Source organism: Verruconatronum alginivorum (assembly GCF_056590205.1).
Window position 1 is genome coordinate 1,441,783 of record NZ_JBWPVQ010000001.1, and the last position, 57,671, is coordinate 1,499,453.

46 protein-coding genes, 2 tRNA genes and 3 pseudogenes (1 of these 51 running past the window's edge) are annotated in these 57,671 nt (G+C 59.7%); 23 read left to right on the forward strand and 28 right to left on the reverse strand.

The features are described from left to right. Positions 1-202 carry the 5' portion of a cyclic nucleotide-binding domain-containing protein gene (locus ACWUI2_RS05070; protein WP_486981781.1) on the reverse strand. Its footprint begins 521 nt before the window's first position, so the window shows 202 of its 723 coding nt (coding positions 1-202); it begins with the start codon at positions 200-202; its stop codon lies beyond the left edge, outside the window. A 61-nt stretch (positions 203-263) separates the two neighbouring features. After that, a complete protein-coding gene (locus ACWUI2_RS05075) occupies positions 264-431 on the reverse strand; it encodes an HPP family protein (protein ID WP_486985041.1) in 168 nt (55 codons plus the stop codon). Between the two features lie 702 nt (positions 432-1,133). Between ACWUI2_RS05075 and ACWUI2_RS05080 the strand changes: the two genes are divergently transcribed. Next, entirely contained in the window at positions 1,134-2,708 is a 1,575-nt protein-coding gene (locus ACWUI2_RS05080; protein WP_486981782.1) for a Na/Pi cotransporter family protein, read from the forward strand. A gap of 27 nt (positions 2,709-2,735) precedes the next feature. Here the strand turns inward: ACWUI2_RS05080 and ACWUI2_RS05085 are convergent, their stop codons facing one another. Continuing rightward, complete coding sequence (locus ACWUI2_RS05085; protein WP_486981783.1) at positions 2,736-4,445, reverse strand: hypothetical protein; 1,710 nt, start codon at positions 4,443-4,445, stop codon at positions 2,736-2,738. Further along, entirely contained in the window at positions 4,342-5,739 is a 1,398-nt protein-coding gene (locus ACWUI2_RS05090) for a hypothetical protein (protein ID WP_486981784.1), read from the reverse strand. Before ACWUI2_RS05090 ends, ACWUI2_RS05085 begins: the two co-directional genes overlap by 104 nt. A gap of 310 nt (positions 5,740-6,049) precedes the next feature. Between ACWUI2_RS05090 and ACWUI2_RS05095 the strand changes: the two genes are divergently transcribed. Beyond that, positions 6,050-7,297, forward strand: coding sequence for an MFS transporter (locus tag ACWUI2_RS05095; protein WP_486981785.1), 1,248 nt, complete (start codon positions 6,050-6,052; stop codon positions 7,295-7,297). 188 nt (positions 7,298-7,485) lie between these two features. Next, positions 7,486-10,602, forward strand: coding sequence for a leucine-rich repeat domain-containing protein (locus ACWUI2_RS05100; RefSeq protein WP_486981786.1), 3,117 nt, complete (start codon positions 7,486-7,488; stop codon positions 10,600-10,602). Positions 10,603-10,672: 70 nt separating this feature from the next. Here the strand turns inward: ACWUI2_RS05100 and ACWUI2_RS05105 are convergent, their stop codons facing one another. Next, entirely contained in the window at positions 10,673-11,599 is a 927-nt protein-coding gene (locus ACWUI2_RS05105; RefSeq protein WP_486981787.1) for a cobalamin-dependent protein, read from the reverse strand. 125 nt (positions 11,600-11,724) lie between these two features. Here ACWUI2_RS05105 and ACWUI2_RS05110 point away from each other — a divergent pair, with 125 nt between their 5' ends. From ACWUI2_RS05110 to ACWUI2_RS05140, 7 genes are all read left to right on the forward strand, one after another. Continuing rightward, positions 11,725-12,726, forward strand: a complete 1,002-nt coding sequence (locus ACWUI2_RS05110) for an acyl-CoA desaturase (protein WP_486981788.1) — start codon at positions 11,725-11,727, stop codon at positions 12,724-12,726. Then, positions 12,723-14,063, forward strand: a complete 1,341-nt coding sequence (locus ACWUI2_RS05115; RefSeq protein ID WP_486981789.1) for an NAD(P)/FAD-dependent oxidoreductase — start codon at positions 12,723-12,725, stop codon at positions 14,061-14,063. The genes ACWUI2_RS05110 and ACWUI2_RS05115 overlap by 4 nt, the downstream gene beginning before the upstream one ends. Beyond that, positions 14,060-14,893, forward strand: coding sequence for a DUF1365 domain-containing protein (locus ACWUI2_RS05120; RefSeq protein ID WP_486981790.1), 834 nt, complete (start codon positions 14,060-14,062; stop codon positions 14,891-14,893). Before ACWUI2_RS05115 ends, ACWUI2_RS05120 begins: the two co-directional genes overlap by 4 nt. After that, positions 14,880-16,226 carry a class I SAM-dependent methyltransferase gene (locus tag ACWUI2_RS05125; RefSeq protein ID WP_486981791.1) on the forward strand — a complete coding sequence of 449 codons (1,347 nt, stop codon included), beginning with the start codon at positions 14,880-14,882 and terminating at the stop codon, positions 16,224-16,226. The genes ACWUI2_RS05120 and ACWUI2_RS05125 overlap by 14 nt, the downstream gene beginning before the upstream one ends. Continuing rightward, positions 16,223-17,002 (forward strand): DUF1295 domain-containing protein, encoded by a 780-nt coding sequence (locus ACWUI2_RS05130; protein WP_486981792.1) that lies wholly within the window; start codon positions 16,223-16,225, stop codon positions 17,000-17,002. The genes ACWUI2_RS05125 and ACWUI2_RS05130 overlap by 4 nt, the downstream gene beginning before the upstream one ends. Continuing rightward, positions 16,981-18,030, forward strand: a complete 1,050-nt coding sequence (locus ACWUI2_RS05135) for an SAM-dependent methyltransferase (protein ID WP_486981793.1) — start codon at positions 16,981-16,983, stop codon at positions 18,028-18,030. The genes ACWUI2_RS05130 and ACWUI2_RS05135 overlap by 22 nt, the downstream gene beginning before the upstream one ends. 105 nt (positions 18,031-18,135) lie before the next feature. Further along, a tRNA-Ser gene (locus tag ACWUI2_RS05140) sits at positions 18,136-18,225 on the forward strand. A gap of 454 nt (positions 18,226-18,679) precedes the next feature. Here the strand turns inward: ACWUI2_RS05140 and ACWUI2_RS05145 are convergent. The 3 genes and pseudogenes from ACWUI2_RS05145 to rhuM form a co-directional block, all read right to left on the reverse strand. Then, positions 18,680-19,900 carry a hypothetical protein gene (locus ACWUI2_RS05145; protein ID WP_486981794.1) on the reverse strand — a complete coding sequence of 407 codons (1,221 nt, stop codon included), beginning with the start codon at positions 19,898-19,900 and terminating at the stop codon, positions 18,680-18,682. A gap of 166 nt (positions 19,901-20,066) precedes the next feature. Then, positions 20,067-21,449 carry an amidohydrolase family protein gene (locus tag ACWUI2_RS05150; RefSeq protein WP_486981795.1) on the reverse strand — a complete coding sequence of 461 codons (1,383 nt, stop codon included), beginning with the start codon at positions 21,447-21,449 and terminating at the stop codon, positions 20,067-20,069. A gap of 201 nt (positions 21,450-21,650) precedes the next feature. Next, positions 21,651-21,899: pseudogene (gene rhuM / locus ACWUI2_RS05155) on the reverse strand (RhuM family protein); the annotation flags it as partial. A gap of 107 nt (positions 21,900-22,006) precedes the next feature. Between rhuM and ACWUI2_RS05160 the strand changes: the two are divergent. Next, the gene (locus tag ACWUI2_RS05160) at positions 22,007-23,605 is read left to right on the forward strand and encodes a transposase (protein ID WP_486981012.1); all 1,599 of its coding nucleotides are present in this window, start codon (positions 22,007-22,009) and stop codon (positions 23,603-23,605) included. 212 nt (positions 23,606-23,817) lie between these two features. Here the strand turns inward: ACWUI2_RS05160 and ACWUI2_RS05165 are convergent. From ACWUI2_RS05165 to ACWUI2_RS05235, 15 genes and pseudogenes are all read right to left on the reverse strand, one after another. After that, positions 23,818-24,020, reverse strand: a pseudogene (locus ACWUI2_RS05165) (virulence RhuM family protein); the annotation flags it as partial. Between the two features lie 737 nt (positions 24,021-24,757). Next, positions 24,758-25,168, reverse strand: coding sequence for a type II toxin-antitoxin system VapC family toxin (locus ACWUI2_RS05170; protein WP_486981796.1), 411 nt, complete (start codon positions 25,166-25,168; stop codon positions 24,758-24,760). Further along, positions 25,165-25,404: a DUF6364 family protein gene (locus ACWUI2_RS05175; RefSeq protein WP_486981797.1), complete on the reverse strand. Its 240-nt coding sequence runs from the start codon at positions 25,402-25,404 to the stop codon at positions 25,165-25,167. The genes ACWUI2_RS05170 and ACWUI2_RS05175 overlap by 4 nt, the downstream gene beginning before the upstream one ends. A 195-nt stretch (positions 25,405-25,599) precedes the next feature. Then, positions 25,600-26,607: a hypothetical protein gene (locus tag ACWUI2_RS05180; RefSeq protein ID WP_486981798.1), complete on the reverse strand. Its 1,008-nt coding sequence runs from the start codon at positions 26,605-26,607 to the stop codon at positions 25,600-25,602. Next, entirely contained in the window at positions 26,580-27,368 is a 789-nt protein-coding gene (locus ACWUI2_RS05185) for a hypothetical protein (RefSeq protein ID WP_486981799.1), read from the reverse strand. Before ACWUI2_RS05185 ends, ACWUI2_RS05180 begins: the two co-directional genes overlap by 28 nt. After that, a complete protein-coding gene (locus ACWUI2_RS05190) occupies positions 27,355-27,531 on the reverse strand; it encodes a type I restriction enzyme endonuclease domain-containing protein (protein WP_486981800.1) in 177 nt (58 codons plus the stop codon). Before ACWUI2_RS05190 ends, ACWUI2_RS05185 begins: the two co-directional genes overlap by 14 nt. Continuing rightward, a pseudogene (locus ACWUI2_RS05195) lies at positions 27,532-28,152 on the reverse strand (HsdM family class I SAM-dependent methyltransferase); the annotation flags it as partial. A gap of 15 nt (positions 28,153-28,167) precedes the next feature. Then, the gene (locus ACWUI2_RS05200; protein ID WP_486981801.1) at positions 28,168-30,507 is read right to left on the reverse strand and encodes a DEAD/DEAH box helicase; all 2,340 of its coding nucleotides are present in this window, start codon (positions 30,505-30,507) and stop codon (positions 28,168-28,170) included. Then, on the reverse strand, positions 30,504-31,205 hold the full coding sequence (locus tag ACWUI2_RS05205; protein WP_486981802.1) for a hypothetical protein: 702 nt from the start codon (positions 31,203-31,205) through the stop codon (positions 30,504-30,506). The genes ACWUI2_RS05200 and ACWUI2_RS05205 overlap by 4 nt, the downstream gene beginning before the upstream one ends. Beyond that, positions 31,202-31,504, reverse strand: a complete 303-nt coding sequence (locus tag ACWUI2_RS05210) for a hypothetical protein (protein ID WP_486981803.1) — start codon at positions 31,502-31,504, stop codon at positions 31,202-31,204. Before ACWUI2_RS05210 ends, ACWUI2_RS05205 begins: the two co-directional genes overlap by 4 nt. Before the next feature lie 481 nt (positions 31,505-31,985). Further along, positions 31,986-32,315, reverse strand: coding sequence for a hypothetical protein (locus tag ACWUI2_RS05215; RefSeq protein WP_486981804.1), 330 nt, complete (start codon positions 32,313-32,315; stop codon positions 31,986-31,988). Then, complete coding sequence (locus ACWUI2_RS05220) at positions 32,312-33,442, reverse strand: Fic family protein (RefSeq protein WP_486981805.1); 1,131 nt, start codon at positions 33,440-33,442, stop codon at positions 32,312-32,314. Before ACWUI2_RS05220 ends, ACWUI2_RS05215 begins: the two co-directional genes overlap by 4 nt. 349 nt (positions 33,443-33,791) lie before the next feature. Next, positions 33,792-36,176: a DEAD/DEAH box helicase family protein gene (locus ACWUI2_RS05225; RefSeq protein ID WP_486981806.1), complete on the reverse strand. Its 2,385-nt coding sequence runs from the start codon at positions 36,174-36,176 to the stop codon at positions 33,792-33,794. A 22-nt stretch (positions 36,177-36,198) separates the two neighbouring features. After that, positions 36,199-36,678 carry a type I restriction endonuclease gene (locus tag ACWUI2_RS05230; protein WP_486981807.1) on the reverse strand — a complete coding sequence of 160 codons (480 nt, stop codon included), beginning with the start codon at positions 36,676-36,678 and terminating at the stop codon, positions 36,199-36,201. Continuing rightward, on the reverse strand, positions 36,671-37,036 hold the full coding sequence (locus ACWUI2_RS05235; protein ID WP_486981808.1) for an AlbA family DNA-binding domain-containing protein: 366 nt from the start codon (positions 37,034-37,036) through the stop codon (positions 36,671-36,673). The genes ACWUI2_RS05230 and ACWUI2_RS05235 overlap by 8 nt, the downstream gene beginning before the upstream one ends. 322 nt (positions 37,037-37,358) lie before the next feature. On the opposite strand from ACWUI2_RS05235, the gene nuoB reads away from it, so the two are divergent. The 8 genes from nuoB to ACWUI2_RS05275 all read left to right on the forward strand — a co-directional run bounded on the left by nuoB (position 37,359) and on the right by ACWUI2_RS05275 (position 46,173). Next, positions 37,359-37,868 (forward strand): NADH-quinone oxidoreductase subunit NuoB, encoded by a 510-nt coding sequence (gene nuoB, locus ACWUI2_RS05240; protein ID WP_486981809.1) that lies wholly within the window; start codon positions 37,359-37,361, stop codon positions 37,866-37,868. 5 nt (positions 37,869-37,873) lie between these two features. Then, positions 37,874-38,494: an NADH-quinone oxidoreductase subunit C gene (locus ACWUI2_RS05245; protein ID WP_486981810.1), complete on the forward strand. Its 621-nt coding sequence runs from the start codon at positions 37,874-37,876 to the stop codon at positions 38,492-38,494. A gap of 15 nt (positions 38,495-38,509) precedes the next feature. Continuing rightward, on the forward strand, positions 38,510-39,742 hold the full coding sequence (gene nuoD / locus ACWUI2_RS05250; protein WP_486981811.1) for an NADH dehydrogenase (quinone) subunit D: 1,233 nt from the start codon (positions 38,510-38,512) through the stop codon (positions 39,740-39,742). Positions 39,743-39,772: 30 nt separating this feature from the next. Further along, on the forward strand, positions 39,773-40,249 hold the full coding sequence (locus tag ACWUI2_RS05255) for an NADH-quinone oxidoreductase subunit NuoE family protein (RefSeq protein ID WP_486981812.1): 477 nt from the start codon (positions 39,773-39,775) through the stop codon (positions 40,247-40,249). A 362-nt stretch (positions 40,250-40,611) separates the two neighbouring features. Beyond that, on the forward strand, positions 40,612-41,961 hold the full coding sequence (nuoF, locus tag ACWUI2_RS05260; RefSeq protein WP_486981813.1) for an NADH-quinone oxidoreductase subunit NuoF: 1,350 nt from the start codon (positions 40,612-40,614) through the stop codon (positions 41,959-41,961). Positions 41,962-41,995: 34 nt separating this feature from the next. Beyond that, entirely contained in the window at positions 41,996-43,690 is a 1,695-nt protein-coding gene (locus ACWUI2_RS05265) for an NADH-quinone oxidoreductase subunit G (protein ID WP_486981814.1), read from the forward strand. A gap of 372 nt (positions 43,691-44,062) precedes the next feature. Continuing rightward, positions 44,063-44,848 carry a DUF481 domain-containing protein gene (locus ACWUI2_RS05270; RefSeq protein ID WP_486981815.1) on the forward strand — a complete coding sequence of 262 codons (786 nt, stop codon included), beginning with the start codon at positions 44,063-44,065 and terminating at the stop codon, positions 44,846-44,848. Between the two features lie 47 nt (positions 44,849-44,895). Continuing rightward, the gene (locus tag ACWUI2_RS05275; RefSeq protein WP_486981816.1) at positions 44,896-46,173 is read left to right on the forward strand and encodes a diaminopimelate decarboxylase; all 1,278 of its coding nucleotides are present in this window, start codon (positions 44,896-44,898) and stop codon (positions 46,171-46,173) included. Between the two features lie 159 nt (positions 46,174-46,332). On the opposite strand, the gene ltrA is transcribed toward ACWUI2_RS05275, so the two are convergent. Further along, entirely contained in the window at positions 46,333-47,658 is a 1,326-nt protein-coding gene (gene ltrA / locus ACWUI2_RS05280) for a group II intron reverse transcriptase/maturase (RefSeq protein ID WP_486981817.1), read from the reverse strand. A gap of 678 nt (positions 47,659-48,336) precedes the next feature. On the opposite strand from ltrA, the gene ACWUI2_RS05285 reads away from it, so the two are divergent. Continuing rightward, the gene (locus ACWUI2_RS05285) at positions 48,337-49,719 is read left to right on the forward strand and encodes a DNA recombination protein RmuC (protein ID WP_486981818.1); all 1,383 of its coding nucleotides are present in this window, start codon (positions 48,337-48,339) and stop codon (positions 49,717-49,719) included. Between the two features lie 45 nt (positions 49,720-49,764). Further along, positions 49,765-50,559 (forward strand): MBL fold metallo-hydrolase, encoded by a 795-nt coding sequence (locus ACWUI2_RS05290; RefSeq protein WP_486981819.1) that lies wholly within the window; start codon positions 49,765-49,767, stop codon positions 50,557-50,559. A 19-nt stretch (positions 50,560-50,578) separates the two neighbouring features. Here ACWUI2_RS05290 and ACWUI2_RS05295 read toward each other — a convergent pair whose 3' ends face one another. The 3 genes from ACWUI2_RS05295 to ACWUI2_RS05305 form a co-directional block, all read right to left on the reverse strand. After that, positions 50,579-50,998: a hypothetical protein gene (locus ACWUI2_RS05295; protein WP_486981820.1), complete on the reverse strand. Its 420-nt coding sequence runs from the start codon at positions 50,996-50,998 to the stop codon at positions 50,579-50,581. 55 nt (positions 50,999-51,053) lie between these two features. Next, positions 51,054-51,695 (reverse strand): pyridoxamine 5'-phosphate oxidase, encoded by a 642-nt coding sequence (gene pdxH, locus ACWUI2_RS05300; RefSeq protein ID WP_486981821.1) that lies wholly within the window; start codon positions 51,693-51,695, stop codon positions 51,054-51,056. A 1,863-nt stretch (positions 51,696-53,558) separates the two neighbouring features. Continuing rightward, a tRNA-Glu gene (locus ACWUI2_RS05305) sits at positions 53,559-53,636 on the reverse strand. A 161-nt stretch (positions 53,637-53,797) separates the two neighbouring features. On the opposite strand from ACWUI2_RS05305, the gene ACWUI2_RS05310 reads away from it, so the two are divergent. After that, positions 53,798-54,718 carry a phosphoribosylaminoimidazolesuccinocarboxamide synthase gene (locus tag ACWUI2_RS05310; protein WP_486981822.1) on the forward strand — a complete coding sequence of 307 codons (921 nt, stop codon included), beginning with the start codon at positions 53,798-53,800 and terminating at the stop codon, positions 54,716-54,718. Here ACWUI2_RS05310 and ACWUI2_RS05315 read toward each other — a convergent pair. Continuing rightward, complete coding sequence (locus tag ACWUI2_RS05315; RefSeq protein WP_486981823.1) at positions 54,687-56,393, reverse strand: tetratricopeptide repeat protein; 1,707 nt, start codon at positions 56,391-56,393, stop codon at positions 54,687-54,689. The genes ACWUI2_RS05310 and ACWUI2_RS05315 overlap by 32 nt on opposite strands. A gap of 569 nt (positions 56,394-56,962) precedes the next feature. Between ACWUI2_RS05315 and ACWUI2_RS05320 the strand changes: the two genes are divergently transcribed. Then, positions 56,963-57,613 carry a hypothetical protein gene (locus ACWUI2_RS05320; RefSeq protein WP_486981824.1) on the forward strand — a complete coding sequence of 217 codons (651 nt, stop codon included), beginning with the start codon at positions 56,963-56,965 and terminating at the stop codon, positions 57,611-57,613. Positions 57,614-57,671 lie beyond the last annotated feature (58 nt).

Here is a 57,671-nt window from a genome sequence, read left to right on the forward strand (position 1 = left end):
GAGTGTCGCGATGGGCCAATTCGTCGGTGGTGGGATCGACAACGAGCGCAGGAGCTTTACCGAAATCAGCCAGGGAATGCCAGGTTTGGCCGTTGTCGTCCGAGTATTGGGCGTCAGGCAGACCAAGTTTACGAATGTCACTGAGTTGGGCGTCGGAGAACGGACCGGACTGCTTGCCGTTGTTGTTAACCAAGTAGCTCATGGGGAATCCGGGTTGGTTGTTAATGGAGGTCGGAAGAAAATCTAATGCCCCTGAAGTCAAATCAGTCCGCCTCTGGTTTGCAATCTGAAAAACGGGGCCGATCGACGCCGGGCGCCACCAACGCCAGAGCGGTAGCCGCCGCCGGAGCATGTTCGGTGTCGGTCATCGCCATCGCCAGGATGGCGCACCCGACCGTCAACGAGGCTTGGAGCGCGAAAAGAAACGGTATCTCATCCGTGTCCGCCGATCACCCGGCGGGGCTCCGCCGCCGGACGATGGGGCGAGACTGTTTCTTTTGTTCCCGAAACCCCTTCTTCACTTTCTCTACCCAGCAAGCCCAACACGGCCGACAGCTTCTCTTCAAGGGGATCTTTTCACCGCTGCCGTGACACAGGCATTCCTGCCTGTGATCCCCCGCAGCGCTGAAGTCCCCGTCGTCATCAACCCTACCTCTATTAAACCTCACTTTTCACGCGGGCTGCAGGGCGAGCAGGTTTTCGCGCGAAGCGCTTGTTATGGCTTCGCGTGTCGCTTCGCTCGGTAGGAGTGCGGTGCGTCCCCGCACCGCTTTCGAATGGCCAACGACAGCCGCACGCCCGACACCCATTCGACGGCCGGTGCTCTTCCGCCCGCTCGAAAAGCTCCGCGGGGACGCGGAGCACTCCAAAGAGGCTCCGCCTCGGAAACCAAGTTTCATTGTATATTGTTCCCTAGACGCAGCCCAGATTTTTGCTTCTATAAAACCTCAGGGACGACTCCGCCGACGATGGAGGGCAGGATGCCATCCCTCCCAGTGACGCGACAGTTTTTTACTGGCCGCAACCCTTGGCTCGGAATCGAAAAACGAGTGAGTCCGGTCCTTCCCCCGAGGTGACGCGCGCGTCGCTCCCCCCTAAAATCGATCTCTTCCGGATTGATCCCCGCTCCGAAAATGGCGAGCGTTCTTCCCGTGCTCTTCCAACTGATCGGCGGTATCGGACTCTTCCTCCTCGGCATGGTTCTGCTGACGGATGGCCTTAAATCGTTCGCGGGCGATTCGCTCCGTCACGCCCTCCTCCGTTTCACCGGCCGACCGGTTTCGGCGTTTGCCTCGGGCGTCGTTGTCACCGCACTGGTCCAGTCATCGAGCGCCACCACCCTCGCGACCATCGGCTTCGTCAGCGCCGGCCTTCTTTCCTTCCCACAAGCGATCGGGGTCGTTTTCGGCGCGAGCCTCGGCACCACCAGTACCGGCTGGATCGTTTCCACCGTCGGATTGAAATTCAGCATCGGTGCTTTCGCCCTCCCCTTGACCGGCGTCGGCGCATTCATGAAATTGCTCGGACGCGGGAAAATCGCCTCCCTCGGCCTCGCCCTCGCAGGGTTCGGATTGATTTTCATCGGGATCGACACCCTTCAGGATGGCATGCGGGATCTAGCGGCGACGTTCGACCTCGGAAGAATCCCAGCCGATGGTTTCTTCGGTTACATGGTTCTGATGGCGATCGGCATTGTCATGACGGTCGTCATGCAAAGCTCCAGCGCGGCGATCGCCACCACGCTGGCCGCCTTGAGCGCCGGGGCAATCGGTTTCGAACACGCCATGGCCCTGGTGATCGGACAAGCGATCGGGACCACCGTCACCGCCGCGATCGCCGCCATCGGAGCAAGCATTCCGGCCCGCCGAACCGCCCTCGCCCACGTATCTTTCAATGTCGCGACCGGATTGATCGCCCTCCTCCTCCTTCCCGTTTATCGCTACCTTTTCGAGTTGGCGGAAGTCCGCAGCGGTTTGCCGCCCGGACCGGTCAGCCTGGCCGCCTTCCACTCCTCCTTTATCCTCATCGGCGTAGTCCTCTTCCTCCCGTTCACCCGTCCGTTCGCGCGCTTGATCGAGCGGATCCTCCCGGATCAAGGTCCGCAACTCACCCGCAATCTCGACGCTTCCCTCTACGAAGTGCCCGCCGTCGCCCTCGAAGCCGCGACCAACAGCATCCGGGATATCGCCGGAGAATTGATCGAGTTGACCGACGCCATCCTCCACGAACGGGATTCAGCCGCTTTGCCTTCGAACATGGAGCGGGTGAACAACGCCTTGGAAGAAACGAAGCGCTTCCTCGGCAAAGTGCCCTTGGCAGCGGGTGAAGAAATCACCGGCCCCCATCGGATCGCCTTGTTCCATGCCTTGGACCACCTTTCGAGCCTGACTCGCATTCTTCCCGTCTTCCCCCGTGAAGGAACCGTCCGCACGGATCCGGCCTTCACCCGGTTTTCAGCGCGGTGTATGGAAGTCCTGCGCCTGGCCCGGAAGGCACTGATCGACCGCGAGGCGGAAGCATTGGAGAATCTCGAACAGCTCTCGCCCGAGATCGCGGCGGAACGGAGGCGAAAACGAGTCACCATTCTCGAAGAAGTCGCCGCCGGAGGCCGGGATCCCGACGAAACCCTCCGCCTCCTCGATTCAATCCGTTGGATCGATTCGACCAGCTACCACCTTTGGCGCGCCTCGGCCTATTTGAGCCGGTAAACCCGAGATACCGTCGGGCGCGCTGGACTATATTTCCGGCGGCTCGAACTCCGGGGCGATCCATGCCCGCAATCGGAGAAAGATTCGATCCGCCTCACTGACCGGGATGTCGCTGAACCAAGTCACCCGCCAGAATCCGACCGGCGCCCCGACGCGCGTCGATTCCCAATCCCCGGAATGGGACAGCCACTCCTGGAGATCGTAGGATTCGTCCACCGCCACGTAGAACGGCGAACTCGAGCTCTCGTCCCAATCGCGTTGAAAAAACGTCAGCGCCAGATAGTCGGAGTCCTGATGATTCACGATGCCAGAAATCGGCAGGGGCGCGCTCATCGGAATCGTCGGATCGCCCCCCAGGATAAATTCGAGCAGATTCGGGACGCCGTCTCCGTCGGGGTCGGCGGTGGGCGCTTGTTGTCCGGCGGCCAGGTCGAATCCGGAAATCCAATCCTCATAGCTTAAGGGTGGCGGCAACACCCGGTATTCCAACACCAGACTGTGGGTAAAGGAGCCATACACCTCCTCGACGACCAACACCCGGAGGTTGTCGAAAATGAGATCGGAATCATCCGGGGCGCTGAGCGAGAGATCCGACTGCCCGATTGGAAGCGGATTGGGCGCGCCGGTTTGATTGAACCGAACGACCGTCCAACGATAGGTCGCGCCGGGATCGAAACCGTCCAACGAGTCCAATGTCTCTGCCGCGGTCAGCGTCCGGATCGCCAGCACGGGCCCTTCAAATCCGCCGACGAATGAGATCGGCCCATCGACTTCCACGAGATCCCAACCGACTCCCGGCCCCGCGTGCAAATCGGCGATCTCCCACAGGTAGACTCCATCTTCCCAATTCCATTCCCCGGCCCGGAACACACCGACCGAAGCACCGGGAGAAAGCGTCGATTCGTCGGTCAAGGTCAGGAGACCCGCCACGCCACCATCGCCTCCGACTGTCGCCTCGTCGTCGACGAAGAGGTCGCCGGGCAAAATTGTATTCAACAACAAAGTACCTCCGGTCACCACCGTGCCACCGGTATAAGTCTGGTCTCCCGCGAGGACCGTCACTCCCGATTGATGCCGGACATCGACCGCGCCGCGAATGACCACCGGATCGGTGCCGGCGGTGCCATCGCGACTGAAGACATAATTCTCCCCGGTGTGATTGAACACCACGCTGCCGGTGCCATTCCAGCTCTCGATCGCCTCCCCCGTCATGATACCCGGCGCCCGGTGCGACTCCCCGAGCGGCGCGCCGATATTGAGTACGCCATGAGTGCCGCCTTCCCCGAGCCGAACCACTCCTCCCACATCGAACGAGACCCGGCCTCCGTCCTCGAGCGTCAACGAGGCCTCGCCCACCGCGATATGGTCCCCCGAACGATGCACCCGCGATCCCTCACCCCGGATCACGACCGTTCCTCCGTCGTCCGACTCCGGTTCGACGCGAAATGTCCCGGGTGACAAGATCCATCCTCCGCCGGCGATCTCGACTTCGCCCCCCGCCAAGTGAAAATCTTCGCGCACGATCAACATCGACTCAGTCCCCGAAACTTCCAAACGACCTTCGCTCGCTCCGACCCCGATCTGGACTTGATCGAAGTCGGCCGTCGTCCCCTCCGCGACCACAAAGGTTGGCCTATCTGTGGTTCCCCCTTCGACAAAGAGAATTCCGGATGGATACGACAAACTCCCCCCTTCGCCGAGCCGTAACACCCCGCCACCGACCAACCTGCGAGCCATGCGCCACCGATCCCCGCAACTCGAGGACGCCATCACCGGTTTTCCCGATCGATCCGGGACCGCTCACATCGCCGGCAAAAACTGAATTTCCCGAGGGATGAAAGACCAACGCACCGTGATTGACCACATCCCCCGCCAGCGTGCCGCCGGGGCCGACGATGAATTGGCCCTCGACGATCTCGGTGCCGCCGGTGTGCCCGAAGGCCCCCGTCAACATGAAGGTGTTGTCGCTCTCCTTCCGCACCACCCCGCTTCCACTCATGGCGGTGTAACCATCCATCACCGCATTCGCCAGAACCAACGTCCCGTCGTTCACCATCATCCCCGCATAGGATCCCGGAGCACCATCCGCCCCGATCTGCAACGTCCCTCCACCGATCGTCGTGACCCCGAAGAATCCCGGGGCAAGCGGCGCCCCCACCACAATGGTCCGGCCACTCTCGAACCGAACGTCGGTGCCGGTCCCGATCTTCGCCGGATCACCGTCGACCGTGCCGTCCCGGGTGAAAAAGTAACTTTGACTCGTATGCGCGAACCCCAACCGCCCGGTCCCGCTGCCGGTCCGGATTTCGGAGGCGTTGACGATCCCCGGCTGAACCTGGCCTTCGATCCGCAAGACTCCGGTGCTGCCGAGCGACGATCCAAGTTCGATTCGGGCAGTGGCGTGGTGCAGATTGAGACGGGCATTCCCTGGGACCAGTAGCGTTCCCGTATTCCCCAGGCGCCCGACCACCACCGACGTTCCCCCCAAACGGATGTCCAGGTTTCCAAACGCATCGAACCTCCCCTGCGTGACGTCGAGGTTCCCGAGGTCACCGCCGTTCGTCACCACCCTTCCGGCACCGGTCTTTTCGAAGAGCCGATTCACCCCGCCCCCGCTGAAAATCCCGTCGCCGGCGATGAGGCTGTTGTTGAGGCGCTGGACATGCCAGACGGCATTCGCTCCCACCACCACCGGCCCCAGAAATAACGGATTGCCGTCGGTGACAGAGAGCGATCCCGAGGCGATGGTCAACGTATCGTCACTGAGCTCCGGAGACCCGCTCTGGAAATGGATGCTGTTGACCGTCCGGTCGCCGCTCAGGCCGATCACGCCATGGCCGAAAACCACGTCGTCCGCCGCGGTCGGCACTTGCGCCGGCAGCCAGTTGGAAGCCTGGTTCCAAACACCGTCACCGGTGTTCCAATGCAAAACCGCACCGGAAGCCGAGAAACCGGCAATAAGAAACAAGGCCCCGGTGAGAACCCGAAAGAAGGCCAACGGGCGGAAAACAATCGCATCCACAATTTTCATACGAATAAGAGGTTTGTTGGGAGGTTATGACGCAAACCCCGGGACTCTAAGGGATTCCGGCGAATCGCACCATGAAACTTAGGTCACGATCTACCACCCCCATCGACCTGGATAACGACCTTCTATCCCCCCTCTGGCCGCCTCTGCCCACACGGGTCGTGACTTTAGTCACTAAAAGACGCCTCAACCGGGGCCGCCCTTCGATTCATCCGTTGTCGTTCGGCGAACCGCCACACCCGATGGCAAAATTCGCAGAGGATTGAACAAGAGGCCGCTCGTCGGCGAACAAGGGGCCGGATATCTTCCTCGCATGACACTTTCGGCGGAGGGGTTGAGGGAGAATAGACGGAAAGCTTACCTGGCCGTGGGGGCCGCGGTCTTGATCCAAACATTGCTCGGCAGCGTGTATGCGTGGAGCGTTTTCGTCCCGGCTTTGCGCGAACTGAGCGGACTGACCTCCGCTCAAACCCAAACCGTTTTCGGCGGGATGATCGCGGTTTTCACTCTCACCATGGTCCCCGCCGGCCGGCTTTTGGAAAGGGTCGGCCCCCGGCGGATCGCCATCGCCGGCGGCTTGTTCTACGGAGGCGGATACGTGGCCGCTTCGTTTTCAGGAGCCCACTTCCTGCCGCTGTTTCTTTCGATCAGCGTGCTCTCGGGGATCGGGATCGGATGCGGTTACGTCTGCGCGTTGACGACTTGCCTGCGCTGGTTCCCGCAACGGAAGGGCTTTATCACCGGATTGGCGGTGGCCGGCTTCGGAGGTGGCTCGATCATGGTTTCGACCTCCGTCGGCCTGCTTTTGAATTCGGGCCTCCCGGTCTTGAAGATTTTCTGGTTGCTGGGACTTCTGTTCGGCGGGGCCATCATCCTGGCCGGCCTGCTATTGGAGTTTCCCCCCTCGAAGCCCCGGATCAATGAAACGGCTCTCGCTTCGAAAGGAATGACGTTCGGACGGACCCCGATTTTCTGGATCGCGGCGATCGGCATCTTCGCCGGCACGTTCGCCGGACTCTTGATCATCGGCAATCTGAAACCGATCGGCCTGGCGGCGGGGTTGGAGTTGCCGGTGGCGATCGCGGCGATCAGCGCCTTCGCCGTCGGGAACGCGGCCGGACGGATTCTCTGGGGATGCGTTTACGACCGGCTCGGATTTTTTGTCCTGCCGGTTTCACTCGCCTCGCTCGGCCTCTTGATCCTCCTGCTCATTCCGGCGGCGGTCTCTAAGTTCCTCTTCCTGGCGGTCGCGGTGGCGGTCGGGATCGGCTTTGGGAGTTGCTTCGTGCTCTACGCGGCTTTGATCGCGACCCACTTTGGCGCCGAACGGGTCGGAATCATTTATCCATGGGTCTTCCTCTTTTACGGAGGCGCCGCCCTGCTGGGGCCGTTGGCCGGGGGGTGGCTCTTCGATCTCACCGGCAGTTTCGCATCGAGCATTCTCATCGCCAGTTGCGTCGCCTGGGGCGCGGCCGGGATCCTCGCGGCATCGAGCCTCGGCCCCGCCACGAAAAACTTCGCGGGCGTAGCCGCACGCTTTGGCAAAACCCGGCTCTCTTGAATTCTCTTTGTCGGACGCATCGGCCACCCATTCGTATCAGTGTGAGCAGACTCGCTGGAAGCGTATCAGAAATGTAGTGACACGGTCCCTGATCGCCGGATGACCAAAGGCGTTTCGCATCTCCGAAATCTCGTCGTTTTCGGAAAACGTTTGACCCGTTCCGCCGCTAGATTATAAATGATCGGGGCATGAACTCCACAACCCTTTCATGCCTTGCGGCCAAGCTTGGTCCGCGTTCCGTGTTCACCTCTTTTTTCCGCCGTCTGCCGTTTTGCGCGATTCCCGCGATTTTATTTTCGGTTGGCCAATTGCCTTCGGCGGACGCCCGGCAACCGCAACCTCCGGACATCCAGATGGCTCAGATCTACGATCCCGACTTGGAAATGCCGGTCGAGGGCATGGAGATCTTTTCACCGGGTTGGTTCAATGTATTCGTTTTATTGAACAATCCGCAGGAAGTGCAGGCGACGATCGAGTTGGTGGTATCCAGCCAATTCGGCGGAGTGCGACCGATGGGGGAAGATCCGGTGGTCCACGCAACTTACGAAGCGACGGTCGGTCCGAACGAAACCAAGGAGGTCATCCTCGACGCCTACACTGATCTGACGGGCCAAATGGTTGTCCTCGTCAACGAACAGCCAGCCGGGTTCCTGATCTCCACCGCTTTGGACCGTCGGCCGTTCCGCAACTGGATTGCCTCGCTGCCGCCGGAGGAACGTCCCCCCGAGGGAGAACGGGGACCGGCCGACACCCCCGGCAACGATCGCATTCCCAATCTCGTCAAATACGCCTTGGGCCTCGATCCGAACGTCTCCGCCAACCATCTCCTGCCCCGGGCCAAACTTCATGAGGAGGAGGGCGAGTCCTACCTGGCGTTGGAGATTCATCCCCACGATCAAGCCTTCGGCACCTCCATCGGAGTCGAGTTCTCCGACAACCTCCAATGGGAGGAGTCCATTTCTTCGTTCGACTCCGAAGACATTGAAATCACCGAATTGCCGGACGGCGCCTTGCTGATCCGCGACGCCGTGCCGGTCGGCAACCCGGCCACCCGTTTCGCCCGACTGGTCGCCGCCTACGACGCCGTCGTGTTCTCCGACGCCAATCTCGACGCCACCGTCCGCGAGGTCCTTGCCTCCGAACTCAACCGCCCCGAATTGACCGATCCCGCCGAGCCGATCGACTTCGACGACATGGAAGCCGTCACCGGAATGTTCGCGGTCGACCGGGGTATCTTCAGCGTCGAAGACATCGGCATGTTGTGGAATGTCCGTTTCCTCCGTTTGGACAACAATCCCTTCGCCGACGCCGCTCCGTTCGCCGACCTCCAATTTCTCGAAACCCTTCTCCTCGCCGAAACCGAAGTCCAAAGCGTCGACGCCCTCTCGGACAACACCGCCTTGCGGTCCCTCGATCTCAGCGATACCATCGTCAACGACATTTCCCCGCTGGCCGGGTTGACCAACCTTGAAGAACTCCGTCTCGGCGGAACCGACGTCAGCGACATCTCGATCATTTCCGGTTTGCCCTCCCTGAGGATTCTCACGTTGACCGAGACCCCGGTCGCGGACATCTCCGCGCTCGAAGAACACCCGAGTCTGGTCGAGATCAATCTCGGGGCCTCCTCGGTTGACAGCATCGAGGCCCTCCGCGAGATCCCGAACCTCCTCCGCATCGATCTCACCGACAACACCGCGCTCCAGGCGCAGGCCGGGAATTTCTTTCCCCTCCAAGCCCTGCTCCAAACCGGTGCCCAACAGATTCGGCTGGAGGGAACGACCGGATTGAATTGGAACGACTACGCGGAGACCTGGCTCTGGGTGGACCAACTCGTGGACCAGGGCCGCTTGGTCTGGCCCCACTACGGCGACGGGCCGATCACCGAGGTGTCGGTCCTGCTCGACGACGAGGGCGATCCCGGCAACGCTCCCCTCACCGACGTGACCGTCACCCACGCCGGCGACCAGACCACGAAGCTCTTCATGGCTAATTCGACCGACGGTTTCACCGACGTCCCCCACCATTCCCGCATCACGCCGCATCCCGGCAACGGCTGGCGGGCCACACCATCGATCCCCGGAGACACCCCGAGCGACGCCTACTCCATTATCGGGGAATACGGTCGCTCGATCCAGTTGAGCGATCGCCCGGTCGGCACCATCACCTTCGCATTGCGCCGGGCCGAATTCTTCGTCGAAGGGATCGTGGCCGACGAAGACGGAGAACCGGTCGAAGGCGAATCCGTCCGCATCACCGATATCGCCACCGGCCAAGAGACGGTCGTCACCACCGACGCCTATGGACACTTCCACCTCGATTTCGCCGAGGCCGCCCCCGACGAAGTCATCGTCGAACCGCTCGTGCCGGGCGTCGAATACCCGGCGCAAACCACCTTCAACGCCCGGGACTTCGGCCTCATCGAACCGATCGGCTTCGGATCCGGCGAATGGATCGTGTTCGTGGACGACGGCGACATCCACCGGATTCGACCCGACGGCACCGGCCGCCAGCAATTGCACAGCCGCCAAGAAACAGCCCGGCTTCCCGACCTCTCCCCCGACGGCTCGATGATCGCCTACAACGAAGGACATTCGTTGCGGCGCATCAACCTCACCGGCGGCGACGATACCGAAATCATCGACGGCGACAGCTTCCAAGACATCCCGGGAGCGAGCACATGGATGCTCAATTTCGACGGCAGCACCTGGGCCTCCGACGACACCATCCTCTTCAGCGCCGACGCGGAAGAATCAGGCGGTCAATTCGTCATGCAAAACCTCCTCTGGGAAACGGGCATCAACGGCGGCGTCATCGAATACGACGACGCGGTCGGCCTCAACCCGCCCCATGACAGTTTCCTCGACTTCGCCGAACAACGCTACCACCACCCCGACATGTCGCCCGACGGCGAAAGCATCCTCTACACCGCCTTCCAGAACTCGCGCGACTGGAATTTCCCCGATCAAGACGTCGTGGCCGGCGTCTGGCTGGTGGAAGACCTTGAAACCGACTTCACCCGGACCCTGCTCGTCGCCGGAGGCCGCCATCCGGTCTGGTCTCCGGACGGCGAACGCTTCGCCTTCGTCCTCGACGGCGAGTTGCGGGTCCGCGCCCTCGACGGCACCGGCGACGGCACCCGCCTGGCCCCCCAGCACGACGACGTCGAACGGGCCGCCTGGTCCGCGAACGGCAACTGGATCGCCTACTCCCACGACGGCACGATCTACCGTGTCCCCGCCAACGGCAGCGGCGAACCGGTCTTCATCACCGAGGGCACCCAACCCGCCTGGGCTTCGACCAACTGAACGGACGCCCTCTTCCGGTTCGGGCCTTCGCCCGGGTCGTTTCCATCCATCGCCGGAAGTGACCCGGGACTCACCCCGGCGATTCCGCCGCAGGGTGTGCGCGCGATTCACCGCCGGGTCGGCTCAACCGGAGAGCCCGGACGAAGCCGGCCAGGGCCTGCATGGTCGGCAGATGGTGAAAGCGGGATGCATGTGGTGCCGCCGCCCGGACGGGAAACGCTTGGCCACCCACCACGACCGTTATTTTCCGCCGCTCGGCGAGATCGAGGAGCTCATCCCAATCCCGCACGAATTTCTCGGCGCTCTCCCGGACGCTGAAGGAGATCCAGAGCAGGTCGGGTTTGTGCGCCCGAATCGCCTGACAAAAGGCGCTGACCGGCGTATTGGCCCCAAGATTCGTCTCCCGCCAGCCTTCGGCCGCGAGAACCAAAGAGGCCATCAGCGTGGGAACCAAATACGGATCCTCCGCCACCCCGCCGCCGACGGCGATCGGGTTGCCCGCCGGGATCACCGGAAGAAAGGCGCGAAGTTGCATCAGAGTCTTGAGGGCGAGAAAGGTGGTCCGGTGTTCGACAAATACTCCGTCGGCCTGGTGTTGATACAACGATCCGACCACTCGTAAAGCGTCGGCGATCGGGCCATCGCAGAGGCGCGCCACCGGTTCACCGGCGAGGAACCGACTCAGAACAATCCGGCGCGTCGCTTCCCCATCGCCTTCCACCAACGCCTCCACCAACGCGTCATCCGCCTTCGCCTCGACCGGGATCGCCTCCTCCTCCGAGGGCAGAAACGGGATTCCCAGGGCGTCGGGGTTCACCAACTCATGACCCGACTCCCGAATGAACCGGATCGCTTCACGCAAACTGATCCGCCGGTGCCCCCCGGCCGTGCGGGAAACCGAAAGTCGCCCGGCATCCACCCAGCGCTTCAGCGACGATTCACTGACCCCGATCGCGCGGGCCAACTCTCTCGGAGATATGAACCTTTCCTCAATCATGAACGTTTTAAACGATATGGTCGCCCAATTCATTTCGATCGCAAGCCTCGAATCCAATGATCCGTCCACTTTCCGCTTGACCGTCCCAAAGATTTGAATGAACGTTTTGAACGTTTCAAGTTCTTATGGGCACAATCCGGTCATCCCGCTTCTTCGCTTCGATCGTCCAATGGTTCGACGCCGATTACACCAATCGGTCCTTCGACGAACTGCGGGCGCAACCGGATCGCATCGATTGGGCGCGTTGCCTGCCGTTCGGTTTTCTCCACCTCGGTTGCTTCGGGGTTCTCTGGGTCGGCTGGAGTTGGACAGCGGTCTTGGTGGCCGCGCTTCTCTACGGGGTGCGGATGTTCGCGATCACCGCGTTCTACCACCGCTATTTTTCCCACCGGTCGTTCCGCACCGGGCGCATCCGCCAGTTCCTCTTCGCCTTCCTCGGGGCGACCGCCGCCCAACGCGGTCCGCTCTGGTGGGCGGCCCAGCATCGCCATCACCACCGGCACTCGGACGAAGAGGTCGATGCGCACTCCCCGGTCCAGCACGGTTTCTGGTGGTCGCACATCGGCTGGATCACCAGTCCCCGCAACTTCCCCACCGATTACCGGCAAGTCCGCGACTTGGCGAAATTCCCCGAGTTGGTTTTCCTCAATCGTTTCGATCTGGTCGCCCCGTTAATCCTGGCCATCGGACTGCTCGGCTTCGGTGCCTGGCTTGGGGCCGTGGCCCCGGCGCTCGGAGTCAGCGGCCCCCAGCTGCTGGTCTGGGGATTTTTCATCAGCACCACCGCCCTCTTCCACGGCACGTCGGCGATCAACTCCCTCGCCCACCAGATCGGCAGCCGCCGGTTCGAAACCGAGGATGACTCCCGCAATAGTTTTCTGCTCACCTTGATCACCCTCGGCGAGGGATGGCACAACAATCATCACCGCTTCATGACCAGCGCCCGGCAAGGCCTTCGCTGGTGGGAATTCGAACCAACCTGGTACGGATTGAAATTGCTGGCCGCTTGCCGGATCATCAGCGATCTGCAGCCTCCGCCGCAGACCGCCCTCCGCGCCATCGCGGAGGAAAAAGCACGCAGCGGGACCGGACCAGTCGTCGCGCAAACCCCGGGAGTTCCAAAATGAAAACCGTCGCAATCATCGGCTCCGGCATCGCCGGCCTCGGCGCCGCGCATTTCCTCCGGCGCGATTTCGAAATCACGGTTTTTGAGAAGAACGACTACGCGGGCGGGCATTCCCACACCGTGCTGGCCGAAGAGGATGATCGTGAGGTTCCAGTGGATACCGGATTCATGGTCTACAACGAAGTGACTTATCCGCTTCTCACCCGGCTTTTCCGAGAACTCGACGTGGAAACCAAGCCGACGTCGATGTCCTTCAGCGTCAGCGACCGAAAGAGCGGCGTGGAATACTGCGGCTCCTGTTTTAACACGCTCTTTGCCCAACGCCGCAATCTGCTGCGCCCCCGCTTCTGGCGGTTCCTCGCCCGGATCGACCGCTTCAACCGAGAGGCGCTCGATTTTCTGGACCACCCGAGAGTGCGGGAGCAATCGCTCGCCTCCTATGTGGGGGAACGACGCTACGGGGAGGACTTCCTCCGCCTCTACCTCCTCCCGATGACTTCCGCCGTCTGGTCGGCACCGCCCGATCAGATGCTCGCCTTTCCGGCGGCGACTCTCCTGCGGTTCTTCCACAACCATGGTTTCCTCGGACTGCACACCCAGCATCCCTGGAGAACCGTGAGCGGCGGCTCCCGCATTTACGTGCGCAAACTAACCCGTCCGTTCCGCGACCGAATCGAGCCGGAAAATCCCGTGCTCAGTCTCCGCCGCGCCGAGGGAGGAGTCCTGGTGCGAACTGTGAAAGGTATCCGCCGTTTCGATACAGCAATCCTGGCCTGCCACGCCGACGAGGCTTTGACGATCGTCGAAGACGCCACCCCTTTGGAGCGGGCATTGCTGCGCAATTTCCGCTACCAGCGCAATCGGGTGGTCCTGCACCGCGACCCATCGGTCATGCCGCGCACGCGCCGAGCCTGGGCCTCCTGGAACTATCGGATGGATCCTTCGCCCGGCCAAGGGGGATCTCATTGCACCACCCATTATTGGATGAACAGTCTCCAGGGAGTTTCCGACCGGGAGAATTATTTTGTATCGATCAACGGACACGGCATCGATCCGACCAAAGTCATCCGCTCCCTGGTCTACGATCATCCGCTGTTCGACCTCCCCGCGATGCGCGCGCAATCGCGCCTCCGCGAACTCAATCAAGCGGAGACCGGCGTCTACTTTTGCGGCAGCTACTTCCGATATGGTTTCCACGAGGACGCGCTGCTCTCAGCAGAACAGCTCGCCCGCCAACTCTTGCGCCGCGATCCGTGGGAACCTCTCGTCGTAACGCCCCCGCCGGCGACGCGAATGAAGCAGCCGTCGACTCCCGCCATGAGCGGCCACCGATCATGAACTCTTCCCTCTACGAGTGCCACCTGCTGCATCACCGGTTTTCCCCCAAGGAGCACCGGTTCAAGAATCGGCTCTTCCTGTTTTCTCTCGATCTCACCGAACTGGATGCGCTCAACAAGCGGCTCCGTCTTTTCTCCCGAAATACCGGCAACCTCTACAGCCTGCGCGACGCCGACTTCCTTCCCATCGAAGAGGATTCGCCTTGGCGACGGTTCGCGGGAACCGGTCTTTCCCTCCGACAAAAAGTGGATCGGATCCTCGCCGACAAAGGCATCGACCTCGGGGGCGGACGCGTCCTTTTGGTCGGCTCTCCGCGGATCGCCGGTTATCTGTTCAACCCGGTTTCCTTCTTCTTCTGCTTCAACTCCGCCGACGAGCCGGTTTGTGCGATCACCGAGGTGACCAACACCTACCGGGAAGTGAAACATTATTTCCTCGGACCCGAAACACAGCGGGGAAACGTCTTCCGTTTTCGCACCCCGAAAAACTTCTACGTCTCCCCGTTCTCGTCGGCGGGTCTCGATTTCGAATTCTCCCTGCGCCTGCCGGGTGATCGGCTCGTCATCCGGATCGACGAATACGACGGATCCCGCCGGGTGTTGCACTCCGTCCTGGTCGGCAAACGCGAACCGCTCTCCGATCGGGCCCTCCTCCGCTTCGCCTGCAAATACCCGTTTCTCTCGGCGGGTGTCATGCTCGGTATCCATTTCCAGGCGTTAGTCCTATTCCTGAAGAAGATCCCTCACCGCCGCAAAACCGACGATCGCGACCTTCAACAGGATGTCCTGCGGCCGCATCCATCGTTGCATCACCATCATGAACTTCATTGATACCAATCCAGCCTCCGCCCGCGAAACCATCCTCGCCGCCCCGGAACGCCCCGGCCTCGCCCGGCGGACGGTTCTCTCTCTTCTCGAATCCCTTCGCCAAGGACTTCTGGAGGTCCGTTTGCCGGAGGGACGGACGGTCCGCTTCGGAGCTCCCGACCGCCGCACGCCGGACGCCTCCCCCGACGCGTTCCTCCGTATCCACTCCGAGGATTTTTTCCGCCGTTGCCTTCTCTACGGAGACATCGGCTTCGCGGAGAGTTACATGGACGAGGAATGGACTACCCCCGACCTGACCGCCCTGCTGCACTGGTTGCTCCGCAACCGGGACGATCTTCCCGGGCTTTCCGGCTCAAAGCGGTCAGCTATCCTCGTCAATCTCCTGCGCGGGTTCAATCGGATCGATCACTTGCTTCACCGCAATACCCCGGCCAACAGTCGCCGCAACATCGCGGAACATTACGACCTCTCCAACGATTTCTTCGAGAGCTTCCTCGACGAAACCATGACCTACTCCTGCGCCGCGTGGGAAGGGACCGACCGGCTCGCGACGGCCCAGGAACAAAAATACGACCGGTTATGCCGTCAACTCCGCCTGCGCGACTCCGACCACCTCCTGGAGATCGGGTGCGGTTGGGGCGGAATGGCCGAACACGCCGCCTCCCGCTACGGCTGCCGCGTGACCGCGATCACGATCTCCCCCGCCCAACACGCCTACGCGACGGAACGGATCGCCCGCAAGGGTCTTTCCCGCCTCGTCGACGTCAAACTTTGCGACTACCGGGATCTGAACGGACGATTTTCCAAGATCGTTTCCATCGAGATGCTGGAAGCAGTCGGGCACGAATACCACGACGTTTTCTGCGAAACCTGCGACCGTCTGCTAGCGCCGGACGGACTGATGGCCCTCCAGTTCATCACCTGCCCCGACAGCCGCTATCAGGATCTGCGCCGCGGGGTCGACTTCATCCAAAAACACATTTTCCCCGGCTCGCTCCTGCTCTCGCAAAACCGTCTCCATCGCCTCCTCCAAAAACACGGCGGCTTCACCGTCCACGACCTGAAAGACCTCGGCCGCGACTACGCCAGGACGTTGCGGGAATGGAGTCATCGCTTCCATCAAAATCTGCCGGAAGTAAAACGCCTCGGATTCGACGACCGCTTCGTCCGCAAATGGCGCTACTACCTTTCTTACTGCGAGGCGGCCTTCGCCACCAGGAACATCAGCGTGGTGCAAGCCCTCTACACCCGCCCCAACAACGCCAGCCTCGACGGCCTCGCCCTTCCTCTGGTCCATCCCCTAACTGATTGTATTCGAAATAAAACGACAATATGATCGCGGCGGTTTCCATTTTGTCGATTCTCCTGGTGCTCCTGTTCGCGGCGGCCTACCTGTTCGCCCGACGCATCGACAACTACGGCGTGGTCGATGTCGTCTGGAGCTTCTCCTTTCTGCTGGCCGCACTCGTTTACGCCTTCCGCTTCGGCGCATGGTCGGGCACCGCGACGGTGATGCTGGCCATGGTCGGATTATGGAGCGCCCGCCTCGGATTGCATCTTGGGCAACGGGTCCGGCTGGCCCATCCGCGGGAAGACAGTCGTTACGCCGACCTTCGGCGGGATTGGCGGGGGCGTTTCGCGCCGAAGATGTTTTGGTTCTTCCAGGCGCAGGCGATCTCGGTGGTCATCCTTTCCCTGCCCTTTCTCCTGGTCCTCCGGGACCCGCCCGCGGCGCTCGGCTGGGCAGGAAACGTCGGCCTTCTCCTCTGGACGACCGGGCTGCTGGGCGAGGCGACGGCGGACCGGCAACTTCGCCGGTTTAAAACGAAGGCGGGCCCACGCGACCTCTGCCGAGAAGGACTTTGGCGGTATTCCCGTCACCCGAACTACTTTTTCGAATGGCTGATCTGGGTCGGTTTCGCCCTCTTCGCCCTCGGCTCGGAGTGGGGTTTCCTCGGATTGATTTCGCCCACCATCATTTACTACCTCGTCACCCGCGTCTCGGGTATTCCACCCACCGAGGCCGCCGCCGTGCGGTCGAAAGGCGAACCCTACCGTCGCTACCAGCAAACCACCAACGCATTTTTCCCATGGCGACCGCGCTCAGCGTAATCTCCCTCGACACCATCCTTGAAAAAGGTCTGTTGCCCGACGCGGTCGTCCGCCACGGGATCCGTCGCCTGCTTCGCCAACGGTTGCGCGAAGAGTGGTGCGCCACCGAAGAAGAACAGCAACGAAAACTGACCGCTTTCGTCGCCGAGCTGCGGACCATGCCGGTCGCGATTCATACCGCCGACGCCAACGAACAGCACTACGAAGTGCCGGCGGCGTTTTACCAGCATTGCCTCGGCCCCCACCTAAAATACAGCTGCGGATATTGGGCTCCCGGAGTCCGAACCTTGGGTGCCGCGGAGGAAGCGATGCTGCAGTTGACCTGCGAACGGGCCGGCCTGGTCAACGGCCAGCGGATATTGGAACTCGGCTGCGGCTGGGGGTCACTGACGCTCTGGATCGCCAGCCGTTACCCCCGCTGCGAGGTCACCGCCGTCTCAAATTCCAGCTCGCAACGCGAATTCATCGAAAAGCAAGCTTTCGAACGTGGCCTGAAAAACGTCCGCATCCGCACTGCCGACATGAACGCCTTTGAAATCGACGGCCCCTTCGACCGGGTCGTCTCGGTGGAAATGTTCGAGCACATGAAAAACTACGGAATTCTTTTCGAGCGGATTGCGGGGTGGCTCAAACCGGGCGGGTTGTTTTTCCTGCACATCTTCACCCACCGGAGCCACGCCTATCATTTCACCGCGAAAGGCGAGTCCGACTGGATGAGCCGCTACTTCTTCACTGGCGGCATGATGCCATCGGACAGCCTCCCCCTCTATTTTCAAGAAAGCCTCCTGCTTGACCGGCATTGGCGCGTCGACGGATCCCATTACGCGAAGACCGCGGAAGCCTGGTTGGCCAACATGGATCGCTCCCGTGCGAAGATCCTGCCGATGTTCGCTGAGACCTATGGAGCGGCGGACGCCGAAAAATGGTGGAATTACTGGCGGGTGTTTTTCCTCAGCTGCGCGGAATTATGGGCTTTTCGGCAAGGACGCGAATGGCTGGTCTCCCATTATAGGTTCCGCCCCCGGTAAGTGGTTCCGGTTGCCCGGGCTGCCGACGGTCAAAAACGAGAAGAATGCATTTTCGAATTGACGGAGACGCCCATCCGCTATCCGTTAACATTCTTTCGGTTTTCAGGAGAGGTGACAGAGTGGCCGAATGTGCATGATTGGAAATCATGTGTACGGGAAACCGTACCGAGGGTTCGAATCCCTCCCTCTCCGCCATTTGGCGCATCTAAAAGATGGTGCGTTGATTTTATTTGCACCCTTTTGGCTGAGCTGGTCCGAAGGACTTCGCGCAGCGAACCCAATCCCTCCCTCTCCGCCATTGCTGCGCCACATCCACTTCGTTCCGTCGACGCGATTTGCTACGCCTCACAAATCGGAGGGTTGGCTTCCAGCCGACCTTCTTCTCAAGCCGACGGCGGACGGCAGGATGCCATCCCTCCCAGTGAAGGGAAATGGCTGTCCATGCGTTTGCACGTTCGTTCCAACGGATGTTGAGGAGGAACTGATGCGCGCCTCATATTTCCTTCCGGGGCCCGCAATGAAGGCAGTTGGGAAGGAGGGAGTGCCTGATCCCATGGCTGGATTCACATTTAAAGCGTCTGTCAAACCTATGCATTTATGTCCGAAACGCCGACAGCCTGCCCGGATGTCCTTCGTAATTGCGGGTGTATCACCTCGCCGGCAGGCGAAACCCGATCGGCACATCGCCTTCGACATGGCGCAACTCGATCACTCCCGCGCTGCGCACGAAGTAGGCGCCATCCTGTTGAACCCAATCGAAGGCCTCATCGGCACTGTATGGGTCCAACGGGAGCTCCTCCATATACTCCGGCACCAACGCCTCCAAGGCGGTTGGAAACGCGCCTCTTTCCAACCGGTATTGCTCGGCGGCAAGAGCGATTCGAGCCGCTCGCAGGGTCGTCACCGCGCGAGTATCGCTTTGGAGCACTCGGCCTAAGCTGGGTATGGTGATACTCGCGAAGATGGCTCCGACTTTCGAAGTGCCGCCTTCATTCTCGGCGAAACTTTCCCAATCGACTCGCACGCGGTCGGCGTGCGGCAAATCCACCGCTTGGAGCAATCGGCCCATCTGCATCAGGTAAGCGAGTTGGTCCCGTTCCGAGCGGCCGGACGCCACGTAAACCCTGAACGCCATTCGCCTCCCCAGGCTTGGCTTCTCATCCATCGCAAACGCACCCGCTTCGCGAATTTGCCCGAAATACCACTCCGTCGCCGCAAGTTCCGCCCCAAAAGCCGGTTTCATCCGGGATGCCGTCTCACTCGCTTCCAATTGCCCCCTGATAGAAGCGAGCAACCCGGGAGGAAACTCGATGGTATCCATCGCCAACTCCAAGGCCCGTATGCCGAGGCCCTCGATCGCAATACGGGTTAACTGAGAGATTGCGGTGGGCTCCTCGGACAAATGGACGGCCAAGCGAAAGATGGCCTCGACGGCGGCGCCGGCCCGTTCGACATCCCCTGTCGCCGCGCCGATGATGGCTTCGCCAGCCATCAGTCGGGTTCCCTCCCGGAGTGAACCTACATGCGGGATGAGTGTCTCTGGACCATTGCGGAAATCCAGATCCCGGCGGAGGTATGGATAACTCCCGGCTTCCTTGAGTCCATCGATCGCCGGGCCGTTCGCCTTCACGACTTCTCGAATGGCTTCCACTCTTGCAGGCGACAGAGCCGCCCAATCCCGGGTGAGCCGCAAAGCCTCGCCCAATTCATCCACTAGCAAACCTTCCGACACCTGGACCGCGAACGCCCGGTCGTAGAGAGGAGCCGCATTGCCCGCAGGATCATATCCATGATCGTGATACCTGCGATTTATCTCAGCCAGCGTGGTGGCGATCCCGGCACCGTCCAGTTCCGCCAGTTTTTCCGCCAAGGCGGTTTTCGCTTGATCACGTTCCGAGCGGAACGAGGGGGCAGCAACCCGAAAGGCGGGAGACCTTCGGAAGGTCGGCTTCCTGGCGACTTTTCTGCCCCCGCTGAGCGGACGGCAGGATGCCATCCCTCCTAGTGGCGTGTTGGCCGCGATGCTGACCAACTACTCAGCGGGACAATCCATTGCCGCCGGAGCGGCGATCCCCCATCTCTTCGAGCCTGCGGTCGATCTCGTCGCGGGGCAGCCAGCGTCCGCCGAAGACCACGCCGGCCGGCTCACGAAGATTAGCCAGATCCTCCAGCGGATTGCCGTTGAGCAAAATCAAATCGGCCCGCATTCCGGCGACCACTTGGCCGAAATGATCCTCTTCCCCGAAAAAGAGGGCTGGATTTACCGTTCCGGTGCGCAATACCTCGAACCGGGAGAGCCCCGCTTTTTCCATGAGGGCGATTTCAGGATGTATCGAAAAACCGGGCACATTGAAAAACTGGGGCGCGTCGGACCCCAGCAGTAGACCCGCTCCCTCCTCGTGCAGGGCTAAAATCAGATCGAGCCGGACTTGGGCGAACGCCTCCGCCGCATCCCGGTCATAGAGCCGGTCTTCCCGGCGATTTCTCACGCTGGAGAACCACCGGTCCACCACTTCCCGCGGCAGGTAACGGAATTCCGGCCGCTCATCCCGGAGCGTGTCCAAATCCCAGAGCAGGACCGCGTGCATCAGCGTCTCGGTCGGCACGTTCCAGACTCCGGCATCACGGGTGCGACGGGCCATCTCCCGAATGCGTTCCGGCTCCGCGAAAGGGGCCAGGCGAAACCCGAAAAAACCTCCGTCCACATCGGCGGTTTTCTCAGGATCCACCAAGGCCGGCAGGTAGGCGTCCAAGTGATCGATGCTGGCATAACCCGCTTCCAGCGCCCGCCGCAACCCCACTGCGGACGGCACATGACCGGAAAACGGCATGCCGATCTCCCGGGCCGCCTCGGCCATGGCATCGAAGGCCTCCCGCGTTCCGGAGGCCACTTTAATAAAATCGTAACCGGCGGCCTTTTGCTCCCGGGCAAGGGCTCTTCCGCTTTCCGGGTCCGGAGCCGAACGGGCGTTAAAGGCGGGACCCGCGGTGATCAACCTCGGACCTTCCAGGTCTCCCCGCTCCAGTTGCTCCCGTGTTTCGAGATGGACCGGCGCCCCCAGCATGCCGCGGATCAGGGTGATGCCGTTGGCCAGGTAAAGCATGAGCACATCGCGCCGGTAAACCTCGTCCGCTCCTCCCGGGAGGTGGGCGTGCATTTCGGCCAAGCCCGGCATCAGATACTTTCCCGAACCGTCGACCTCGAGGAGAGTCTCTTCGCGGGATATCGCGTCTCCAGCCGGCCGGACCGACTCAATGATCCCGTTTCGAACCACCACGGTCTGCCCGGGCAAAACCCGCTCGTGGTCCATCGGAATGACGCTGACGTTGCGGATCACCAGACCATCGGGAGCGGCGGAGATGGCTCCGGCCGAAAGCAGAGCGACACAAAGAAAACAGAAGACAGGACGAAGGTTCATGGGAGTCCGTTGGTTGCGAGTTCCGGATTGACGACTGGCAGGCGGCCCATCCGCCGGCTGGCTCGAAGTTTTCGCATCGTCTCCCCTTTTGTCAAGCGGACAGGAACCGGAGCCGCAGAAGTCACCGGCCCCCTCTCAAAAGGCATCGGCGGTGAGGATCACCTCCGCCGCCGTCTGACCGTGAATCGCGGCGGCGGCGTCATCATTTTTCAATCGCTCGTCGTCCATGGCAAAGCCCTTGATCGTGAACGACTCGATAATCCCGGTGGCCCACTTGCGGAACTGGACCGCACGCTCGGAATTGACCTTGTAACCAACGGCGATGATAGCGGAGAGATTGTAATGCCGGGTATCGTAGGATTTGCCGTCGACGGCAGTTATCCGAAAAATTCGGATAACTGAATCCTCCTGCAACTCACTTTCCGCGAAAATCTTTTTGAGGTGGTAGTTAGAGCGTGTCCGAAAAGGTGATTGGCTATCGAAAATCGGCCAGGAAAACGGGAATATTAACCGTATTTAAGCTTGAAATACAAGCGGCCTCAAGCTGTTGTGGTTAAATGACTAAACCTAACCATAGTTCAACAACTGAGGCCAACGGCAATCCTGCACATTTCACGCCCTGTTTCAATAACTTTTATTACGCCGCGAGCACGGATTTCAGCGAGTTCTTGGCCGAAAGTGCCGATTTATTCGATTCGAGGCCCGATTTGGTGGTGAAAATCGAGGCCGATCTCGACCGGCACGGCTTGGAGAAAAAGAAGCTCCGGCGGGCCGACCGTCTTTTTCTCCAGAGCCAAAACGGTGCGTTGGCCGGGCTCGAAAACCTTCCCGAGAGTTTTCCGCCGCCACGCTTCGATGCCAAGGGCCGGAAACTGCCGGGTAAACTGGAGGTGCTCGAACAAGGGCGGCCACGAATGCCTGGCGCGGTAGCGGGGGTTTTGCTGTTGACGCGCGGCTATCACGGCTCCTGCACCAACAAGGAAGCGCTGGATTTCATGGGCGAGTCCAAAAGCCTGGAAGCTTTTCTGGTCGGACGCGGGCTGAGCCTGCCGGGGCGTTCGACCATGAGCGAGTTGCTCAATGCGATCAGCCTTGAAACGCGTGAGGCGATCCTTTCCGCCCAGTTAAACCGGGCCAGCCGGGAAGAGCTCGACAGCTTCGATCAGGTCCTGATCGATAGTACCGCGACCAAGGCCAATTCGTGCTGGCCGACCGATGCCAAGACCATCTTCGTCCTGGCCCGGCGCCTTTATGAGATCGGCCGCAAGTTCGAGCTTTTCGGTTTGGCAAATATCCGCCCGGGACGCATGGAGAGCTACCTCGAAGAGCTCTCGAAAAAGCCTTTTCAAATCAATCTTAACGCTAAGAAAAAGAAGAAGTTCCAGAAGTTTTGCCGGGAGTTCATTGAGTTGGCGGCCAAACTTCTTTGCCATGCGGATAACGAGTTCAAGCGCGTGGAGGCAAGCTGGAACGAACGACTCGACAACGGGCGGATCCTGCCCAGCTTGCGCCAACAGGCCAAAGCGCGTGTCGATCTGTTTGTCGAGAGTCTGCACCTCGCCACGAAGTCGCTCGAACAAATGCGCCAACGCATTTTCGAAGAAAAAACCTTTCCTTCGACCGAGCGCGTCTTGAGCGTTCACGACCGCTCGGCGGCTTACATCCAAAAGGGAGGTCGCCAGCCGGTCATCGGCTACAAGCCGCAATTGGCCCGAAGCGCCAATGGATATGTCGTCGCGCTGAAGGTCGATTCAGGCAACACCTCCGATTCCTCCAACCTGGTGCCGATGGTGGAAAGAGCGATCGCCAACACTGGAGTCATACCGCACCTGACCAGCGTGGACGACGGCTATTCTTCGCGGGAGGGCCATGATCGGGTCAGGGAGTTGGGAGTGGAGATCGTCAGCATCAGTGGATCGAAGGGAAAGAAGCTCCTTGGCGAGGACTGGGACGGGGAGGAGTATCGCCTGGCCCGGGCCGGCCGTTCGGCCGTGGAGTCTTTAATGTTTTGCCTGAAGTATGGCTTCGACTTCGGCCAACTCAGCCGGACAGGCATTGCGGCAGCCCGCGAGGAATTTTTGGAGAAGTGCCTGGCCTACAATGCGTGTCGGACGATCCTGCTGCGAAAGCGAAAACGACGGTGCCAAGTCGCTTGAGCGAGGTCCCCCCGTCATTCCAAACAAAGAACGTCGAAGACGGAGGATCGGTCCTGTACCGATCCTGCTCAATTTGGTTCCAAAACGACGATTCGGACCGTATTCACTGTTTGGTTACTGCCTTTGGGGGTGCCGGATTCCACCCATCCACCAAACATCCATCTTCAATCAAACAATCGCCGCTCGTAAAAACCCTTTTCGGATGGAATCTAGTTAATGGTGCGCACGTCCACATCGTAGAGCTGTCCCATCATCTTCTGGCTGAGCCAACGTTTTCGTCGACATAAACTGCCTCCACCCCGCCCGCCCCGCTGGCAGCCACAAAGGTCAGGTATTCCGCCGCCGAAGAGCGAACCAGGGAAACGTCGGTTTTCGTTTTCCGGCGACCGCCGGGATCGGGCTCGTTTTTGCTCATACTGTTTTGGTCTTCACCGATTCAGCCGAGGTCGGAGAACAGAGCCCCGTCCATTTTGGTGATTGTGTTGGTGTTGCGGTCAATTGGAGACATGGCGAAGGAACAGGAGGGTTCTCAGAGAGACTGGTTGAAGTTGAATATTCCCTACCGCTAAGGGCAACGTTGTTTTCGGAGTCTGCCATGTCTTCAATCCACCCAACATTCCGCGCTACGCCCGGCGACATAGAATGAAACTTGCCCGCACTGGGAGGGATGGCATCCTGCCGTCCGCCGTCGGCGTCGCCTCCAGCAGAAGGTCGGCTGGAAGCCAACCCTCCGATTTGGCGGTGGTGCCGGATTGTCACTGGGAGGGGTGGCATCCTGCCGCCCGGCATCGGCTTCAGTAGCGGCGGGATCGCCGTGTTTGGTCGGCTGGAAGACCCTCCGATTTGGCGTGCACGAAGCCGTTCAACGTAGTGGGGTTGGCTCCGCCGCCCCTCCGTTTGGTGTCCGAAACGCGGGAGCCAATTGATCCCATCGGCGACGCGTAATCAGACTTTCGGCCATTCGTCTCCAACCGCTGCTGTCGGGCGGCGGAGCCAACCCGACTACGGGAATGACGTTAATTCAGAAGCCGCTCTGCTTCAGTCGTGATCTTCCAACTACACAAGCTCCGGTTGGCCGGTTTCCATTGAGTAAAGACCTGACGTCTTCGCCTTCCTGCTCCCAGGCGCAGCTCCAGTTAGTTGCAAACAACCTTACCGTAGAATGGCGAGAAACTCCCTCGGCGTCACGGCCGGGATGGGTGAGCGGCGAAAGTCTTTTTTGTTGCGGGTCACAATCTGCTCCAACCGGGCTTTCTGCGCGGCGGCAACCTGAAGGGCGTCTTCGAAACCGGGAATGGGCAATGCGCGAGCCGTGCGGGCCGCGAGTGAATCGGCCGGACAGACTTCGAAGACGTCGAGAACTTCATCCACGAAACGTTCCGCTTCCTTTTTCCCGGCCGTTTTTAACCCGATGTAATAAAGGTTGGCGAGGGTGTGCCACGCAATCCAACCATCGCCAGGATGTGCCTCGCACCAATCCAGCACCGCCTGGCTTTCGTCCACCAAGCCCTCGCGCTCAAGCAGGGCGTCGAGCAGGATGTTGGCGTCGACCAGGATTTTCACCGGCCGCTATGCTTCTCCAGGAGGTAATCGAGGCGGGGATCGCCCTTGGCTTCGGCCGCGGACTTCCATCGGCCGCGCAGGCGAGCTCCCAAGGGCGGGCGACCCTCCTCGGCCTCCGCCATGGTCGACGACCACTGCTCGAACAGAGCCGAAACGGAGACGCCCTTTTTCCGGGCAAGGCGCTTCGCTTTCGCCACCGCTTCCCGCTCGACCGTCAATGTCAATTTCGCCTTCATTAACACGTATCCTAAGTTTAAAGCACGTGCTGTCAAGATGGGTTGGGAGCGGCGGCATCTTGCCGCCGAAAGTAACGCACGCATCAACACGGCTGAGCTACTTTTTCGGCCGTCCCCGATCTTCCCGCTCAGAAACAGAAATGCCCTTCCCCGGGATCGCCGAGTTGCACTCGGCCTTGTTGCAAGAGTCCACAGTCAACACCCCCAGGCCTCGAAGAGCGTATCGAAGGAGAATACGCGTTTGCTGAGCCAGCCCTTTCCTTTTTGAAGCTTCTCCTTCTTCACGGGCGGATTAAAGACAAGCCGTGGTTCGCCCAGGAAGAGAAAGCTGTGGCGCTTCGACCAGTCCCACTCTTTGAGCGCTTCGAAAAGGTGTTTCTGGCGGGTCTGCCATTGCTTGCCGCGAACCTGCGACACCACGTCTATGAGCTCGTCGAATGATTCCACCACTTCCACGGATTCGATCCTGGCAAGGTAGCTGATTCCCACCCGGATACCCGGATGCTGTTTCGCGATCTCCTGCCCAAAATGAGGCGCGAAATACAGCGCCTCCGGCAGCCGGCTGCTGGCTTCGTAATAACACCCATACATGCGGCCGTGGAGGAAAAGCGCCAGCGTCTTTTCCTCGTTGATTTCGCGTGCATAGACTTCGACGGATTCTGTTTTTGGCACCATGTTATGCTCCTTCAGGTAACGGTGGAGATCGGCGCTGAGAAAGCGAATCTCCCCCTGGGTGGACTTTTCAAGTTGTTCTAAAATCGGGACCAGATCGCGCCAGCGGAAATACCGGCAACCGGCGCGACTGCGCTCACTTCGGGTCGGCCGGTGCTCGGTCAGCAACACCCGCCATTTGGCCGGATATTTTAGCGCCTGGTCGAACGGATCGTGCGCCCCGACCTTGGCTTCAACAACTCCGACGCCTTCGGAGGTCTTCACGAGGATATCGGAGCGATCCTGCGCATGCCGCGTTTCGAGCGCCACCGAGCGAGGTTTTCCGGCGAAGCCAAACTTCTCACAAAAACGCCCGGGCGCCAGTGCCATCAGGTAGCCCAGAGTGGCCGTCAGCCGGGTTTCCCGCAGGTTCGCGCCAAAAGATCCGACAAAGCTCGACACGATAGAACCGCCGCGCAGCAGGTCGATCTGCTCGTGTTCTGCTCGTTGGTTTGAGCGAGAATTTAGCGATGCTTCTTTAATTCGGCCCATTCTTTTTGCGTTTCTTCGATCACATCCCGCTCAAAGTTTTCGTGCTTCAGCCGATTGAAACCTTCGGGATTCCTTTCGCAGTGGTAAAAGTAATGCTTCATTCGACGATCCCGATCGGTCTTCTCCTTTTCTCCCTGCGAAGGCAGGATCCAGCCCATGGCTTTACCGGCCTTCAAGAGGCCCGTGATTATGGCAATCACGGTCAACAGCCAGGACAGCCAGACGATTCCCAAACTGATGATATGAATAGAAACGGGGACAAAGAATACCAAGGTGACAAACAACCAAATCGCTCGCCCCGTCGCTCGTGCTTCCCGCCGAGCAGCTTCCTCGACATCTGTTTTCAAGCGAAAAGGGACGTCATGGTATATCGTTTCCAGATACACAGGATCCCTCAGCTCAGGAGGCATTTCGTTGTCCTTCATCAAGCCCCAGTGGCAGACAGCGGAACTCGAATCCCTCGCAAACCCCGTAAGGTGACGTTCCTCACCGTCACCAATTACTCTGTCGCGAACGTCGAATGCGGAAGCCATCAACTGTGTCGGATACCTCTTCAGCCAATGCCGAAACTCCGTTTCCATCAGTTCCTTCACGCGATTCCAATTCGGTAAATCCTCAGGAAAGACCAGATTCAGCAGCGCAATCGGAAAACGAGCATCCGCAGGCTGATAGGTTACAAAATAGGAATCACGATCAATTGGGATCTTATCCCTGAACACTTCCGGCGGATGCTCTTTCTCAGTCACGTCAGGAGCTTTCATACGCTTTCTGGCCCTGGTCGGGGTACTTTTTGAGGACGTGATGGAAGTGGTTGATCTCGTCATACGTCAGACCAAGATCTTTGCCGCGCTTGGTGGCGGCATTGAGGTCCTTCGCGATTTTGATCAACTCGGATATCATAATGATCGGGAACTGCCGTGGCATTTATTCAGTTACATCGGTCGCCAATGCCTCCTCCACCGCCCGGAACTCTTCCAACGCGGCTTCGAGACTAACGACAATTTCGGCGGCTAGTTCGGCGGGTGGAGGCAGGTTCTCGCTGTCTTCGAGGCTGTCGTCTTTGAGCCAGAAGATGTCGAGGTTGGCTTTGTCTCTCGCAACGATTTCGTCGTAAGTGAATTTTTTGAAGCGCTCGGTTTCCTTGCGCTTGGCGAAGGCACCCGGCCGATAGACGGCTTTGAAGTCGTCGAGGTCTTTGTTGGCCAGCGGGTTGGTCTTGAGGGTGAAATGCTGGTTGGTGCGCAGATCGTAGATCCAGAGGTCTTTGGTCCAGGGTTTTTCGCTGGCTTCTTTACGTTCAAAGAAGAGGACGTTGGCCTTCACGCCTTGGGCGTAGAAGATGCCGGTGGGGAGGCGCAGGAGGGTGTGGACGTTGCAGCGTTTGAGGAGTTCGCGGCGGATGGTTTCGCCGGCTCCGCCTTCGAAAAGGACGTTGTCAGGGAGAACGACAGCCGCCGTACCGCCGACCTTGAGCTCGCTGACGATGTGCTGGAGGAAGTTGAGCTGTTTGTTGCTGGTCGTGGCCCAGAATTCGTCGCGCTCGTATTCGGTAAATATCATTTATGCCGAGTAACGCTTGACCAACTCCAGCACCCGCGAACGCCGCACATTTTTGACCGACCTCTTAAAGACAATTTCATCATCGTCAATACTTTCAACGTGAGGCGCGATTACATCAAGCTCGTCGAGCGTGAACCCATATCGCAACAGGGCTATCTCGAGCTCATCAGCTGTGCCATGTCGCATGTAGTTTGCGAACCGGAGGGCGTTCGGATCGCCGACCTCCTTATAATATAGCGTAAAAGCGGCCACATAGACATCTGCCAAAGAGAAAGAAATCACCTTATCGAGGTAATCGTAAGTATCATAAACAAGCCTATCATAGGCCAGATCTTCTACGCATATACCCGCAAACTCATTGTATGAATTCCTCAAATTCTTGTTCGGCAAAGCGTGAGGCGGCATCGAAAAGTCGACCATGATTTTAGCCAACCGCGAGGAGTATTCTTCCTTATCAATTTTTCCTCTTTGTAATAATCGATCCAGTTTTCGGCGCTCCGATCGTTTCGTTATATAGTTGTAGCGGATTGCCAAGATCTCTTTGAAGCTCCGACCTTGGACTTTCATCAATAAGATCGTAATTCCAGCTGATAATACGCCCTTTTCCCCCGCCTCCAACGGACGGTTGACCGAGCGCTCAAAAATCAAATGGAAGGAATCCTTCAGTTTCCTCCGGACAGCCTGTTCGAGCTTGCTATACTCCGCGGAAGTCAAAATGTCGTCCCCTGAAAACAGAATACCTAAAACAGTCCCAGCAGCCTCCATAACTTTATCGCCACCCAAGCGTTCGAGCCGGGATTTCGGAAGGTTCAGCTCATCATCGATTGTTTCTTCTTTTATTGCCTCGACGAATTCTCGCCAGTCCTCGGAGATTTCGTCCTGATCTCGATCAAGAACTGATTCGGTCGTGATCCAGCTTCTTTCTTGGAGCCTCTCCGTGAAAGGCCGAGCGTGCTCCACAATGACGAATCCATAATCGAAGTCGTTGGTGTTATGGCTTGTACGTCCGGCTCGACCGATGAGATTCTTGAGCCCAAGCGCTTTGTCCTCCCGAGAGCCATGAAATGCCAAATTATGGATCCAGACCACTTTGAATGGCATGTTGACTCCCTGAGCCAGCGTTGATGTTGCGAAACAAATCTTCGCGAGCCCTAAGCGGGTGAACTTCTCGATCAACGTTCTAACCGCGAGTGGGATTGAACCGTGATGAATAACTACGCCTCTTCGCATCTGACTCACTAGATCCGAATCTCTTCCTTCCGCTCCGATCAGATCCTCAATCTCGTCGATAATCGCAACCCCATCCTCATCAGTTACCTCATCACACAGATCCAAGTAGTCCGAGAAGTCTTCTTTATACTTCCCCGAGATGATGGAAGCCTTAGAGGTGAAAACTAGCAGGTTCTCACCGGTTTCGATAGCAGCTGCGGCTTGATCGATTTCATTCAACAAGCAATTTGTGAGCCTGTGTCCTCCATCGATGTGGGGGGAAAACAGATACTGATTACCGTTGCTGTGGTTCTGGATGAACAGCTTCCCCACACTCCCTTGTCTATAATTCTTTGCGGACGCCTGATTAACGAAATCATGCTTGTCAAGCTGGGCTGAAGGGTTCTCCACGAACGGATGCGCAAAAACCTTCTTAGCGTCGGGATAAAGAGAGTTCGATCGTCTGACGAATGCGTCAAATCCGATGCCTCGAACCTCTTCCTCGGAGATTTGTGCTTCATCAAATATAATGAGCCCAACATCAAAAATGCTATTGGACCGTGTCGCTTCCAGCGCTCGCTCAGGGGTTACAACAAAGATTCTCTTGCGCGTTCGCTTGAGATTAATGTAGTCGATAAATTGAAGAATTAGAACGCTAGGATCATCGGCAAAAATGGTGAAGACTTCTTCTAGATACTCAGCGATTAACGCCCTCGAAGGAACGACAATAATCACGTCGCTGATTTCATTCTGAAGAATCTCCCGAAGGAGGTAAGACTTCCCCGCGCTCGTAGGAGCGGAAAATGAAAAATAGCGGTTGTCCAGAATGTTTTGCCTGATGTTAGCCTGCACGGGAGTGAGGGAGCGACCTGTCTCCTTCTCAATTTCATCCCCATACTGGCGATATACAAAAGAAAGCAAATCGTCCGGAGGCTCAGTTTTGTAGAACAGGCCCAAGAGATACATTAGCTGAGGCTCCACTCTCTGAAACTCATCCGGATGGAAGAGCTTGAAGCATGCGAGCTCATGCAGATCTTGGGGGTCTACTGGGCCGTTAGCATGAATTCGCGCGAGAATTATAGCGATCTTCGCCATTGGTTCTCGAGCCTCCTTTATCTCTTTTGGACTCATGATCTAATCCCAATAATGTAGAGAGAAACAGCCTCCTTCGACAATCGAATGACGTCCGAATTGGCGAGAGTATTTACAAGGATCTGCTCCAGATTATTGCTATTGACAGAAAAAGCTAAGCAGAATCCCCGCTCTCGATCGTTCATTAGCTTGCTAACAGAGACTTCGCTGGCGAAATAGTTTAGATGCACGAGGTCGCCAATATCCTTCTCGTCATCAATGAACTCGCAAACTTGCCTCGCCGCAGCTCCGTAGGCGTTGTTAGCGCTGTTGAATTTTGCTTCTCCGCAATTGATCAGATCCTTCGGGCACTCCGTGTAATAGTCAAATCCGTGATTTCCAGTGAGCTTCTCCTTCCAAATCTCGGACAGAGGGAACGAGTTGTGCCCGAGTTCGTTCGCGAGTGTCTGAGCAGCGGAAAGGGACACCATGAATTCCCCAAAATCTTTTGCAATCTTCCCATTCGATTTATTGAAAATATCAACTAATGCAGCTATCGTGCGGCTTGAGGTCGCCTGGTAGGATGCCTTCGCCAAGGGGTTCAGCTTTTGAATCCAGTTGGTGTCGCTCACGATAGTGACCATTTCCTGTGCAAACTCGTGAACATCATCGATCTCGATACCTAGCAAGTGAACCGTTGCTTGAGCACCGTCCGGGAGTTCATCTGACGAAGGTTGCCTGTTGACGATGATCTTCATGCCACTTGGAGGGTTTTCCTTCCCGCATCCGGGGTGACCGCGGCGAGGGAGTCGGGGTCGTGTTGGTCGCGGAAGTTGGTTTCGATGCCGGTGGATTCGTAGGTAAAAGGGAGCGGATCGGCCCATCGGAAGCGGTCCGGATCACTGGGAATCGCTAACGGAAAACGGTAGGCGGAGAGGCGGTAGTAGTTGTGATGGGCGAGGCAGTGCTCAGCGGCCTGCGGATCGGAGATCTCCAACCCCCGGTCGCGGAGAATCTGGAGTTGTTCCTGAAAGGTCTTCGGAGGCTTGCTGCTCATCGCCTCCTCCGTACAAAAAGTAACCCGCCGATTTGGGCATCGTTGAGAGGCCTAGCGGGTATTGTTGACATAACTATCGGCCCCGATGCCGCCCCCGTCAAGGGGAATCTCGAGTGCGCGGATATGTCCGCGCTTTTCTGCAGGGGCGACATGTCGCCTGGATCTAAAGCTGCGACATGTCGCAGCACTCCAGGGTCTTTTTCAAAAGTCATCGGGGGTCTCCAGTTGGTCGATTTTGTAGCTTTCGAGTTTCCGGCGGGTGGCGGCAGGTTCTCGCTGGCTTCGAGGCTGTCGTCTTTGAGCCAGAAGATGTCGAGGTTGGCTTTGTCTCTCGCGACGATTTCGTCGTAAGTGAATTTCCGGAAAGTGGCAGAGGCGATAGTGGCAGAGGCATCTTGCTTCTGACCCTTCTCAGAACTGAGGCGGGACGCCTCAGCCACTTTGGCTTCTTTAGCTTTGGAGATGGTGGTGCGTCGAGGCATCAGGGTTCCTTGGGGAGATCGGTGGGATTGCTGACGACGGGTTCGAGGCCGGCGGCGCGATCGCGGGCGATCGCTTTGGCGGAAGCTCGTTTGAGGGCGGCTTCGGCTCCGATGAAGTCGGGATCGTCCAAGGGTCGGACAGGCCGCGGTTCTTCCATGGATCTGAGGGTGGCAGATGCGTCCCGCTTCTGTTCATCGCTGAAACTGAGGCGGGACGCCTCAGCCACTTTTTGTTCCTGCCATTCCCGGGTGAGTCGGTCGGTGACGGCGGCAGCGAGGTCAGCCAGTTGTTTCTTTTTGCCGAAGAGGGATTTGAGGAGATCGGTCATGGTCGGCGGTAGAGTTTGAGGTAGGCATCGAAGAGGAAGATGCGGTCGCGCTTGGCGCCGGTCATCTCGATGAGGAGTCCCTGTTCGACAAAGCGGTCGATCAATTTGTAGGCGGTGGGCTGGGAAACCCCGGCGGCTTCGGCGGCCATCTTGGCATTGACCCAAACTTGACCGAATAAGTAGTTGAAAAATGCGAGCCCGGTTCGGCCATGGGGCTTCCAAGCGGCGATTTCTTTTTCCCAGCCTGCTTTGAAGCGAAGAATCGCCTTGAAGGTGTCCACGCCGCGGGCAGCGGTTTCGGCCAGGCCGTCGAGAAAGAAGATGAGCCAGTCGGCGATGGCGTCTTTCTCCCGCACGCGGGTCAGGCGCTCGTAGTATTCTTCACGGTTACGCTCCAGGTAGTCGGAGAGATAGAGGACGGGTTGCTTGAGGATGCCCTGCGCGACGAGGTAGAGGGGCACCATGAGGCGCCCGATCCGCCCGTTGCCGTCGAGGAAGGGGTGGATGGTTTCGAATTGGTAATGCATGAGGGCGACCTTGAGGAGCGGTGGCAGGTGCAGGTCGGCGTTGTGGGCAAAGCGCTCGAGATCGCTCATGAGTTCCGGCACGTCGTCGGCGATTGGAGGGACAAAGCGGGCGTTGCCGGGATTGGAACCGCCGATCCAGTTTTGGCTGCGGCGGAACTCCCCGGGAGTCTTATGCTCGCCGCGAACGCCCTCCATGAGGGTGGCATGGGCTTCCCGAAGCAACCTATTGGAAAAAGGGAGTGTTTCCAACTGCTGGATCGCGGTTCGCATGGCACGGACGTAGTTGTTGACTTCACGCCAGTCGTCGCGCCGATCTTCCGCGATCTCCTCTTCGGGAAGAACGGCCTCCTCCATTTCCGTGCGCGTATCTTCGATGCGGCTGGATTCAGTGGCTTCCTTCGTCACGTGCATGCGCACGAAGAGGTCGAGGTTGGGCACATACTCTGAGAACATGTCGAGCCGGCCGAGTTGGCGGTCTGCCCGGCTGAGGGCATTGAGCACGCGCGGATCATTAATCGTCCATGAGCGATTGATGATGGATGGCTGAAAGCTGCGGTATTCCAACTGCTTATGCCAATTTCCTGCGCTGTATTCGTGCATGCCTTTGTGAGCTGGGATCAAAGAGTTTAATTAAGAATGGCAGCTAATTAAATATTGGGTCAATATTTTAAATAGTCGGGTCCGCTAATAAAATTGCCGTCTGTTTAGCCTGGATTATTCGCGAAGCCCAGAAGTGATGAAGCGCAAGGCGCGCCCCAAAATCCGCGCGGGAGTGCATTGAAGTGCATGACCAAGCGGATTGTAGTGGTGCAACGCCGCGATTCGCGCTTGTGGGCGAGAGGATTGTGCGAAAAGCGGACGGCAAATCTTTTTCGGACCGCATAAAACCATAGCTCACTCTTATCTAATATCTTAACCTTTTTTCGCACAATCTGGTGAATAATTCAGGTTAGGCGATCAGCGCTTGATTGAGCTCCTCGATGATCGGTTTCAAGGCGTCCTTGCCAAAAATACGGGTGGCGACGGCCAGCGGGACGCCTTCATCGGAGTCGACGCTTTGCCAGGCGTCGAGGTAGGCGGCGGGGTCGTCTGTGGCGAAGGCACCGTTGAGGGCGACGTAGTCCCGAATCACCTTCAGCCAGTGGATCTGGCTTTCGGTGAATCGCGGAGTTCGTGTTTCTTCGTTCCTGGTTCCTGGTTGCGGCTTGGCCGCTTGTTGTTGGGCGAGCCAACGCTGAAACCGTTCCTCGACGATTTCGGGAAAGGGCGCGAGCGGGGTGTTTTGGGGATCGACGGTGTGGCGGACGAGGGTGATCAAGTTGGTGAGGATCTTGACGGGATCGGCGGTGATGGGGCGCTTTTCGAGGTGTTCGTAAGCTTTCCAGACTTCGGCGGGGGCAATGTGGTAGGGCGGTCTGCCGACGGCTTCGGCGAGGGTCTTGAGTTCTTCGTAAACGAGGTGTCGTTTAGCGCCCGTCTTCGCTCCGCTACGCCGTGGCACGTGCGGCAAATTGTAGAGGATCTGCAGGGCGGTGATTTCGTCCTGATTGTCTTCGAGGAATTGTTTCCAGGAGGTGACGAGCTGGCGGGCTTTTTCCTCGTCGTAGCCTGCGCTGATGACGGTGTCGCCGGTGAGGTGGTCGATGGTGACATCGGTCTTGCGGCGTTTGGCTTCCAGCAGGTCACGGAGGGCGGGATTGGAGGCGAGCGGCTTGGCGGCGGAATTCGCTAGCTCCTCCGCCGCTGTTCTTAGTTCGTCGACGCTTGGTTCGTAGTTATCGGGGGCATTCGCCGGGGTTGCCGCGCGCCGAACCTCGTCGGGATCGGTGGCCTTGATAAGGTCGGCGGCGATTTGTTTTACGGAGGGGCCGCCGGAGACCTTGGCGATTTCCTCGCGGTCGGCCTGGCTGAGCATGCGGTCGAGACGCGCGAGGCGGCCGGCCACGGTGGTGAGGGTGGCCTCATCGCGCGCGCCCATGGCGATGCCGAGCAGGAGCTTGTCGAAGGCGACGGAGGGCTTGCTCTCCATCGGGCGGGAGTCGGTCTTGTCGGACTCGGTGACGCCGACGGCATCAACGAGGACGAAGCGGGTTTTCCCTCCCGCATCCGGGGTGACAGCGGCGAGGGCGTCGGGATCGATGGTGCGGGTGCCGCGGCCTTTCATCTGCTCGAAGTAGAGCCGGGAGCGGACATCGCGCAGGAAGAGGAGGCACTCGAGGGGCTTGATGTCGGTGCCGGTGGCAATCATGTCCACGGTGACGGCGATGCGGAACTCGGGGGCGGTGCGGAAGGCCTTGATGATGTCCTCGGATTTGCCGCTGGCCCGGTAGGTGACCTTTTTGCAGAAGTCATTACCCTTGCCGAACTCCTTGCGGACAATGTCGACGATGTCCTCGGCGTGGCTGTCGTCCTTGGCGAAGATGAGGGTCTTGGGCACCCAGGGAGCGTCGAGGCCCATGGCTTGAGCGCGGGCGGGGCGGTCGGTGAAGATCTCGGTGAAGAGTTTTTCCCGGAAGGTCCGGATCACGGTGCGGAGCTGATCGGGAACGACGACGGAGCGGTCGAGCTGGGTTTTCTGGAAGGTTTCCTCGGCTTCCTGGATTTCCCAGCGTTTGGCCCGGGTGAGGCGGTCGCGTTTCTGGTAGTCATGCCCGGCCTTGACGGTGACGCCTTTCTCGGAGACTTCGGTTTTGATCCGGTAGATGTCGTAGCCGACGTTGACGCCATCGGCGACGGCCTGGACGTAGGGGTATTCGGTGACGAGGTTGCGGTCGAAGAATCCGAGGGTGGCCTTGCTGGGAGTGGCGGTGAGGCCGATGAGGAAGGCGTCGAAGTATTCGATGACCTGCTTCCACAGGTTGTAGATGGAGCGGTGGCATTCGTCGACGATGACGAAGTCGAAGGACTCGATGGGGATCTTCGGGTTGTAGGTGACGGGGAGCGGGTCTTTGCCCGTGGCGGCTCCAGCGGCTTCGTAACCGGAGTGCTCGTCGGCCTCGTCGTCGAGGTCATCCTTGCCGGAGAGTTGGGAATAGAGGCGCTGGATGGTGGAGACCGTGACCTTGCAGACGGGATCGATGCCGCCGGGTCCGAGCATCTGGACGTTGTAGAGGTCGGTGAAGCTGCGCCCATCATCGGGCATGGTGTAGTTCTGAAATTCGCGGACGGTCTGGCGGCCGAGATTCCCGCGGTCGACGAGGAAAAGGATGCGCTTGGCTCCGGCGTGCTTGATGAGGCGGTAGGCCTGGGTTACGGCGGTGAAGGTCTTTCCGGAGCCCGTAGCCATCTGAATGAGGGCGCGCGGGCGATTGGCGGCAAGGGACCGCTCGAGCATCGTGATGGCGTCGATCTGACAGTCACGGAGCGGCGCAGTGTCGAAATCGGGGAACTGGCGAAGGCGGGCGCGCAGGGTGTCGGGCTGCTGGACGAGTTCGAGCAGGTGCTCGGGGGGGGTGGAAGGCGAAGACGGGGCGCGAGCGGGAGTCGGGGTCGCGTTGGTCGCGGAAGTTGCTTTCGATGCCGGTGGATTCGTAGGTAAAAGGGAGCGGATCGGCCCAGCGTTGGGGGATCCATCTCTTGGCGGCGGTATAGCGGGCGGATTGCTCGGCGACGGCGGAAAGGGTGATGCCTTCCTTCTTGGCCTCGACGATGCCGAGGGCTTTGCCATCGACAAAAAGGATGTAGTCGGCGGGGCCACCCTGAGACTGCATTTCCCGGACGGCGACGCCTCTGGAGGCGGAGAGATTGAGAGTGGCGATGTCCTGAATGGCCCAACCGGCGGCGCTCAGTTGAGCGTCGATTTGCAGGCGGGCGCGTTGTTCAGGAGTTTCAGGCATGGTCGTCGTCCTGGCGGAAATTGTCCTTCGTTTCGATCACGGACGGCATTGTGACTTCGCGATGAGGACACCCGTTAGTGCGGAACGCGTCGGAGTCGTTGAATGGCGGGATTGGCGAGGGCGTAGTCGGCGCGTGATGGAGGTTGACGCCGACAATGATGCCAAGGAGATCGCGAATCTTGTTGAGAAGGTCTTCGAGTAGCTTTTCGGCATCCTTTAGGCCAACGGCTGTGCCGGAATCGTCTTTACTGAGGACGAGGCGCCCGCCTTCGGTGTTGGCGTATCCACAGATCCATTTCAGGCAGTCGTCTTTCCACTCCCGCTTCCACTCGATGGTCTGTTGCTCGGTGTGAGTCATGTGTTGGTGAATAGTGCTCTGGAGGAAGCATTGCGGAGCAAAAGCAGCGGACTTTCAACCACTAAAGGTGACAGGTCGTCGGGGAGATAGGTTGAAAGTCCGGAATTTGAAGTCCCGCTTCGTGCAAAGAGAGCATGTCGGCTTCATCGCTACGTAGCGAATCTTCCCCGAAGATTCGACCGAACCGCGGGATCGATGAAGGCGGGGCTTCATCGCTACGCGGTCGTTTCGTTTCCGAAAAACCTCCTTGCATGCGGGGGCTCGGTGGCTAACGTACTTCTTTTTCCCTGCACGGGCCGGATCTTGCGGGGCGTTTTCACTTATGGCCGCCGAATCTAGAGAACTAGCATACAACAGCAAAATCGAGGGCGAGGTTGTCGTCTCCCAAGCGGATGCCGTGATCAACTGGATCCGCTCGAACTCCATGTGGCCGATGCCGATGGGGCTCGCTTGCTGCGCCATCGAGTTGATGGCGACCGGCGCGTCGCGCTTCGACATCAGCCGCTTCGGAGCCGAGGTGATGCGGTTTTCCCCGCGGCAGTCGGATGTGATGATCGTCGCCGGCACCGTCACCTACAAGATGGCGGGGGCGGTCCGGCGGATCTACGACCAAATGGCCGCGCCGAAATGGGTGATCGCCATGGGGGCGTGCGCCTCCACCGGCGGGATGTATCGTTCCTACGCGGTGTTGCAGGGGGTCGACCGGATCGTGCCGGTCGACGTTTACGTGAGCGGTTGCCCGCCGCGGCCCGAGGCGTTGCTCGACGCGTTGCTCAAATTGCAGGCGAAGGTGAAAACCGAGCGCTCCGCCACCCGGCTGCTCAAAGCCTGAAGACCATGAGCGAAGATCTTCTCTCCTCCCTCCAATCCAAATTCGCCGGGGTCTCCTTGAGGCACAGTCTCGATTGCCCGGCGTTCAACGTCCCGGCCGACGATTTGCTCGCCCTTTGCCGGCATCTGCGCGACGACCTCGGTTACGATTTGTTGGCCGACGTCTCGGGGGTCGACTGGAAGGATGCCGACCCGCGGTTTTCGGTGGTTTACCATCTTCTTTCGACCACCCGTCACCAATACATCCGCCTGGTGGCCGATTGTCCCGACAGCGAGCATCCGAAGCTGCCGTCGCTGACCTCCCTTTTCCCGGCGGCCGACTGGCATGAGCGGGAGGCCTACGACATGTTCGGCATCCGGTTCTCCGAGCACCCGGACATGCGCCGGATCCTGATGTGGGAGGAGTATCCGTATTTCCCGCTGCGGAAGGATTTCCCGCTGGCCGGGATCGAGACCGATTTCTCCGATCCCGAGATCGGGGAGGAAACCGGGGCGAAGACGATCGCCGCTCCGATGATGGGCGGTCCGTTCACCGCCTCGAAGGGAAAACACGTCAGCGAAAACGAGCCGCGGGCCAAAGACGAGAGCTGGACCGAGCGCCAACCGAAGCCCGGGAGCGAGGGTTGAAACTTTCCTAGACCAATGGCACAAGAGATTTCATACGGCGACGTCCTGCAGCGCACTTCGCATTTCGAAACCGAACTGGAAACGGAAAAGCTGTCCCTCAGCATGGGGCCGTCCCACCCGAGCACCCACGGGGTGCTCCGGTTGATGCTCGACCTCGACGGCGAGGTCGTCACCCGTTGCGAACCGGTCATCGGCTACCTCCACCGCGGCGACGAGAAGCTGGCCGAGAACATGACCTACAACCAGTTCGTGCCCTACACCGACCGGTTGGATTACCTCGCCCCGCTGGCCAACAACGTCGCCTACGCGATCGCGGTCGAGCGGCTCGCCCAGCTTGAGGTGCCGCCCCGCTGCCAGGCGATCCGGGTGTTGATTTCGGAAATGGCCCGGGTCTCGGCCCATTTGCTCGGTCTCGGGGCGTTCGCCATGGACGTCGGCGCCATGACGATTTTCCTCCACACCTTCACCGAGCGGGAAAAACTTTACACCTTGTTCGAGGAGTTGACCGGCGCCCGGTTCACCACCAGCTACACCCGGATCGGCGGCTTGTCGCGCGACGTGCCGGAGGGTTGGGAAGCCCGGGTCGGCGAGTTTTGCGACACCTTCCTCCCGGTGCTGGAGGAGGTCGAAAAGCTGCTCACCCGCAACCGGATCTGGGTCGACCGGACCGAAGGGGTCGGAGTGATCACCAAGGAAGAGGCGATCGGCTACGGTTTGACCGGTCCCAACCTGCGGGCCAGTGGCGCCGAGCTCGATCTGCGCAAAGACGCTCCCTACAGCGGCTACGAGAACTACGAGTTCGACGTGCCGGTCGGGACCCGCGGCGATTGCTACGACCGTTACCTGGTCCGAATGGAGGAGATGCGGCAGAGCGTCCGGATCATCCGCCAGATCATCGGCAAACTCCCCGACGGACCGTGGTACGCGGAAGAGGCGAAGAAAATTTTCGCTCCGCCGAAGGATAAGATCCTGACCAGCATGGAGGAGTTGATCCAGAACTTCATGATCGTCACCCAGGGGCCGAAGATGCCGGCCGGGGAAGTCTATTTCGAAGCGGAGAATCCAAAAGGGGCGCTCGGCTTTTTCATCATTTCCAAGGGAGGGGGCGTCCCGTATCGCCTGAAGATCCGGGGACCCTCGTTCTGCAATTTGAGCATACTTCCGAAGGTGGCGGTGGGAGCGATGGTCTCCGACCTGACCTCGATCCTCGGAAGTCTCGACTTCGTCATGGGGGAATGCGACCGATAATCGGGAGCGAGCGAGAGGGCGTTTGAAGCGATGAATCTGAGCGAAGATACATTAACCAAGATCGACGAGGTCATCACGCATTATCCGGTGAAGCGGAGCGCGGCGCTGCCGTTGCTGCACCTGGTGCAGGAGGACCAAAGCTACATCTCCGAGGAGGCGGTCGAATGGATCGCCCGGAAGCTGGAGCTGGAGCCGATCAACATCCTCGAGTTGGTCACCTTTTACCCGATGTTCCGCCAGAAGCCTCCCGGCCGGCGGCTGATTCGGGTCTGCCGCACCTTGTCGTGCGCCCTCGCCGGTTCCTACAAGGTCTGCGAGTCGTTCAAGAAGGAATTCAATTGCGAACTCGACGAGGTCTCCCCCGACGGGGAAGCGACCATCGAATTCGTCGAATGCCTCGCCGCCTGCGGCTCCGCCCCGGTCGTGATGGTTGACGACGAACTCCACGAAAACGTCGACGAAACCGCCGCGCGCAAAATCACCGAGAAGATCCGCAGCGAACGCTGATGCCGGGGCTCAGCGGAAAACATGATTCACAGAAGGTAGCCAAGGAAAGCGAAGAGAGAACAACCGTATACCGATGGTTCACGAGACGAGACGCACACACCCCACCATGCTGGCGCATGGTCCCCCCCTCTCCAGAGGGGATTCGCGCGAACATGTTCCCCTCTCGAGAGGAGGGGACCGCTCGCGAGAGCGGTGGGGTGTGTCTCCGGTTCCCCTCTTGAGAGGGGGGGACCGCTCGCCAGAGCGGTGGGGTGTGTCTCCAGTTCCCCTCTTGAGAGGGGGGGACCGCTCGCCAGAGCGGTGGGGTGTGTCTCCCGCCGCGACCTTCCGCAAAACCGATCCGACCGACAATTTTTAGACTCATGGCCGTCCAGGAAAAACGCATCATCCTCAAGCATATCGATCAGCCCGGTTACACGATCGACATCGATTGCTACCTCCGCCACGGCGGATACGAGGTTCTCAAGAAGGCGCTGCAACAAAAGCCGGAGGACCTTTGCCAGGAAGTCTCCACCTCCGGACTCCGGGGACGCGGGGGCGCCGGCTTCCCGTGCGGAATGAAGTGGAAGTTTCTCGACCGCAAATCGGGCAAACCGATCTACCTGATCTGCAACGCCGACGAATCGGAGCCGGGCACGTTCAAGGACCGGCAGATCATCCACAAGGATCCCCATCAGTTGATCGAAGGGATTATGGTCTCCTGTTTCGCGATCCAGGCCAAGGCCGCCTACATCTACATCCGGGGCGAATTCCCCGAAGGAGCGAAGATTTTGGAGCAGGCGATCGCCGAGGCCAAAGCGAAGAACTTCGTCGGCGACAAGGTCCTCGGCAGCGATTATTCCTGCGAGATCTACGTCCACCGCGGCGCCGGCGCCTACATCTGCGGCGAAGAGACCGGTCTGATCGAATCGCTCGAAGGCAAACGGGCCTACCCGCGGATCAAGCCCCCCTACTTCCCGGCGGTCCTCGGCCTTTACCAATGTCCGACCGCCGTCAACAACGTCGAGACCCTTTGCAACGTCAAACACGTCATCGACATGGGGGGCGAAGCCTTTGCCAAAATCGGCACCCCGGGCAACACCGGCACCCGCATCCTCTGCGTCTCCGGTCACGTCCAAAAGCCGGGGTATTACGAATTCGAAAACGGCGCCCTCACCATGGGGCAATTGATCCACGAGGTCTGCGGCGGACTGAAACCGGGGCGCAAGTTGAAGGCGATCATTCCCGGCGGTTCCTCGGCGAAGGTGCTGCGGGCCGACGAGCGTTACAAGGGGAAGACCAAGGACGGGAAGGATTTCGACTGGGGCATCGAGGACATCCCGATGGATTTCGACAGCCTCGCCGCCGCTGGTTCCATGGCCGGTTCGGGCGGGATCGTGGTGATGGACGACTCGACCGACATGCTCGACGTCCTCGCCAACATCAACGCCTTTTACGCCCACGAAAGTTGCGGCCAATGCACTCCCTGCCGGGAAGGGAGTCTCTGGATGAAAAAAATCACCACCCGGATGACCCATGGTCAGGCCCGGCGGGAGGACGTCGATTTGTTGAAATCGGTCGCCGACCAGATCGCCGGACGCACCATCTGCGCCTTCGGCGAAGCCTGCGCCTGGCCGACCCAAAGTTTCGTCCTGAAATTCCGCGATGAATTCCTCGCGAAAGCCGACGAACAAGCGAAGGAAGTCAAAGAGGAGGTTGCCGCGCAAAGCTGACGGCAACGGTTCTCTTTCCAGCAAAACCGATAAGATGAGCGACCCACAAGATTTAGTCACAGTAAACATCGACGGCCGTGAGCTGACGGTTCCCAAGGGGACGAACATCATCGACGCCGCGGCCCAGGCCGGCATCGAAATCCCGCATTATTGCTACCACCAGAAACTGAGCGTGGTCGGCAACTGCCGGATGTGCCTCGTCGAAATGGGGATGCCGATGAAGGATCGCGCCACCGGCGAACCGGTCCTCGACGCCGACGGCAAGCAACAGATCGGCTGGATGCCGCGTCCGGCCATCGCCTGCGCCACCTCCGCCATCCCCGGGATCCACATCCGCACCAACACCCCGATGGTAAAGGACTGCCGCAACGGGGTGATGGAATTCCTCCTGATCAATCACCCGCTCGATTGCCCGATCTGCGACCAGGCCGGCGAATGCCGTCTCCAGGAATTCGCGATGGATTACGGCCGCGGCTACAGCCGTTTCATCGAGCAAAAGGTGGTCAAACCGAAACGCACCGTCCTTGGCCCGCGGGTCACCCTCGACGACGAGCGTTGCATCCTTTGCTCCCGTTGCATCCGTTTCTCCAAGGAGATCGCCAAAGACGACGTGCTCGGCTTCGTCGACCGCGGTAGCTTCACCACCCTCACCTGCCACCCGGGCAAGGCGCTGGCGAATAATTATTCGTTGAATACCGTCGACATCTGCCCGGTCGGCGCCCTCACCAGCACCGATTTCCGTTTCAAAATGCGGGTCTGGTTCCTCAAGGAAACCCGCAGCATCTGCACCGAAAGCAGCGTCGGGGCTAACACCACCGTCGGCAGCCGCGAAGGAAAAATCTACCGGATCACCCCGCGCCAGAACGACGCGGTCAACGACACCTGGATGGCCGACAGCGGCCGCGCCCTTTACAAACAGGTCGAAGCGGAATCCCGTCTGAAACAGGCGACCGTCGACCGTCTCCCAAGCGAGTTCACCGTCTCCGCCGAAAAGGCCGCCAATTATCTGAACGGCGGAAAAGTCGCGGTCGTCGCTTCCGGCCACGCCAGCGTTGAGGAACAGTTTCGTCTCAAACAACTCGCCCGCGCGGCGAACGCCGTTTCCATCGACCTCGTCGCCCATCTCCAGGAAGGGGACGGCCTGCTGATCTCGACCGACCGCACTCCCAACACCCGGGGCGCGCTCCTCACCGGCCTGATCAAGGATTTGCCGAAGGAGCGTTTGGAGGGACTCGAACGAGCCCTCCGTAACAAGACCGTCGATACGCTTTTGGTGGTCAACGAAGACATCGTCCGGGCCGGCATCGAGCCGGAGCTGCTGAAAGGCGTCCAAATCGTTTACATCGGGACCCATGCCAACGAAACCTCGGAGAACGCCGCGGTCGTGTTGCCGGCTCTCACCGTTTTCGAAAAGAACGGCTCGTTCGTGAACCAGCAGTTCCGCCTGCAAACCTTCGAAGCGGCTGTTCCCGGCCCGATCGGGGCCCGCGACGATTTGGTGATCCTGGCCGATCTGCTGGGGAAATTGACCGCCCAAGTGGTTCCGACCGATCTCGCGAAAGTCTGGGAAGAAGCCGGACAGGACGTCCCAGCCCTCGCCGGCCGTTCGTGGGCGACGATCCCGCACGACGGCGTCGAACTCGAGCCCGGCTCCCTGGCGGACCTCCCCTTCCCGGAAGGCAAGACGCTTCATTACGAGCCCCGCCAGGTGGCCGGTGTCCAAGCGTAACGTGGAATAGGCATTCCTTAGCATCGAGCTTTCGCCCGATGAATTCCCGGTGCCGACGGGCTTTGCCACCGCCACATCCGGCGAAAGCCGGCATGCTACGGCGGAAGTCGGGGGCTATGGAAACCACAGACAGGAATGTCTGTGCCACACTCGCCTCGGGCGTAGCATCGGGCTTTCGCCCGATGAATTTCCGGGGCCGACGGGCTTTTCCACCGCCCACATCCGGCGAAAGCCGGCATGCTACAGCGAAAGCCGGGATGCTACGGCGAAAGCTGAGAGGTTATGGGAGCCACAGACAGGAATGTCTGTGCCACGTCCGCCTCGGAAAGAGTATTTACAAGCGCGCCGTTTTTTTGTCTCGTTTTCCCTTCCATGAAAACGATCCATCCAATTCTCGCGTTTTGCGTATTCAGTTTCGCCGGTCTGGCTTTCGTCCATGGCCAGGCCGATGACGCCGAAACCACGGCTGCCGAAGGTGAAACCGTCGGTATCGAAATTCCAACTCCCCGGCCGCCTTGGGCGATCCGCCTCGACCTCGGTTACACGTGGCAATCAGGTCGGGCCGATAAAAGCGAGCTTTCCCTTCGCGGCCAAGCCGACCGCAAGGTCGACATCCACGAATACCGGGCGATCGCCGAATTCCAATACGGGGAGCTCGAAGGAGTCCGCAACACCCAAAGGTTCATCAGCAACTTCCGCTGGAGGGCCGATCTGACCGACCGCGTGTTCAGTCAGACCCTCACCCAATACGAAACCGACCGGATCCGCGAAATCCGCAACCGAATCGAACAGAACGTCGGTATCGGTTACCGGCTAATCGCCCGGGACAACCTCGAAGCCTCCGTGGTCCCCGGCTTCACCGTCCAATACACCGACGAAACCGGCGTCGACGACCGGTGGGATTACCTCGCCAGCTTGTTCCAAGACCTGCGCTGGGTGATCAATCCCTCCTACCGTTTCGAACAGGATCTCAATTTCCTGATCGATCCGGCCGACACCGACGACCACATCGTCCGTTTCAACGCGGGCATCATCGGCACGGTGACCGACAGCATCAATTTGAGCATCCGCTACCAATTGCTCTACGAAAACCAGGTCCGTCCCGGTATCGAAAAGACCGACCAACGGGTGATCGCTTCGGTTGGATACAATTTCTAAGCCCGTTCGATCCGTTTCGGCCGTCGCCCTAACCTTTCCTTCGCGTCATGGAAACGTCATTACAACCGAGATTCCTCACTTCCGAAATCGCCGAACGAATCCGGGCGGACTTCGGGACTCCGGTCTATGTCTACGATTTGGCGACCTTGAAAAAGGCGGCGGTGTCCGCCCTCGGTTTTCCAAACGCTTTCGGTTTGACGGTCCGCTACGCGATGAAGGCCAGCCCGAACGCGGCCATCCTGAAAATCTTCGACAAGGCCGGTCTCCACATCGACGCCAGTTCCGGGCATGAAGTCCGGCGGGCGATCCGGGCCGGGATTTCTCCGGAGAAGATCAGCCTCAGCAGCCAGGAGCTGCCGTCCGATTTCGCCGAGTTGTATGAGAAAGGGATCCTGATCAACGCCTGCTCCCTTGACCAACTCGAGCGGTTCGGCGCCCGTTTCCCCGGACGGGAGATCGGTTTGCGTTTCAATCCCGGGGCCGGTTCCGGCGGCAACAACCGGACCAATGTCGGCGGTCCGTCCTCCAGCTTCGGCATCTGGCACGAACGTCTCGAAGAGGCCCGCGAGCTGGTGAACCGCCACCGGCTCAAAGTGGTCCGCATCCACACCCACATCGGTTCGGGCAGCGATCCGGCGGTTTGGCTAAAGGTCTCCACCATGAGCCTGGCGATGGTCCGCGAATTCCCCGAAGTGACCTCGCTCAACCTCGGAGGCGGCTACAAGGTGGCCCGGATGCCCGACGAAACCGCCACCGATCTGCAAAAGGTCGGCGCGCCGGTCGCGGAACGTTTCCGGGAGTTCGCCGAAGAAACCGGACGGAAGATCCGGCTGGAGATCGAGCCCGGCACCTTCCTCGTCGCCAACGCCTGCGCCGTGCTGGCCAGCGTCCAGGACACCGCCTCGACTGGGGCCGATGGTTACGAGTTCCTGAAACTCGACACCGGCATGACCGAGATCCTGCGGCCCTCCCTCTACGGCTCGCAACATCCGATCTCGGTCCTGCCTCGTAAACCAAGCGGCGAGGAACGCGACTACATCGTGGTCGGCCATTGTTGCGAATCGGGCGATATCCTGACCCCGGCCCGCGATGAACCCGAGCGCCTCCAGCCGCGGCGGTTGGCGAAGGCCGGCATCGGCGATTTGTGTGTGATCGACGGGGCGGGCGCCTATTGCTCCAGCATGGCGACCAAACATTACAACTCCTTCCCGGAAGCCGCCGAAGTGCTGGTCGACGACAACGGCAAACCCCACCTGATCCGCCGCCGCCAACCGCTCGAACAACTCTGGCAAAACGAAGTGACTCCCGAGACGGTCGTCGGCTGAAATACGGCTCCGGATCCGCTGTCCGGCTCAGCGGACCGGAGGGCTATTTCATCTGGCCGTTTTGTTGATAGGGGTAGGAACGGGGCCGAGGCCCCGCCCCTCCCTCCGAACCGGACGTGCAGATCTCCCGCATCCGGCTCTCCGGTTGATGATTGCTCTTTATCGAGACTGGCACGCTTCCCGATGGGCCCGTTCAAGGCTGAACAATCCCATCTCGGCGAAGTACTTGTTCGGATAGCGCTGGTGGTCGAGTCCGCGGCCGCGGCCTTTGCGCCCGGCACGCTTGCGCAGGATGCTGCGCAAACGCATCCGCACCCAACCGTCCATCCAGACGAAGGTGTTCTTGTGGGCGTCTTTGAAGTACCCGAACCACCCGACCAGCACCGGATTTATCTCCTTGATGATCGCCTTCAGCGAAACGCCATTGGTTCGTTTGGTTTTCGGTCGCAGGGTTGCGCGCAACTTCGTCAGGCTTTTCTGCCGGACATAGCGGTTTCCGTTTTCAAAACGGTAACCGAGGAACTCAAAGCCTTCCCGATGGGTCACCAACCGCGTCTTTTCGGGATGCAACGTAAGCTTGCGCCCGCGAGTCCATTCCGAGGTCGCGGCGAGGGCCATTTCGGCTTCCTCCCTGCTTCGCGCGAGAACCACGAAGTCGTCCGCGTAGCGGATCATCTTGTGGCCCCGGGCAGCGAGCAGGTGGTCGAGTCCGTTCAGATACAGGTTCGCCAGCAGCGGTGAGATCACCGCTCCCTGGGGCGTGCCTTTCTCCGTCGGTTCCCAGTCCTTGAGTTCGTTGACCACTCCTTGTTTCAGGTAGGATTCCAGCAAGTCGAGCACCATCCCGTCGGCCACCTTTTCGCGCACGAGCGCCATGAGCATGTCATGGTCGATCGTGTCGAAGTAGCTTTTGAGGTCGGCGTCGACTATCCATTCGTATCCTTCCTTGAGCAGACCGTCCACTTCCCGAAGCGCGTCTTTGCAGCCGCGTCCGGGACGGAAACCGTAACTGTGGGTCGAGAACCCGATCTCGAAGATCGGTCCGATCACCAGCAGCATCGCCGTTTGGACGATGCGGTCTTCCACGGTCGGGATGCCCAAGGGGCGTTTCTCTTTGCTTCCCGGTTTCGAGATATACACTCGTTTCACCGGGTTCGGTTCATATCGCCCGCTTCTGAGTTTGGCTTCCAGCTTGCCCAACCGAAGGTCGAGTTGCTCGCCATACTGATGCAGGCTGATCTTGTCGACTCCTCCACCGCCCTTGCGGCTTGCCACAATATGCCAGGCATGTTGCAGCGTGCGACGGCTGTAGAGTTTGTCTTTGAGGCTGAACCACTTGCCTCCCTTCACCCCCGATTTGAGGGCTGCCAGCATGGGATCGGTCCAGACCAAAGGGTCGGCTCCGAGTCGTTTGCGCAACTCGCGGGCCTGTCCGTCCTGGATAGCCGTTTCCGGCACTTGCGACGGGGTTGGTCCTTCGGTCATGAGCGACTTCCTTTCATCTTCCTGCCCTCCTTTGCTCCTCCGGAGTTACCCGGATTCATCGCTCCTACGAGGACTCTGACTTCTGATGGGCGACGGGACGTCCGATTTGGCTGAGCGTTGGTAACCCGGTCGCGCTCGTTCCGGGACGGTGTCGGACACAGGTCGGCCTTTCCCATCAGATCTCTCATCTTCATCGCAGACGTCCTTGAATGCATACTATCCCCAACCACCTCCATGCAGCCATGGCAGGGCTTTGCCGTGGGATCCGCCCTCCATGAGTCGCGACTCATTCGTCGCGCGTGCCTTCGCTCAACAACCCGCAGGCTCGGCCCGCATGACGGCCGTATCAGGTTCACTTTCGTTATGGTCTGCATTCTCTCTTTCCGTTGCTCTCCACCCCGCCTCGCGGCGACGCAGTTTCGGTTCGATTCGCGGGCAGCGCACGGTTTGCCCGGAACAGGTCTCGCACCTGTCAGACGTTTGCGACTTGATGACGCACGAGTTCCGCCTTCAGGCGGTCCCCACCTCGATCTAAAAACCGGCTGAAGCCCAACAAGGCAGACGCTCCACCGCAGGAGGATTAGCGGCCAGATGAATTAGCCTTGGGCGGGCCGGGGAATCCGTGAATAACCGCTTCCATTTCCGCCGCCGGTTCACTACAAAGAAGCAATGGATTGGGTGGCTCTTTCGATTTCCGGCGGCGGCGGCATCGTGGCCGGGTTATTGATCGCCGCCTTTTGGTGGCGCCCCCGCGCGGCCGCAGCGATCGCCGCCGGCACCCAGTTGCAGACCCGCCTCGAAACCCGCGAACAGGAACTCGCCGCCGCCATCGCCGAGAAACGGCAGCTGGAGGAGGACTTCCACGATTTCCAAACCCGGGCGGCCGTCGCCGAAACGAGGTTCGACGGCGAAAAAGCGGCACTCCAAGACAAAATCCGGCTCCTCGAAGAGGCCCGGCGCGAATTGACCGAATCGTTCTCCCTTGCGGCCGACTCCGCATTGCGGAAGAACAACGCTTCCTTCCTCGAACTGGCCCGCGAAACCCTCGATAAATACCAAGGTCTCTCCCGGGCCGAATTCGAGAAAAAGGAGAAGTCGGTCGAGCAATTGCTCAAACCGATTCAGGAAAGCCTCCAACGTTACGACGCGGGAGTCCAGGCGCTGGAAAAGTCGCGGCGCGAAGCCTACGGTTCCCTGACCGAACAGGTCCGCAATCTTTCCCTCGGCCAGGAGAAATTGCAGCGCGAAACCGGCAATTTGGTCCAGGCGCTCCGCTCGCCGCAAGTGCGGGGCCGTTGGGGGGAAATCCAGCTCCGGCGGGTCGTTGAGTTGGCCGGAATGATCGACCATTGCGACTTCACCGAACAGACGACCGGCGGAAACGGCGAGAGCGGGCGGTTGCGTCCCGACTTGATCGTCCGGCTTCCGGGCGGCCGCAATATCGTGGTCGATTCGAAAGTTTCACTCCAAGCCTATCTCGACGCGCTGGACACCGACGATCCGGAGGAGCGGACCGCCCGGATGCGACAGCACGCCCGCCAGATCCGGACGCATATCCAGCAATTGGCGGCGAAGGAATATTGGCGGCAATTCGAACCGGCCCCGGAGTTCGTGGTGATGTTCATTCCCGGCGAGGTTTTCTTCAGCGCGGCCTTGGAACAGGATTCCGGCCTGATCGAGCTCGGAGCGGAACAACGGGTGGTACTGGGGACGCCGACGACTTTGATCTCGTTGCTGCGATCCGTCGCCTATGGGTGGCGGGAGGAAAAGATGGCCCGCAACGCCCGGGAAATCAGTGCGCTCGGACGGGACTTGTTCGAACGGATCGCGGTCCTAAACCGCCATTTCATCCAGCTCGGCCGCAACCTCGACGGTTCGGTGAAGAGCTACAACCAAGCGATGGCCAATCTGGAAAGCCGGGTCTTGGTGGCGGCCCGACGGTTTTCCGCCCTCGGGGCGGCGCCCGCCGGAGAGGAGCTCGAGCGGGCTCCGCTGCTGGAGACCCAGGTCCGGGAAGCTGCCTTGGCCGCCGAGATTTCCGAGCTCGAATCGCAAACCTGAAGTTTTTCATCGCCCCTCCGGGGTCCATCGTTTTTCCTGCCAAAGATGTCCCTTCGGTTCAAAATTCTCGGTAGCAGCAGCTCCGGCAATTGCGCGCTTTTGATCACTGAAAACTGCCGCGTCCTGATCGACGCCGGGTTCAGCGGCAAGCGGATCGGAGAGATGCTGGAAGAAGCGGGCGAATCGGTCGACAAGCTCGACGCGATCTTCGTCACCCACGAACACAGCGACCATGTGGCGGGGATCCGGGGGTTGACCCGCTACAAGAACCTGCCGCTTTTCGCCAACCATGCCACCGCCCAGGCGGTGCAACGTTCGGTCAAACGCCCGCTCAAATGGCAAACGTTCGAAACCGGCGCGAACTTCCGCTTCCGCGACATCGAAATCGACACGTTTTCCATTCCCCACGACGCCTACGACCCGGTCGGTTTCGTGTTCTCCCATGGAGAGGACGATCTCTTCTCCCCCCGCCGCAAGGTCGCGTGGGTGACCGATCTCGGTTACGCGCCGGAACTGGTGCGTCAAAAGATCCGCGACGTCGACATCCTGGTGATGGAGAGCAACCATTGCAGCCAACTCCTTCAGCGGAGCGACCGACCATGGTCATTGAAACAGCGCATCTCCGGACGCCACGGCCACCTCTCCAATACCGCCGCCAAGGAACTGCTCGCCGGGATCGAGTCGCCGGCCTGGAAACAAGTTTACCTCGCCCACCTCAGCGGCGAGTGCAACAGTTTGGCCGCGGTCGAGGAAGCTTTCTCCTTCGCCCGCAACGGCTCCGTCCCTTACGCCCTATCCGTCGTCGAATCCGGCTCCGCCACGGCGTTTCTCGACATGTGATCGCGAGCGCACCGGCGCCTCAGTCGCCGACAGGCTGGATGAAAAACGCGCTATGGTTTTCCATCTTCTCCCCGGCCTCGTCGAGCACCAGGATCAGTAACACCTGGTATTGGTAAGGGGGCGGGATGATCCGGGGGGAAGTCAGGACCGTTTCCTCCTCCAACTCCTGCGGAAGGAGGGTAATCGTCTGACGCATCTGCACGGTCCGGGCATTGTAGTGGAGAATGGCGCGCACCGCGTCCGGTTCGACCGGTTCCCCCTGGCGATCGAGAAAACGAAGTTGGAAGTTCCCGTCCTCGATCAGGAGATTCAATTTCCCGTCGACCCGCTCGATGATGATCCCTTTTTCCGGCTCCTGCTGAGCCGCCGTGGCCGAAACGGACGCGACCGACACCAAAACGATCCAAGTGCTTAAAGCGCGGGCAAACGAGGTCATCATGGCGGTAAATCTGACCGATTCCCCCGCCATTGGCAAGCGGGACCTCGGGCTCGGGTCACGGACAAAGACGCTCGATTTTCCAGGGGGCGCCATCCTCTTTCCGATAGCGGATTCGATCATGAAGGCGTCCGGGACGTCCCTGCCAAAATTCTATCCGGAGCGGGTCGAGCCGATAACCTCCCCAGTAGGAAGGCAGGGGAATCTCCTGCCCGGCGAAACGCTCCTCCAACTCCGCCTGCCGCCGCTCAAGCGTGGTCCGATCAGGGATCACCGTACCCTGTTGGGAAACGTGGGCACCGATCTGGCTCTCTCGCGGACGACTTTTAAAATACGTTTCCGACTCCTCCCGGCTGGTCTTGACGACCGGTCCTTCGACCCGGACCTGACGTTCCAATTCCGGCCAAAAGAAGACCAATCCGGCCTGTGGATTCGTCGCCAACGCCTTTCCCTTGGCGCTTGAATAATTGGTAAAAAAGACAAACCCGTCCGAATCAACCCCTTTGAGAAGGACGATCCGCCCCGAGGGAGCGCCCGAGGAATCGGCGGTCACGAGAGTCATTGCGTTCGGTTCCATCACCTTGGCGGAGAGCGCCTGATCGAACCAAGCGCGAAACTGGTTGATCGGATCGTTGGCCAACGATTCCTCGGTGAGCCCGGACAGCGTATAATTCCGACGCAAATCGGCGATTGAATTCATGGTCAAGAGTTAGCCTGCCCCTTCCCGAAACGCAAAACGTTTGAGGAAAGCATCAAGGAAGTGCTCCGGCATGCGCCGGCACTTGTCGCATCCCGGCTTTTGCCGGATGACGACGGACCCGTTCACCAGCGCCGAAGGTGCGTCATCCAACAGCCCAGTCCGCAGGGCTGGGTTTGCAATCCAGGTGGAACCGGGGCCTGAAGGGCTGCCATTCGAACCCGCGGACCCGCCTTCCAATCCTGCATGGCGACCTTTCAGGCCGCGAAAACCGTTATTCCGTTTACCCAGCCCTGCGGACTGGGCTGTAGAATCAGGCACCTACGGCGCCAAAGAACCCCGGCCCGAGATTCAGCCGGAGACCGACGGGCCCGTTCCCAGCGCCGGAGAACGACGAACACGTCCCCAGCGCCGAAGGACCAGCCCGGGCATCAGCGCCGGAGAACGACGGACCCGTTCACCAGCGCCGAAGGTGCGTGATCCAACAGCCCAGTCCGCAGGGCTGGGTGGGCAATCCAGTTGAAACCGCGGCCTGAAGGGTTGCTATTCAAACCCGCGACCCGTGCCAACCCTGCAATGGCGACCTTTCAGGCCGCGAAAACCGTTATTCCATTTACCCAGCCCTGCGGACTGGGCTGTAGAATCAGGCACCTACGGCGCCAAAGAACCCCGGCCCGAGATTCAGCCGGAGACCGACGGGCCCGTTCCCAGCGCCGGAGAACGACGAACCCGTCCCCAGCGCCGAAGGACCAGCCCGGGCATCAGCGCCGGAGAACGACGGACCCGTTCACCAGCGCCGAAGGTGCGTCATCCAACAGCCCAGTCCGCAGGGCTGGGTGGGCAATCCAGTTGAAACCGCGACCTGAAGGGTTGCTATTCAAACCCGCGACCCGTCTGCCAACCCTGCAATGGCGACCTTTCAGGCCGCGAAAACCGTTATTCCGTTTACCCAGCCCTGCGGACTGGGCTGTAGAATCAGGCACCTACGGCGCCAAAGAACCCCGGCCCGAGATTCAGCCGGAGACCGACGGGCCCGTTCCCAGCGCCGGAGAACGACGAACCCGTCCCCAGCGCCGAAGGACCAGCCCGGGCATCAGCCCCGGAGAACGACGAACCCATTCCAGCGCCGAAGGTGCGTCATCCAACAGCCCAGTCCGCAGGGCTGGGTGGGCCAATCCAGTTGAAACCGCGGCCAGAAGGGTTGCTATTCGAACCCGCGACCCGTCTGCCAACCCTGCAATGGCGACCTTTCAGGCCGCGAAAACCGTTATTCCGTTTACCCAGCCCTGCGGACTGGGCTGTAGAATCAGGCACCTACGGCGCCAAAGAACCCCGGCCCGAGATTCAGCCGGAGACCGACGGGCCCGTTCCCAGCGCCGGAGAACGACGGACCCGTTCACCAGCGCCGAAGGACTAGCCCGGGCATCAGCCCCGGAGAACGACGGACCCGTTCACCAGCGCCGAAGGTGCGTCATCCAACAGCCCAGTCCGCAGGGCTGGGTGGGCAATCCAGTTGAAACCGCGGCCTGAAGGGTTGCTATTCGAACCCGCGAACCTCCTCCCAACCCTGCAATGGCGACCTTTCAGGCCGCGAAAACCGTTATTCCGTTTACCCAGCCCTGCGGACTGGGCTGTAGAATCAGGCACCTGCGGCCGCCAAAAACCCGGCCCGGAATTCAGCGCCGGAGAACGTTGGCCCAGAGCTCGACGTCGACCGTCACGGGGTGGGTTGAAGGTTTCCCGGTGGTTCGGACGCCCCAAAATGGGGCGGCAAAGCCAACCCCACTACTCATCGAGCTTTCGCCGGGAAATTTTCGGTACAAAAAAAAGCGGTCCAAACTCCGAAAAGTCTGAACCGCTTAAAATTGGCGTCCCCTAGGGGATTCGAACCCCTGTCGCCAGGATGAAAACCTGGTGTCCTAGGCCTGACTAGACGAAGGGGACGCTGAAAAACGAAAAGATGAAGATTCCGGATTCCGCCGCTTTCCGCAAGTGTTTTTTCGAAAAAAATTTCCCTCGTTCACTTTTTCCCCTGCCTGCCAAGAATTTTGCTTTCGCCAAACGCCCTTTCATGGCTCCTTCAAAAAACAAACCTGAACCGCCTGATGAATTTCGATCAACTCGTTTCCGCTCTTCCCGAGAAAGCCGTCCGTTCCATCGACGGCCTGCCGTTCCCGCATCTCGGGTCCGGCAAGGTCCGGGAGATTTTTGACCTCGGCGAAAATCTCCTCATCGTCGCCACCGACCGCCTGTCAGCCTTCGACGTGATTTTACCGAACGGGGTACCGGGCAAAGGGATCATCCTCACCCAGATGAGCCGGTTTTGGTTCGAGAAAACCCAAGGGGTCATCTCCAACCATCTCCTGCCCGATCAAGACAAGGTGTTGAGCAAAGAGCTCGGACTGAACGACGACCTGCGGCTGCGGAGCATGGCGGTGCGAAAACTCCGCCCCTTGCCGGTCGAATGCGTGGTCCGGGGTTATCTCGCGGGCAGCGGCTGGAGCTCCTACCGCAAAACCGGCGAAATCTGCGGACACCGTCTCCCGGCGGGTCTGGAAGAAGCCGGACAGCTGCCAAGTCCGATTTTCACTCCGACCACCAAGGCAACCGCCGGTCACGACGAACCGATCGACGAAGCCGAATGCGCCCGCCTGCTCGGATCGGAGTTGTTCGACCAAGTGAAGACGGTCAGCCTGAAGCTTTACGAGACCGGACACGAATTGAGTCGGAAGGCCGGGATCATTCTGGCCGACACCAAATTCGAGTTCGGCCTCGACGACAATGGCCGTCTTTACGTCATCGACGAAGTGTTGACTCCCGATTCCTCGCGTTATTGGCCGGCCGAAGGCTTTCGGCCGGGCCGGGCGCAGCCGAGTTTCGACAAACAATACGTCCGCGATTTTCTCCTCGGATGCGGTTGGGACCAAACCCCGCCCGGACCGGAACTCCCGGCGGAGGTCCTCGAAGGAACCCGCCAGCGTTATTTGGATGCGTTCAGGATGCTCGTCCGGGACGCTCGCTCATAGCCCGATCCAACGACTCGAGAATCTCGGTCCGACGCTGTTGGAACATAAAGCGGTCGCTGCTGATGTGGCGTTTCGCGTCTTCCAGCAGCGCCATCGATGGCTTCCTCATTTCAAGCAACCGCTGGAGATTCGGCACGATTTCCCGGTTGTTGCCCTGCTCCAGATCGAGGCGGATCAAACGGGTGAGCGCCTCCTGGTTGAGCGGCTGGGTCTGGTGAATGTGTTGCAAAATCTGCCGGGCCCGGGCGAACTCCCCGACCTCGACCAATCGTTCGGAGAGAGTGGTCAAATCGACCATCGAGGTATTCCGCTGAGACAGAATGTCGGTGATCAGTGCCTCGCCCCGCTCCACTTCCCCGACCCCGAAATGTGCCACCGCCTGCAGGGGCTTCAACCGGCTCTGTTGCAACGGAGTCCAATCAGCGACGTTTTCGGCGATCGATTGGAAAAAGTCGAGCGCCTCCCGGTGATCTCCCGCCGCCACCTGGGCCTCGATCAAGAAAAGCGTCGGCCAGGCAAGCGAATGCCCCTGCCTCCGGGAATGGTCCAAAACCCGTTCGGCTAACCTCGGTTTGCCATTGCGAGCGGCAAATTGGGCCAACGCCTGCATCGCTTCCTCTTCCATCCCGAACAAACGGAAGAAATTTTCGATCTCGGACTCCACCCGCGCCGCGGCGCCCCGTTTGTCGTGAATATACAAAAGCCGGACCTTCGGTTGATAAGAGAGCGGATCGGCGATGTAGCGGCCCATGGCCACCTGCTCGGCCCGGCTGTGGCGACCGCTCGACCACAGATATTCAATCAAATAATCGACCACCTGCGCCTCCTGCGGGCCCGGGTTGGTCATGATCAGCTCCAACCGTTCGATCGCCTTCTCGGGCAACCCGACCTCCCAATCGATCCGGGCTTGCAACAACATCCCGGTCCGGGATTGCAACAAATCGAACGCCTCGATAATCTGCTCGGCGCGGTCGTAATTGCCCCGGTTGAAATTCGCCGTCGCCGACGCCACCGCCAGCACGAGGTTGCGCTCGGTCGGCTCAGTGCTGCCGGCCAACAAGCGATCGGCCAACTCCTCAACGGTGGCATCGTCATGGTTGGCGAACAAAAGACTGATCAACATACCGAGGTACTCGGTGTCGTCCCCATGTTGCTCGGCCCGGTCCTTCAGCAAAGTGATCCCGAGTTCCGGCCGTCCGATGCCGCTGTAAATCTGAGCCAAAAGTAACCGACCCTCCTTGTTCTCCGGCGACTGCTGCACTCCGACCCGGAGCAAATGGAGAACCCCGTCCCAATCGCCCGCCTCCAGTTTCTCCTGGGCCTGGTTGATGTAGTAATCGCCTCGCGCGGTCCGGTAATGATCCCAACGGTGGGGGAAAAAGATGTCGACATAGCGGACCTCCGGGAAGTCGCGGGCGTGTTTGACGAAGAAATAACCGGCGGTCGCGACCGAGACCCAACCCATGACGATCAAGGAAACGAACAGAAGGGCGACCCGGTGCCAAATGAATTGGAACTGGATGGTCGACTCCCGTCCGTCGCGGTTGAGCCGCTTCTTGCCATCCTTCGCCCGCACCTTTTTAGCGAAACCGAGACGGATGATGTAACCCTTGAGGAGTTGGACAGGCGAAAGCCTGCGACGGGGAGTGGTGGCGGTGTTTAAACGGCGATTCATCGAAAAATTCAGGAAATTTGGTCGCTGCCCGGATCCAGCCAACGGCTGAAAAGAGCAATGAGATTTATCCCAAACCCGGGACATTTCAACCAAAAGAGAAAGCAAAAACCGCCCAAGGTTCGGAATAAAAGCTCAAAAACACGAAAACCGCCCTCGCCCGCCCGAACTCGCTGTAAATCGAGACAAGAGGAAACCCCGCGCGATTCCGACACCGCGAAGCCGCCCTCCCCTCCCGAAAGCAGCGACCTGCGTCGCCACCTGACGGTCCGGATAGCGGCACGGTTTCAGCAAAGCCAAGGCGGCATTGGCCACATAAACCGCTAAAAATCTTCGTTCCACCGGGAAAGAGGCGAGGATTTGGGGGATGTCTTAAGTTTTGGAAATCCTCGAAAAATCGCCTTGACGAGGCGTTAAACTTTGACTCAATCTGGCCTATTCCCAATCGACGAGCTGATCCCCGCCACGAAGGCAACGGAGAAGCCCGAACCGGAACTGTTTAACCGACTTCACCCCTAGCCCCCAACCTCCCTGATCCAATGAAGCTTTTACCATTTGTGGCTCTTTTCCTTATGATGCATTCGTCAGCTTGGGCCCAGCAGATCCTGCCAGCAGATCCCGCGGCACCCGGTGGGACTGGAGCCGATCTCCAGGAAAACGAATATTTTTCCCGGGAGGCGGTGGAGGCTCTGCTCGAGAAATTAGGACACCAAACGCCCCAGCAGTACCTGCCGAAAATCCGCACGACAGCCGATTCCCAAACACGCCCGACGCCCGGACAGGTTCATCCATGGCTACTGGATGACGAGCAATTCAAGGCAATGGTCCTCCAAGACGAGATTTCCCGGCTCGAATACTCCCTCTGGGCGCGAGATTATACGAGACGGGCGTTCGATGTGCATCACTTGGGGACGCTGGTCATTTACGGTCTGGTGTTGCTCCTCGTTCTCAGCGGATTGGTATTGGCGTGGATCCAATTCCTCCGGCCCGAGCCCCCGGTTCGCCCGGGAACCGTGGCGCCGAACCAGGCCAACACCATTAAGATCGGACGCGATGGTTTGGAGATCAGCTCCCATATCCTCGGCCTATTGATCTTGGTAATCTCCCTGGGCTTCTTCTTCCTGTTTCTACAATACGTCTACCCTCTGAAAACCTCCGACGGCGCCCGCTTGAGCACTCCGGTCCAGAGGTCGGAAACTCCTCCTGCGGGCCGGATGGAATGATCCGTCGCAGGTCGATTGCCGTGATGAGGCAAAGAAGCCTTTCGAGCGTTCGGAAGAC

Excerpts from the sequence above, each read along its gene's own strand:
- ACWUI2_RS05080 (WP_486981782.1), top strand. The coding sequence starts at position 1,134 with ATGGCGAGCGTTCTTCCCGTGCTCTTCCAACTGATCGGCGGTATCGGA.
- ACWUI2_RS05085 (WP_486981783.1), bottom strand. The coding sequence starts at position 4,445 with ATGGCTCGCAGGTTGGTCGGTGGCGGGGTGTTACGGCTCGGCGAAGGG.
- ACWUI2_RS05090 (WP_486981784.1), bottom strand. The coding sequence starts at position 5,739 with ATGAAAATTGTGGATGCGATTGTTTTCCGCCCGTTGGCCTTCTTTCGG.
- ACWUI2_RS05095 (WP_486981785.1), top strand. The coding sequence starts at position 6,050 with ATGACACTTTCGGCGGAGGGGTTGAGGGAGAATAGACGGAAAGCTTAC.
- ACWUI2_RS05100 (WP_486981786.1), top strand. The coding sequence starts at position 7,486 with ATGAACTCCACAACCCTTTCATGCCTTGCGGCCAAGCTTGGTCCGCGT.
- ACWUI2_RS05105 (WP_486981787.1), bottom strand. The coding sequence starts at position 11,599 with ATGATTGAGGAAAGGTTCATATCTCCGAGAGAGTTGGCCCGCGCGATC.
- ACWUI2_RS05110 (WP_486981788.1), top strand. The coding sequence starts at position 11,725 with ATGGGCACAATCCGGTCATCCCGCTTCTTCGCTTCGATCGTCCAATGG.
- ACWUI2_RS05115 (WP_486981789.1), top strand. The coding sequence starts at position 12,723 with ATGAAAACCGTCGCAATCATCGGCTCCGGCATCGCCGGCCTCGGCGCC.
- ACWUI2_RS05120 (WP_486981790.1), top strand. The coding sequence starts at position 14,060 with ATGAACTCTTCCCTCTACGAGTGCCACCTGCTGCATCACCGGTTTTCC.
- ACWUI2_RS05125 (WP_486981791.1), top strand. The coding sequence starts at position 14,880 with ATGAACTTCATTGATACCAATCCAGCCTCCGCCCGCGAAACCATCCTC.
- ACWUI2_RS05130 (WP_486981792.1), top strand. The coding sequence starts at position 16,223 with ATGATCGCGGCGGTTTCCATTTTGTCGATTCTCCTGGTGCTCCTGTTC.
- ACWUI2_RS05135 (WP_486981793.1), top strand. The coding sequence starts at position 16,981 with ATGGCGACCGCGCTCAGCGTAATCTCCCTCGACACCATCCTTGAAAAA.
- ACWUI2_RS05150 (WP_486981795.1), bottom strand. The coding sequence starts at position 21,449 with ATGAACCTTCGTCCTGTCTTCTGTTTTCTTTGTGTCGCTCTGCTTTCG.
- ACWUI2_RS05160 (WP_486981012.1), top strand. The coding sequence starts at position 22,007 with ATGACTAAACCTAACCATAGTTCAACAACTGAGGCCAACGGCAATCCT.
- ACWUI2_RS05175 (WP_486981797.1), bottom strand. The coding sequence starts at position 25,404 with ATGAAGGCGAAATTGACATTGACGGTCGAGCGGGAAGCGGTGGCGAAA.
- ACWUI2_RS05180 (WP_486981798.1), bottom strand. The coding sequence starts at position 26,607 with ATGGGCCGAATTAAAGAAGCATCGCTAAATTCTCGCTCAAACCAACGA.
- ACWUI2_RS05185 (WP_486981799.1), bottom strand. The coding sequence starts at position 27,368 with ATGAAAGCTCCTGACGTGACTGAGAAAGAGCATCCGCCGGAAGTGTTC.
- ACWUI2_RS05190 (WP_486981800.1), bottom strand. The coding sequence starts at position 27,531 with ATGCCACGGCAGTTCCCGATCATTATGATATCCGAGTTGATCAAAATC.
- ACWUI2_RS05200 (WP_486981801.1), bottom strand. The coding sequence starts at position 30,507 with ATGAGTCCAAAAGAGATAAAGGAGGCTCGAGAACCAATGGCGAAGATC.
- ACWUI2_RS05205 (WP_486981802.1), bottom strand. The coding sequence starts at position 31,205 with ATGAAGATCATCGTCAACAGGCAACCTTCGTCAGATGAACTCCCGGAC.
- ACWUI2_RS05210 (WP_486981803.1), bottom strand. The coding sequence starts at position 31,504 with ATGAGCAGCAAGCCTCCGAAGACCTTTCAGGAACAACTCCAGATTCTC.
- ACWUI2_RS05215 (WP_486981804.1), bottom strand. The coding sequence starts at position 32,315 with ATGACCGATCTCCTCAAATCCCTCTTCGGCAAAAAGAAACAACTGGCT.
- ACWUI2_RS05220 (WP_486981805.1), bottom strand. The coding sequence starts at position 33,442 with ATGCACGAATACAGCGCAGGAAATTGGCATAAGCAGTTGGAATACCGC.
- ACWUI2_RS05225 (WP_486981806.1), bottom strand. The coding sequence starts at position 36,176 with ATGCTCGAGCGGTCCCTTGCCGCCAATCGCCCGCGCGCCCTCATTCAG.
- ACWUI2_RS05230 (WP_486981807.1), bottom strand. The coding sequence starts at position 36,678 with ATGCCTGAAACTCCTGAACAACGCGCCCGCCTGCAAATCGACGCTCAA.
- ACWUI2_RS05235 (WP_486981808.1), bottom strand. The coding sequence starts at position 37,036 with ATGACTCACACCGAGCAACAGACCATCGAGTGGAAGCGGGAGTGGAAA.
- nuoB (WP_486981809.1), top strand. The coding sequence starts at position 37,359 with ATGGCCGCCGAATCTAGAGAACTAGCATACAACAGCAAAATCGAGGGC.
- ACWUI2_RS05245 (WP_486981810.1), top strand. The coding sequence starts at position 37,874 with ATGAGCGAAGATCTTCTCTCCTCCCTCCAATCCAAATTCGCCGGGGTC.
- nuoD (WP_486981811.1), top strand. The coding sequence starts at position 38,510 with ATGGCACAAGAGATTTCATACGGCGACGTCCTGCAGCGCACTTCGCAT.
- ACWUI2_RS05255 (WP_486981812.1), top strand. The coding sequence starts at position 39,773 with ATGAATCTGAGCGAAGATACATTAACCAAGATCGACGAGGTCATCACG.
- nuoF (WP_486981813.1), top strand. The coding sequence starts at position 40,612 with ATGGCCGTCCAGGAAAAACGCATCATCCTCAAGCATATCGATCAGCCC.
- ACWUI2_RS05265 (WP_486981814.1), top strand. The coding sequence starts at position 41,996 with ATGAGCGACCCACAAGATTTAGTCACAGTAAACATCGACGGCCGTGAG.
- ACWUI2_RS05270 (WP_486981815.1), top strand. The coding sequence starts at position 44,063 with ATGAAAACGATCCATCCAATTCTCGCGTTTTGCGTATTCAGTTTCGCC.
- ACWUI2_RS05275 (WP_486981816.1), top strand. The coding sequence starts at position 44,896 with ATGGAAACGTCATTACAACCGAGATTCCTCACTTCCGAAATCGCCGAA.
- ltrA (WP_486981817.1), bottom strand. The coding sequence starts at position 47,658 with ATGACCGAAGGACCAACCCCGTCGCAAGTGCCGGAAACGGCTATCCAG.
- ACWUI2_RS05290 (WP_486981819.1), top strand. The coding sequence starts at position 49,765 with ATGTCCCTTCGGTTCAAAATTCTCGGTAGCAGCAGCTCCGGCAATTGC.
- ACWUI2_RS05295 (WP_486981820.1), bottom strand. The coding sequence starts at position 50,998 with ATGATGACCTCGTTTGCCCGCGCTTTAAGCACTTGGATCGTTTTGGTG.
- pdxH (WP_486981821.1), bottom strand. The coding sequence starts at position 51,695 with ATGAATTCAATCGCCGATTTGCGTCGGAATTATACGCTGTCCGGGCTC.
- ACWUI2_RS05310 (WP_486981822.1), top strand. The coding sequence starts at position 53,798 with ATGAATTTCGATCAACTCGTTTCCGCTCTTCCCGAGAAAGCCGTCCGT.
- ACWUI2_RS05315 (WP_486981823.1), bottom strand. The coding sequence starts at position 56,393 with ATGAATCGCCGTTTAAACACCGCCACCACTCCCCGTCGCAGGCTTTCG.
- ACWUI2_RS05320 (WP_486981824.1), top strand. The coding sequence starts at position 56,963 with ATGATGCATTCGTCAGCTTGGGCCCAGCAGATCCTGCCAGCAGATCCC.